The sequence below is a fragment of the Thalassomonas sp. RHCl1 genome, assembly GCF_947387555.1.
Taxonomy (GTDB): Bacteria; Pseudomonadota; Gammaproteobacteria; order Enterobacterales; family Alteromonadaceae; genus Thalassomonas.
The window spans coordinates 802915-860585 of the sequence record NZ_CANDNZ010000001.1; the positions used below are offsets into that span (position 1 = coordinate 802915).

At 47.2% G+C, this 57671-nt stretch carries 50 protein-coding genes (2 of these 50 only partly in view); 23 read left to right on the forward strand and 27 right to left on the reverse strand.

Annotation, left to right across the window (positions count from 1 at the left end):
* From pstB to QL234_RS03640, 4 genes are all read left to right on the forward strand, one after another.
* Window positions 1–511: the 3' portion of a phosphate ABC transporter ATP-binding protein PstB gene (pstB, locus tag QL234_RS03625; protein ID WP_281556482.1), read on the forward strand. It extends 314 nt beyond the left edge of the window; the window shows 511 of its 825 coding nt (coding positions 315–825); its start codon lies off the left edge, out of view; it ends in the stop codon at window positions 509–511.
* 63 nt (window positions 512–574) lie between these two features.
* Window positions 575–1276, forward strand: coding sequence for a phosphate signaling complex protein PhoU (phoU, locus tag QL234_RS03630; RefSeq protein WP_281556483.1), 702 nt, complete (start codon window positions 575–577; stop codon window positions 1274–1276).
* Between the two features lie 326 nt (window positions 1277–1602).
* Complete coding sequence (locus tag QL234_RS03635; RefSeq protein ID WP_281556484.1) at window positions 1603–2283, forward strand: TIGR00153 family protein; 681 nt, start codon at window positions 1603–1605, stop codon at window positions 2281–2283.
* A gap of 10 nt (window positions 2284–2293) precedes the next feature.
* Window positions 2294–3559 carry an inorganic phosphate transporter gene (locus tag QL234_RS03640; protein ID WP_281556485.1) on the forward strand — a complete coding sequence of 422 codons (1266 nt, stop codon included), beginning with the start codon at window positions 2294–2296 and terminating at the stop codon, window positions 3557–3559.
* Between the two features lie 320 nt (window positions 3560–3879).
* Here QL234_RS03640 and QL234_RS03645 read toward each other — a convergent pair whose 3' ends face one another.
* Window positions 3880–4161 (reverse strand): peptidylprolyl isomerase, encoded by a 282-nt coding sequence (locus QL234_RS03645; protein WP_281556486.1) that lies wholly within the window; start codon window positions 4159–4161, stop codon window positions 3880–3882.
* A gap of 462 nt (window positions 4162–4623) precedes the next feature.
* On the opposite strand from QL234_RS03645, the gene QL234_RS03650 reads away from it, so the two are divergent.
* From QL234_RS03650 to QL234_RS03665, 4 genes are all read left to right on the forward strand, one after another.
* Entirely contained in the window at window positions 4624–5544 is a 921-nt protein-coding gene (locus QL234_RS03650; RefSeq protein ID WP_281556487.1) for a hydrogen peroxide-inducible genes activator, read from the forward strand.
* A gap of 91 nt (window positions 5545–5635) precedes the next feature.
* Window positions 5636–6184: a sigma-70 family RNA polymerase sigma factor gene (locus tag QL234_RS03655; protein ID WP_281556488.1), complete on the forward strand. Its 549-nt coding sequence runs from the start codon at window positions 5636–5638 to the stop codon at window positions 6182–6184.
* Window positions 6177–6860, forward strand: coding sequence for a hypothetical protein (locus tag QL234_RS03660; RefSeq protein ID WP_281556489.1), 684 nt, complete (start codon window positions 6177–6179; stop codon window positions 6858–6860). Before QL234_RS03655 ends, QL234_RS03660 begins: the two co-directional genes overlap by 8 nt.
* A 4-nt stretch (window positions 6861–6864) precedes the next feature.
* Window positions 6865–7776, forward strand: coding sequence for a hypothetical protein (locus tag QL234_RS03665; RefSeq protein WP_281556490.1), 912 nt, complete (start codon window positions 6865–6867; stop codon window positions 7774–7776).
* Window positions 7777–7903: 127 nt separating this feature from the next.
* On the opposite strand, the gene QL234_RS03670 is transcribed toward QL234_RS03665, so the two are convergent.
* Together QL234_RS03670 and QL234_RS03675 are read right to left on the reverse strand one after the other, a co-directional pair.
* Window positions 7904–8332, reverse strand: a complete 429-nt coding sequence (locus QL234_RS03670) for a hypothetical protein (protein ID WP_281556491.1) — start codon at window positions 8330–8332, stop codon at window positions 7904–7906.
* Window positions 8333–8913: 581 nt separating this feature from the next.
* Complete coding sequence (locus tag QL234_RS03675) at window positions 8914–11094, reverse strand: malate synthase G (protein ID WP_281556492.1); 2181 nt, start codon at window positions 11092–11094, stop codon at window positions 8914–8916.
* 713 nt (window positions 11095–11807) lie between these two features.
* Here QL234_RS03675 and QL234_RS03680 point away from each other — a divergent pair.
* Together QL234_RS03680 and QL234_RS03685 are read left to right on the forward strand one after the other, a co-directional pair.
* On the forward strand, window positions 11808–11957 hold the full coding sequence (locus QL234_RS03680; RefSeq protein ID WP_281556493.1) for a hypothetical protein: 150 nt from the start codon (window positions 11808–11810) through the stop codon (window positions 11955–11957).
* Complete coding sequence (locus tag QL234_RS03685; protein ID WP_281556494.1) at window positions 11950–12231, forward strand: hypothetical protein; 282 nt, start codon at window positions 11950–11952, stop codon at window positions 12229–12231. The genes QL234_RS03680 and QL234_RS03685 overlap by 8 nt, the downstream gene beginning before the upstream one ends.
* Window positions 12232–12529: 298 nt before the next feature.
* Here the strand turns inward: QL234_RS03685 and QL234_RS03690 are convergent, their stop codons facing one another.
* The 3 genes from QL234_RS03690 to QL234_RS03700 all read right to left on the reverse strand — a co-directional run bounded on the left by QL234_RS03690 (window position 12530) and on the right by QL234_RS03700 (window position 14717).
* Entirely contained in the window at window positions 12530–13264 is a 735-nt protein-coding gene (locus QL234_RS03690; protein ID WP_281556495.1) for an LrgB family protein, read from the reverse strand.
* A gap of 4 nt (window positions 13265–13268) precedes the next feature.
* Window positions 13269–13670: a CidA/LrgA family protein gene (locus QL234_RS03695; protein WP_281556496.1), complete on the reverse strand. Its 402-nt coding sequence runs from the start codon at window positions 13668–13670 to the stop codon at window positions 13269–13271.
* 111 nt (window positions 13671–13781) lie between these two features.
* The gene (locus QL234_RS03700; protein WP_044834958.1) at window positions 13782–14717 is read right to left on the reverse strand and encodes a LysR family transcriptional regulator; all 936 of its coding nucleotides are present in this window, start codon (window positions 14715–14717) and stop codon (window positions 13782–13784) included.
* Between the two features lie 390 nt (window positions 14718–15107).
* Between QL234_RS03700 and QL234_RS03705 the strand changes: the two genes are divergently transcribed.
* Together QL234_RS03705 and QL234_RS03710 are read left to right on the forward strand one after the other, a co-directional pair.
* Complete coding sequence (locus tag QL234_RS03705) at window positions 15108–16703, forward strand: isocitrate lyase (protein ID WP_281556497.1); 1596 nt, start codon at window positions 15108–15110, stop codon at window positions 16701–16703.
* 210 nt (window positions 16704–16913) lie between these two features.
* Window positions 16914–22073 (forward strand): response regulator, encoded by a 5160-nt coding sequence (locus QL234_RS03710; RefSeq protein WP_281556498.1) that lies wholly within the window; start codon window positions 16914–16916, stop codon window positions 22071–22073.
* A gap of 111 nt (window positions 22074–22184) precedes the next feature.
* Here QL234_RS03710 and QL234_RS03715 read toward each other — a convergent pair whose 3' ends face one another.
* From QL234_RS03715 to tkt, 6 genes are all read right to left on the reverse strand, one after another.
* A complete protein-coding gene (locus QL234_RS03715) occupies window positions 22185–22961 on the reverse strand; it encodes a DUF481 domain-containing protein (RefSeq protein ID WP_281556499.1) in 777 nt (258 codons plus the stop codon).
* A gap of 211 nt (window positions 22962–23172) precedes the next feature.
* Entirely contained in the window at window positions 23173–24237 is a 1065-nt protein-coding gene (gene fba / locus QL234_RS03720; RefSeq protein WP_281556500.1) for a class II fructose-bisphosphate aldolase, read from the reverse strand.
* A gap of 291 nt (window positions 24238–24528) precedes the next feature.
* Window positions 24529–25425: a fructose bisphosphate aldolase gene (locus tag QL234_RS03725; protein WP_281556501.1), complete on the reverse strand. Its 897-nt coding sequence runs from the start codon at window positions 25423–25425 to the stop codon at window positions 24529–24531.
* Between the two features lie 142 nt (window positions 25426–25567).
* Window positions 25568–26743, reverse strand: coding sequence for a phosphoglycerate kinase (locus tag QL234_RS03730; protein WP_281556502.1), 1176 nt, complete (start codon window positions 26741–26743; stop codon window positions 25568–25570).
* A 183-nt stretch (window positions 26744–26926) separates the two neighbouring features.
* Window positions 26927–27940 (reverse strand): erythrose-4-phosphate dehydrogenase, encoded by a 1014-nt coding sequence (gene epd / locus QL234_RS03735; RefSeq protein ID WP_281556503.1) that lies wholly within the window; start codon window positions 27938–27940, stop codon window positions 26927–26929.
* 70 nt (window positions 27941–28010) lie between these two features.
* Window positions 28011–30005, reverse strand: a complete 1995-nt coding sequence (gene tkt, locus QL234_RS03740; RefSeq protein ID WP_281556504.1) for a transketolase — start codon at window positions 30003–30005, stop codon at window positions 28011–28013.
* Between the two features lie 277 nt (window positions 30006–30282).
* On the opposite strand from tkt, the gene QL234_RS03745 reads away from it, so the two are divergent.
* The 7 genes from QL234_RS03745 (at window position 30283) to QL234_RS03775 (ending at window position 39322) form a co-directional block, all read left to right on the forward strand.
* Window positions 30283–31209: a glyoxylate/hydroxypyruvate reductase A gene (locus tag QL234_RS03745; RefSeq protein WP_281556505.1), complete on the forward strand. Its 927-nt coding sequence runs from the start codon at window positions 30283–30285 to the stop codon at window positions 31207–31209.
* A gap of 721 nt (window positions 31210–31930) precedes the next feature.
* Window positions 31931–33202 (forward strand): HlyD family efflux transporter periplasmic adaptor subunit, encoded by a 1272-nt coding sequence (locus QL234_RS03750; RefSeq protein WP_281556506.1) that lies wholly within the window; start codon window positions 31931–31933, stop codon window positions 33200–33202.
* A 62-nt stretch (window positions 33203–33264) separates the two neighbouring features.
* Window positions 33265–33993 carry an ABC transporter ATP-binding protein gene (locus QL234_RS03755; RefSeq protein WP_281556507.1) on the forward strand — a complete coding sequence of 243 codons (729 nt, stop codon included), beginning with the start codon at window positions 33265–33267 and terminating at the stop codon, window positions 33991–33993.
* On the forward strand, window positions 33986–35269 hold the full coding sequence (locus QL234_RS03760; protein WP_281556508.1) for an ABC transporter permease: 1284 nt from the start codon (window positions 33986–33988) through the stop codon (window positions 35267–35269). Before QL234_RS03755 ends, QL234_RS03760 begins: the two co-directional genes overlap by 8 nt.
* Window positions 35270–35285: 16 nt before the next feature.
* A complete protein-coding gene (locus tag QL234_RS03765; RefSeq protein WP_281556509.1) occupies window positions 35286–36500 on the forward strand; it encodes an FtsX-like permease family protein in 1215 nt (404 codons plus the stop codon).
* A gap of 24 nt (window positions 36501–36524) precedes the next feature.
* Window positions 36525–37838 (forward strand): sigma-54 dependent transcriptional regulator, encoded by a 1314-nt coding sequence (locus tag QL234_RS03770; RefSeq protein ID WP_281556510.1) that lies wholly within the window; start codon window positions 36525–36527, stop codon window positions 37836–37838.
* Between the two features lie 20 nt (window positions 37839–37858).
* Entirely contained in the window at window positions 37859–39322 is a 1464-nt protein-coding gene (locus QL234_RS03775) for a HAMP domain-containing sensor histidine kinase (protein WP_281556511.1), read from the forward strand.
* A gap of 52 nt (window positions 39323–39374) precedes the next feature.
* Here QL234_RS03775 and QL234_RS03780 read toward each other — a convergent pair whose 3' ends face one another.
* From QL234_RS03780 to QL234_RS03840, 13 genes are all read right to left on the reverse strand, one after another.
* Window positions 39375–40829: a M48 family metalloprotease gene (locus tag QL234_RS03780; RefSeq protein ID WP_281556512.1), complete on the reverse strand. Its 1455-nt coding sequence runs from the start codon at window positions 40827–40829 to the stop codon at window positions 39375–39377.
* A 78-nt stretch (window positions 40830–40907) separates the two neighbouring features.
* The gene (locus tag QL234_RS03785) at window positions 40908–41591 is read right to left on the reverse strand and encodes a hypothetical protein (RefSeq protein WP_281556513.1); all 684 of its coding nucleotides are present in this window, start codon (window positions 41589–41591) and stop codon (window positions 40908–40910) included.
* A gap of 56 nt (window positions 41592–41647) precedes the next feature.
* Window positions 41648–42277 carry a hypothetical protein gene (locus tag QL234_RS03790; RefSeq protein WP_281556514.1) on the reverse strand — a complete coding sequence of 210 codons (630 nt, stop codon included), beginning with the start codon at window positions 42275–42277 and terminating at the stop codon, window positions 41648–41650.
* 15 nt (window positions 42278–42292) lie between these two features.
* Complete coding sequence (locus QL234_RS03795; protein ID WP_281556515.1) at window positions 42293–43294, reverse strand: vWA domain-containing protein; 1002 nt, start codon at window positions 43292–43294, stop codon at window positions 42293–42295.
* Window positions 43295–43302: 8 nt separating this feature from the next.
* Entirely contained in the window at window positions 43303–44379 is a 1077-nt protein-coding gene (locus QL234_RS03800; RefSeq protein WP_281556516.1) for a VWA domain-containing protein, read from the reverse strand.
* Between the two features lie 2 nt (window positions 44380–44381).
* Window positions 44382–45722: a hypothetical protein gene (locus QL234_RS03805; RefSeq protein WP_281556517.1), complete on the reverse strand. Its 1341-nt coding sequence runs from the start codon at window positions 45720–45722 to the stop codon at window positions 44382–44384.
* Complete coding sequence (locus QL234_RS03810) at window positions 45723–46535, reverse strand: MotA/TolQ/ExbB proton channel family protein (RefSeq protein ID WP_281556518.1); 813 nt, start codon at window positions 46533–46535, stop codon at window positions 45723–45725.
* 21 nt (window positions 46536–46556) lie between these two features.
* On the reverse strand, window positions 46557–46847 hold the full coding sequence (locus tag QL234_RS03815; RefSeq protein ID WP_281556519.1) for a hypothetical protein: 291 nt from the start codon (window positions 46845–46847) through the stop codon (window positions 46557–46559).
* Between the two features lie 17 nt (window positions 46848–46864).
* Entirely contained in the window at window positions 46865–48958 is a 2094-nt protein-coding gene (locus QL234_RS03820) for an SUMF1/EgtB/PvdO family nonheme iron enzyme (protein ID WP_281556520.1), read from the reverse strand.
* Window positions 48955–50478, reverse strand: coding sequence for a hypothetical protein (locus tag QL234_RS03825; protein ID WP_281556521.1), 1524 nt, complete (start codon window positions 50476–50478; stop codon window positions 48955–48957). The genes QL234_RS03820 and QL234_RS03825 overlap by 4 nt, the downstream gene beginning before the upstream one ends.
* Window positions 50479–50596: 118 nt before the next feature.
* Entirely contained in the window at window positions 50597–51781 is a 1185-nt protein-coding gene (locus tag QL234_RS03830; RefSeq protein WP_281556522.1) for a hypothetical protein, read from the reverse strand.
* A gap of 3 nt (window positions 51782–51784) precedes the next feature.
* Window positions 51785–52999 carry a hypothetical protein gene (locus QL234_RS03835; protein ID WP_281556523.1) on the reverse strand — a complete coding sequence of 405 codons (1215 nt, stop codon included), beginning with the start codon at window positions 52997–52999 and terminating at the stop codon, window positions 51785–51787.
* 13 nt (window positions 53000–53012) lie between these two features.
* Entirely contained in the window at window positions 53013–54320 is a 1308-nt protein-coding gene (locus QL234_RS03840) for a tetratricopeptide repeat protein (protein WP_281556524.1), read from the reverse strand.
* A 663-nt stretch (window positions 54321–54983) separates the two neighbouring features.
* Between QL234_RS03840 and QL234_RS03845 the strand changes: the two genes are divergently transcribed.
* Window positions 54984–56048, forward strand: coding sequence for a site-specific integrase (locus QL234_RS03845; RefSeq protein WP_281556525.1), 1065 nt, complete (start codon window positions 54984–54986; stop codon window positions 56046–56048).
* On the opposite strand, the gene QL234_RS03850 is transcribed toward QL234_RS03845, so the two are convergent.
* Window positions 56045–56299, reverse strand: a complete 255-nt coding sequence (locus tag QL234_RS03850; RefSeq protein WP_281556526.1) for a hypothetical protein — start codon at window positions 56297–56299, stop codon at window positions 56045–56047. The genes QL234_RS03845 and QL234_RS03850 overlap by 4 nt on opposite strands.
* 182 nt (window positions 56300–56481) lie before the next feature.
* Here QL234_RS03850 and QL234_RS03855 point away from each other — a divergent pair, with 182 nt between their 5' ends.
* The 3 genes from QL234_RS03855 to QL234_RS03865 all read left to right on the forward strand — a co-directional run bounded on the left by QL234_RS03855 (window position 56482) and on the right by QL234_RS03865 (window position 57614).
* Window positions 56482–56649, forward strand: coding sequence for a hypothetical protein (locus QL234_RS03855; protein WP_281556527.1), 168 nt, complete (start codon window positions 56482–56484; stop codon window positions 56647–56649).
* 63 nt (window positions 56650–56712) lie between these two features.
* Window positions 56713–57306, forward strand: coding sequence for a hypothetical protein (locus QL234_RS03860; protein ID WP_281556528.1), 594 nt, complete (start codon window positions 56713–56715; stop codon window positions 57304–57306).
* The gene (locus QL234_RS03865) at window positions 57303–57614 is read left to right on the forward strand and encodes a hypothetical protein (RefSeq protein ID WP_281556529.1); all 312 of its coding nucleotides are present in this window, start codon (window positions 57303–57305) and stop codon (window positions 57612–57614) included. Before QL234_RS03860 ends, QL234_RS03865 begins: the two co-directional genes overlap by 4 nt.
* On the opposite strand, the gene QL234_RS03870 is transcribed toward QL234_RS03865, so the two are convergent.
* Window positions 57611–57671: the final stretch of a helix-turn-helix transcriptional regulator gene (locus QL234_RS03870; RefSeq protein WP_281556530.1), read on the reverse strand. It continues 353 nt past the right edge of the window; 61 of the gene's 414 nt are visible here — the last part of the coding sequence; its start codon lies beyond the right edge, outside the window; the stop codon is at window positions 57611–57613. The genes QL234_RS03865 and QL234_RS03870 overlap by 4 nt on opposite strands.

The window sequence follows — 57671 nt, forward strand, 5'->3', positions numbered from 1 at the left end:
CCTTCGCCGTCAGGTGGGCATGGTATTCCAGCGGCCAAACCCTTTCCCGAAAAGTATTTATGAGAATGTGGTGTATGGTTTGCGCATTACCGGTGTCAATAACCGCCGCGTGCTTGATGATGCCGTGGAAAAATCCCTGCGCAGCGCTGCATTATGGGATGAGGTGAAAGACAGGTTGCATGAAAGTGCCCTGGGCTTGTCCGGTGGTCAGCAGCAAAGACTGGTGATTGCAAGGGCCATAGCCATTGAGCCGGAAGTGTTGCTGCTGGATGAACCGACCTCGGCGTTGGATCCTATTTCTACCTTAACCATAGAAGAGTTGATTAACGATCTGAAAAAGCAGTTTACCGTAGTGATCGTTACCCATAATATGCAGCAGGCGGCGCGGGTCTCGGATCAAACCGCCTTTATGTACATGGGGGATTTGATCGAATACAGCGATACCAATACCTTGTTTACCGCACCGCTGAAGAAAAAAACCGAAGACTATATCACCGGACGATATGGTTAAGCCTATTTACCGGTTTACCGGGTAAGAGCAGGCAAACAGATTAGCTAGATAAGAGTAAAGACAATGGATAATTTAAATCTCGGTCGTCATATTTCCGGCCAGTTTAACGAAGACCTTGAACGGGTGATCAACCATGTGATGCACATGGGCGGCCTGGTTGAGAAACAAGTCAGTGACGCTTTGGTTGCTGTGGCGGAAGCCGATGAAGAACTGGCGCGTAAAGTACTTAGCAATGATTTTCAGATCAATAGCCTGGAAGTCAGTATTGATGACGAGTGTACCCGCATCATCGCCAAACGCCAGCCGGCTGCCGGGGATTTGCGCCTGATCATGGCAATCGTAAAAACCATTGCCGACTTGGAACGTATCGGCGATGAGGCGGAAAAAATTGCCAATGTCGCGCTGGAAAGCTTTTCCGGCGACTATAAAGCCTTATTGCTGAGCCTGGAAAACCTCGGCAACCGGGTGATAGAGTTTTTGCGCGCCACCTTAGATGCTTTTACCCGTATGGATGCCGAAACCGCCATTAGCGTGCATAAAAGCGATGACAAGGTAGACAGGGAATATGAAGCCCTGATGCGCCAGCTGATGACCTATATGATGGAAGATCCCCGCTCTATCCCGCAAATTATGAGTGTGATCTGGTCTGCCCGGGCGCTGGAGCGTATCGGCGACCGTTGTCAAAATATTTGCGAATACATTATTTACTTTGTTAAAGGTAAAGATGTTCGCCATCTTAAAGCGGAAGATATGAAGGAACTTTAACGGTTGGCAGTCTTCAGGCCAGGTACTTTTATGCCTGCCTCGGGTCACCGCTTAACTCGATAAAAGTTGTAATATCGGACGTTTTAATCCATAAAAATATACCGGCAACGACATCTGCCGGTATATTTTTTCATTTTAATGCTTAATAACTGCAAGATTCCGGCAGGGCATATGTTGCTTAATTCCTTAATCTCGTTGGCATTAGTCATTAACATGTAAAATAACTGCTGCGGATAGCTGATAAAGTCGTTTGCTAATCTTGGCAAATGGGTTAATATCCGCGGCGAATAAAAACAAAGAGATCATTAGTCTCCTGGAAAAACATTATGGCCAGAAATTCAATACTAGGTGTATTTGCAAAATCACCGATAAAACCATTAGAAAAACACATTCGTATGGTAACCAAGTGTTGTAACCAACTTATACCATTCTTTGCTGCCTGCTCCGAGCAGGATTGGACAACGGCGGCAAAGGTGCGTAAAAAACTTTCCAAGTTAGAGCAGGATGCCGACGTATTAAAACGCAAACTTCGTCTGGAGCTTCCCGGCGGTTTGTTTATGCCGGTGGACAGAGCTGACTTGCTTGAACTGTTAACTCAACAGGACAAGATTGCGAACAAGGCGAAAGATATCGCCGGTCGCGTATTAGGACGGAAACTTGAGATCCCTGAAGCGATTCAGGAGCAGTTTACTACTTATTTACAACGTTGTATCGACGCCACTGAAAAAGCGGCCGATGCAATAAATGAATTAGACGATTTATTAGAAACCGGATTTCGTGGTCGTGAAGTTGAATTGGTTGAAAAGATGATCAACCAGCTCGATGAAATTGAAGATGATACAGATACCATGCAAATTGAACTTCGTCACGATCTGATGTTGATTGAAAATACACTGAACCCTATTGATGCAATGTTCTTGTATCAAATAATCGAATGGGTTGGCGATCTTGCCGACTTAGCTGAGCGCGTTGGTGCTCGTTTAGAAATTTTGTTGGCTAGAAACTAGGGTTTAGATCATGGATATTTTACTTTCTCACGGCTCTGTATTAGTGCTGATTGCCGCCGCTGTAGGTTTTTTCATGGCCTGGGGCATAGGTGCAAACGATGTTGCAAATGCAATGGGAACCTCGGTTGGCTCTAAAGCGTTGACCATTAAACAAGCCATCATTATTGCTATGGTGTTTGAATTTGCCGGTGCCTACCTGGCCGGTGGCGAGGTGACCTCCACCATACGTAAGGGCATAATAGACGCCAGCTATTTTGTTGATACGCCTGAGCTCCTGGTCTTTGGTATGATCTCGGCATTATTTGCCGCGGCGACCTGGTTATTGATTGCTTCTATCCTGGGCTGGCCTGTTTCTACTACGCACTCCATTATCGGTGCCATCATAGGTTTCGCCGCCTTTGGTGTCAGCCCTGATACCGTTGCCTGGGGCAAGGTCTTAGGCATAGTGGGCAGCTGGATCGTGACGCCGTTAATTTCCGGTGTGATTGCCTTTATTATCTTTAACAGCGCACAAAAGCTGATTTTTGATACCGATCATCCCCTCAAGCAGGCCAAGCGTTATGTTCCTTTTTATATGATGCTTGCCGGTTTTGTTCTGGCACTGGTTACCATTAAAAAAGGTCTTAAGCATGTTGGTTTAGAGATTGGCGCTACCGAAGGTTATATATACGCCATCGCCGTTTCCGTGCTTGTTGCCCTTATCGGTAAGTTCTATATCGAACGTTTGAAGTTTGATGAGAAGGCTTCTAAGAACGATCATTACGTTAATGTTGAAAAAGTTTTCGCTGTGCTGATGATAGTGACCGCCTGTTGTATGGCGTTTGCCCACGGCTCGAACGATGTTGCCAATGCTATCGGGCCACTGGCTGCGGTTGTTGGTATCGTCGATAACGGCGGTGAAATCGTCAAGAAAACCGCACTAGCCTGGTGGATCTTACCGCTTGGCGGCTTTGGTATCGTTGCCGGTTTAGCCATCTTTGGCCATAAGGTTATTGCCACTATCGGTCAGGGCATTACCCATTTAACACCAAGCCGTGGTTTTGCTGCCGAGCTGGCTGCCGCCTGTACCGTTGTTATTGCATCGGGTACCGGTCTGCCAATCTCCACCACACAAACCTTAGTTGGTGCGGTATTAGGTGTCGGCATGGCGCGTGGTATTGCCGCAATCAACATGGGGGTTGTACGTAATATTGTGGTTTCCTGGGTGATCACCTTACCTGTGGGTGCCGGTTTGTCTATCCTGTTCTTCTGGATGATGAAGGCGGTATTTGCTTAAGCTGCGTGCTTAAACCAAGATAAGCAGTTAAAACCGGGCCAGTGAAAAACTGGCCCGGTTTTTTTATACATGGAAGTATTTCAGCCTTCTCTTCAGATAGAGAGGGCTCCTGGCGTAAGCTAAGTACTTACCTCCTGTAAGCAATCCTGCATTCACCGGAAGTGAAGGAGCAGGGTTATACATGAAAGTCTTTCTGCCTTCTTTTCAGATAGAGAGGACTCCGGGTATAAGCTAAATTGCTATATCCGGTAAGCAATCCTGCACTGATATGGGGGCGGAGAGAGGCGATACTTTTACAACCTGAAAGTTAAGGAGTGGCCTTACTCGTTACGGGCAGTGACTTCCACCAGGTGATAACCAAACTGGGTTTTTACCGGGCCTTGTACGGTATTTAACTGGGCGCTAAAAACCACTTGATCAAATTCTGCCACCATTTGTCCGCGGCTGAATGAGCCCAAGGCGCCGCCGTGCATTCTTGAAGGGCAGGTGGAGTGTTCTTTGGCAAGTTGCTCGAATGCTTCCCCGGCTTCAATTCTTTCTTTAATTTGCTGGCATTGTTGTTCTGTTTTCACCAAAATATGGCGGGCTGCGGCTCTTTTCATTGTTTATCTTCCTGATATCTTGTCCGTTGTTTTCTCCTGAGCAAAGGTTTTATTCATACCCTGAGCCAGACTCTATAAAGGCTTAGTCGCTAGCAGCAACAAAGCCTTTAATAAGCTATAAATGATTATGCCTATAACTTATGTTTTAACCATATCCTAATTAAAAAAGAAATTAAAGTTTCACTTTTCCGGATCAATTTTCACCCTAAGAGCTTCTGGACTAAAAGCCTTACTTTGGACTTTATTATGACAAGCGGTGAATATTCTCCTGGCTGCTTTTCCGATCATCTTGCTTTATGCCAGTTGAACAATGCTGAAAGGTTTTGCTAGATAGCTGTTTTTAAGGAAAAGCTTGCGGCATAAAAAAGAAATACATGTTAATTTAACCGCTATCTTTAATTAAAATGAAATTTTTAATCGTTTTTATTGTTTCTTAAATGGCGAAAAACGTCGGGGAAGAACTTGTTACCTAACTTAAAACACCTGAAATATTTATTGGCGCTGCACAAGCACCAGAATTTCAACCGTGCGGCGGATGCCTGTTATGTCAGCCAGTCGACCTTAAGCAGCGCTATTATCAAGCTCGAAGAGCAGCTTAATTGCCAGCTGATAGAAAGGGATCACAAGGCGTTTATTTTCACCACACAGGGGGAAGTGGTGGTGGAGATGGCGCAAAAGCTGCTTCTTTCGGCGCAGGAGCTGCTCGATTACGGCAAGCAACAGGGAAACCCTGCGACCGGCAGTGTCCGTATCGGCTGCATCCCGACAATAGCCCCATATTTGCTGACGGATCTGGTCAAACAGTGCCAACAGACGTTGCCTGATCTGGCTTTGTATTTGCGTGAAGACAGTACCGATAACCTCATGGCTATGCTTGCCAACGGTGAAATAGACACGGCAATTCTGGCGCTGCCGGTAGCGGATCACAGTTTTCGCAGTAAAGTGGTCGGCAGAGATGCTTTTTATATCGCAGGGGATGCCGATTTAGTGAAGTTATATGCCAAAGACATGGATTACCAGCAGTTGCCGCAGCAAAGCATCTTCTTATTGACCCATGAGCATTGTTTAACCGAGCATGCGGTTTCTGCCTGCCAGCTGGCGGATGCCAGCCGCATCAATCATTTTTCCGCTTCAAGCCTGGCGACCCTGGTACAGATGACCGCCTATCACAAGGGCTTTACCTTCCTGCCGGAAATGGCGGTAAAGAAATCCCTGGGCATTGCCGAAGGACTGACTATCAAAGCTTTATCGCCTGACGTCTACCGGGAAATCGGCCTGTTATGGCGGCCGACCAGTTTGCGCCAGCAAACGTTTTTGCGTCTGGCGAATATCCTGGAGCAGTTGTTGTTGCCTGCTGAAAATGACAATAAAGTAAAAAAATAAAAAAACTTAAATTTTTTTCAAACTATTTTAGCGCCGCTTGCGACATTAATAGTAAGTCGGAAATAACAACAAGTATAAAACGGGAAAATGCGTGTTTGAACGTAGTGATGAAACGTTAGTAAAACAAGCGCTGAAGGGGAAAAAGTCGGCCTGGGTGACGTTAGTAAAGCGTTACGAAAAAAGTGTCTATAACTACACCTATCGCATGGTGAACAATGGCGATGATGCCATGGATCTGATGCAGGATATTTTTATGGCGGTATTTCGTAACCTGGCCTCTTTTCGCGGCGACAGCCCGTTTAAAGGCTGGTTATTTAAAATCGCCCATTACCGCTGCATTGAATTCTACCGTAAAAAGCGGCCGACCCAATCTCTGGATGAAGCGCCGGAGCAGCTCGCTGAGGGCGATGCTACCTGCCCCGAGTATCAAATGTCCAGCACCCAGCAGGCAAGTGAGTTGCAGCGGGCGATGCAATTTTTGTCCTTTAACCAAAAGCTGGTGGTGGAATTGAAGTTTTTTCAACAGTGCACCTTTGAGGATATTGCCGCGCAGTTAGGCATATCCACCAATACCGCGAAATCGCGTTTGTACAGTGCACTGGATAAATTAAAAGATCAGTTGGAGGTCGGTTATGTCTGATCAAGAGCAGAAATTTGCTGATTGGCTCGATGGTAAATCGTCACGGGCAAACAGCGGTAGCACTCAAGCAGATAAATGCTGGCAGGACCGGGAAGCGATGGCGCAGCAGTTGTTTCACCAGGCCAGCCTGGAAGGAGAAAAAGCGGTGCCGGCATGGGACCGGGGCAGTACCTTTGGCGGCAGTGAAGAAAAAAGCTGGTGGCAATGGTCGGGTTTACCTGTGTTATCTATGGCTTGTTCGCTGTTTGCCGTTGCCCTGGTGCTGCTAAAAGTTGAGCTGGTGGTGCAGGATGAAGGTATTTTATTGAGCTTTGCCGGTAATTCTCAGGCACAGCAGCAAGCGCAACAGACTTTGGTAAATACTCTGGTAGAGCAGAAGCTGAAAGAATTTGCCAGCGAACAGCAAGTGGTGCTGGCCAATTATGCCGCCGATATCGTCACCCGGCAGCAAGACAATAATCTGCAACTAGCCAGTTATATCCTCGATGCCTCCAGGCAGGAGCGCCAGGAAGATATCGGTGATTTTATCAGCTATATCAATGATCAGCGAAAAGATGAACAGTTAGCGCAGAAAATTAAATTCCAGCAGCTTGAACACAAGATCAAATTGCAAACTATCAGTAATACATCATCGGCTAAAACAGCCAAACCCGCCAATTGGCGTTTAGAGGAGTGATCAGATGACAAAATTGTTAAAACTTTTTCCCTGTGCCGTACTTGCCTGCGCCGTCAGCACCGCCGCCCAAAGTCAGGACTATGCGGATATGCATAAACAGCTTGATATTATGGGCAATATCATCCAGTCGTCGGTGGCATCCGATAACAGCCGCAAGGGCTCGAGGATCACAGGTGTCGACAGCACTTATTTAAAGGGGCAGGGGATTGTGTTTACCGTTAATTCCAGCTCTATCAGAGGTAATCACGGCAGTTATAACTTTAATTTTGTTATCCCGCCGATCCCGGAAATTCCTGTGGTTAATTTTGGCTCGCACGAGCATGAAGAGCTTGTTGAAGTGGAATCTCAGGTGGCGCAGGCGTTGGAGTCAGCTTCGGAAAGTTATGAGCGGGCGCTCGACTCCCTGGATGATGAAAGAGATCAATACCGGGAATTAAGGGAGCAGCAGCGGGATATGGCCAGGGAAGTGCGGGATATCGAGCGGGAAATGCGGGATTTGCAGTATCAGCTGCGTCATGTTGATGATGAAAATCAAAAGGAACTGGCACAGGAAAAGGCCCAATTGGAAGCGAAAAAAGCGAAAGTAGAAAAGCAGCGCAAAGCTATTAAACAACGTGCTGAAAAATATAATGAAAAGCGAAAAGTTGCCAAGCAAAAGCAGCAGGCACAGCGCAGCGATTTTTACCGGGAGCTGTCGAGCAGTATGGCGGAAACCTTATGTTTATACGGTAACGGCTTAAAGGCGCTGCCTAAAAATGAGAAAGTGACGGTGATTTTAAAGGCCGGTGGTGACAAGGATGGCCGTCGCTATAAAGATCAGATTTTTGTTTTCAACAAAAAAGATATCTCCGCCTGCAGCAGCGATAAGATCTCGGTGGCAAAATTATTGGAAAGAGGTCAGGGCTACCAGTTTTAATGTCTGAAAGCCGAGTGCTTAACCTTGATGGCACATCAGCGATTAAACAAATTAGCGCCTGAAACGAAAGAAGCTTTACCTGAGGGTAAAGCTTCTGTGTTTTGGGATAAGTAAAGCGTAAAAAGACTTATAGGTTTTCTTTGGTTTCGCAGTCAAGCAGTGTCATATCATCGAAAAAGGCACTGTCTTCTTTGGCGGAAAAGCCGGAAATGAACTGCTGCAGTTTATCGTTAAAGATATTGGCGATTTCAAATAATTGGTTCTTTTTTTCAATTGGCTTAGCAATAAAGTGTTCCCCCTGACTGACGGGGAGCTGGAGTAAAGGCTGGGTCAGCAACTGTCCCAGGGAAACCAGATCACTGTCCCTGGTGATATTCAGTGGCGAGCCGGTATTACCTGCCAAACGGACGGGCATGGTATAAACCTTAACGATTTGGCTGATAACTTTAACTTTTGGCTCCGCCGGGGCATTGGCTGAAGCAGATGAGACAATACCACATAAACCTAAGGTACTTAGTGATATATATAATAGTAAAGGCTTCAATGATAATTTCATTATAATATCCTGTTTAAGTAGTGTTTTCTCTAAGTTCGAGCTAAACCTGAATCAAACCCGGCTAAGGTAACCCCTGCTTAAGTTTTGGGTTTGGCCGGCCATTATATCTCAATAATCTCGTAAAAGATCCTAATAATTGATCGTTTTTGTGAGATTTTTATATTTATTTGCTTACATTTTACTATAAACAGAAATATGCCTTGTCACGACCCTTATGGGATAAGCTGCCTGTTTTTTACGATTAAAGGATCTTTTTATTTTTGGGCCTTCTTTAATCAGAACCGGCATTGGTGATCCTTCTTTCAGTTTTAAGGTTTATTTTAGCGGGTGAAAGCCTCTCCATCACTTCCTGTGAGCGCAGAATTGCTTACAGGACATAAGTCCTTAGCTTACGCCTGGAGCGCATAGGCTGAAATACTTCTCTGTATAACCCTGCTTCATCACATCCTGTGATCGCAGGATTGCTTACAGGAGGTAAGTACTTAGCTTACGCCTGGAGCGTGTAAGCTGAAACACTTCCCTGTATAAAAAAACCGGGCATGTTAGCCCGGTTATGCTTATTTACCCCTTGTCTTGATAATTCATGCTTCCTGGGATTTTTGCTTTTTTATTTTTCTGAAGTTGTGCAATAAAGGTTCGGTATAACCGCTGGGCTGTTGGGCCCCAGAAAAGACCAGTTCGCAGGCGGCGCGAAAGGCGATATTGTTATCAAAATCGTCCGCCATCGGCTGGTAGCTCTTATCCTGGTTATTTTGTTCATCAACAACGGCGGCCATTTTTTCCAGGCTTGCCCGTACCTGCTGTGGCGTACAAATACCATGGTATAACCAATTGGCCATATGCTGGCTGGAGATGCGTAAGGTCGCCCTGTCTTCCATCAGGCCGACATTATTGATATCCGGCACTTTAGAGCAGCCGATCCCCTGGTCTATCCAGCGCACCACATAACCGAGTATGCCCTGGGCGTTATTGTCAAGTTCGGCCTGTATTTCTTGCTCGCTCCAGTTTGTATCTTGTGCCACCGGGAAGGTCAGCAAGTCATCAAGTGAAGCGGTTTTTTCCTGGCTTAAGGGCGGATGCAAGGCAAAGACGTCCTGTTGGTGATAATGCAGGGCGTGTAAAGTGGCGGCTGTCGGTGACGGCACCCAGGCGGTGGTGGCACCGGCCTGCAAGTGGCCGATTTTTGTTGCCAGCATATTGGCCATTTGATCCGGCACTGGCCACATACCTTTACCTATCTGGGCTTTGCCGCTTAGTCCGCAGCTGAGGCCAATGTCGACATTATTTTTTTCATAAGCCGCTATCCAGCGGGTATCCTTGATATCGGCCTTACGCAGTACAGGGCCGGCGGCCATAGAGGTATGAATTTCATCCCCGGTTCTGTCTAAAAATCCGGTATTGATAAACACCACCCGTGCTTTGGCGGCAAAAATACAGGCCTTGAGGTTGACGCTGGTGCGGCGCTCTTCATCCATAATGCCCATTTTTATCGTGTGCCGGGGCAAGTTGAGCATATCCTCTACCCGGTCAAACAAGGTATTGGCAAAGGCCACTTCTTCCGGGCCGTGCATTTTCGGTTTGACGATATAAATGGAGCCTTCCCCGCTGTTGCTAAGCCGGTTGTTGTTTTTGACATCATGCAGGGCAATTAAGGAAGTGATCACGGCATCTAAAATTCCTTCGGGAATTTCCCCGCCGGCCTGATCTAAGATGGCGTCATTGGTCATCAGGTGACCGACATTACGGACAAACATCAGGCTACGGCCTTTAAGTGTCAGTTCGTCGCCGGCAAGCGTCTGATAATGGCGGTCGCAGTTCATGGTGCGGGTGATAACGGCGTCTTTTTTCTCTACCTGCTCACTGAGATCGCCTTTGATTAACCCCAGCCAGTTGCGATAAGCCAGCACTTTATCACTGGCATCGACGGCGGCAACTGAGTCTTCGCAGTCCATTATCGTGGTTAACGCGGCTTCGAGCAGTATATCGCTGATACCGGCGGGATCTGCCTGGGCTATCGGACTTTTGCGGTCAAAACGGATTTCAAAGTGTAAACCGTGATGTTTAAACAGCAGGCTGTCGGGGATATTGATACTGCCGGTAAAACCGATCAGGGCATCGGGGTGACAAAGCTTGCTTTGTTTACCGTCGTTTAGGGTCAGGATCAGTTGCTGTCCGTCGAGCTGGTAATCGCTTACCTCCTGGTGCGAGCCTGACTCCAGCGGCAACACCTGGTCGAGGAAGTCCTTGGCAAAAGCCACGACTTTGGCTCCGCGCACCGGATTATAAGCCCCGGATTTTTCAGCTCCCTGGGTTTGTGCTATTACGTCTGTGCCGTATAGGGCATCGTATAGACTGCCCCAGCGGGCGTTTACCGCATTGAGGGCAAAGCGGGCATTCATGATAGGCACCACCAGCTGCGGACCGGCTAAGGTGGCGACTTCAGCATCAACTTTTGTGGTAGATATTTTGAAATCGGCAACTTCCGGAGCGAGGTAGCCAATGTCTTGCAAATACGCCTTGTATGCATCAAAGTCAAAAGCATCTCCGTTGTGCTCTTGATGCCAGCTATCGAGTTGTTGCTGCAGTTGTTCCCGCTTTGCCAGCAAGGCCTGGTTAACGGGAGTTAAGTCTGAGATTAAGCGGGAAAACCCTTGCCAGAAATCTGCCGGTGTTAATCCGCTTGATGGTAAGGCTTCGTCTTCGATAAAGTCATATAAGCAAGATGCAACCTGCAGGTTGGCGACTGAAATTCTTTGCTCCATAAGTCCCTCTGTTAACGTTGAAAAGTGGCTGCCGGTGAGCTTTGGACTCTCGATGAAAGTCGTAACTGATGTTTTAACCTTAGCGACAAAAACTGCCTAACCGGCACGTGCTTAGGGCAATGTATTGATTATTTTCTTGCGGTGCAATAGCGCAGCCGGAGCAGCAAGTGATATAAGCGTGTTAAAATCGTGTCTGAAATTTACCTGATGATATGGATGTTGATATTAACGTATTGAGTTTAATAGTTAATTTTTAGAAAAGAGGCTTCTGACTATCAATAATGATTAAAGTTATTACTCTAATCTATCTTTGTTATTCATATTGTGAATGTCTTTCTGTTTGATAATTATTAAATTTATGTTCTGATGCTTTTTACGGCTTAATCTCGGCTTTAATCAGGCCAGGCCAGTAAAGAGGCTATATTTGCGCTGACTGTTATTGCCCTGTAACAAGTCATCAATCCTTGTTTTTATTCATATCTTTCATATAGTTGATTTTTTCGTACTGCTATCAATACAGTGCGGGCAATTAACATAAACATTAAATGCCAACCCGGCCTGATTTTTCCGGTATTTTGTACTATCACTAACAGGTGAATTCTCATCAGCGGAGGTGTTTAAAGAAGAGAACCAGCAGATAAACCAAGCGCTGCCCCTAAGTGCTAGAGACACTCAGAGACAGCTAACCGTAACAGATAACTGGAGTATCCATCATGGCTAAATCTAATGATATGCCAGAGTTTCACTCGGTTAAAGTTTCTTTAACAGAAAATATACCAACCCTCATAACCAGGCTTCCATTGGCAGCTTATGCCAGCAACTATACGCAGTTAACCGGCAAGGGAGGAAACTGTCATGTCTGAGTCAAACCTACCACTCACGGAGGATGCAATCAAAAGGGAACAGCTGTCGAGCGATTTTGTCAATCTTGGTGACGATTTTGCTAAATTCAGTGAAGAATGCGCCTTTCTGTTCGATGCATTCGCAGCGGTTACCCGCGAGCCCGAATGCATCACAGAGCACACCAGTGAAGGTATCAGGCACCTGTGCTATTGGCTCAAATATCAGGTTATCGGCTACCGGGAGAAAATAGGCGAGATGCAAGCGTGCTGGAGAGTGCTTAACCGCAAGAAGTAATGTTAACTACGTAAGATTGACTATGGCGTAAACGGAGCAAAAGCCGGGCGAGTTAATAGCCATCATAGTTTCAGCTATGTCAGTAACCCGCCCGGTATAAAATGCAATCCTGTCACCTCTGAGGGGCATGGTCTTCCTGTTAGCGCATGTTAACCTAAGCGCTAGTGTTTACCTGTCCGTCACTAGCAATCCATACCTTTTATCGCTACTGGCTACCAATCCTGATTTCGTGATAATTCCCCGTATAGCTGAACTTTTCATACCGCACTCTATAGCGTGTAAATAATTAACAGCAACACTAAATGCCAACAAAGCCGGTAAAGAAAACCTGCAAGTAATCAATAAGTCCCGGGCTGATCAGGGCGGTGACTATGGCGGATATGATCAAAGCCAGCGAGCCATAGGCGCCGTGCTCGTAACTGGTTTTGCTGATGGTGGCGGTGCCCAGTGCGTGGCTGGCGGCGCCTATGGCCAGCCCCTGCGCCTTTGCTGAATGGACATTTATCGCTTTAAGCCAGGCAGGGCCCAATAAGGCGCCAAAAAGCCCGGCAAGGATAATGGCAAAAGCGGTAACCGAAGTATCCCCCTGAAGTTCGCTGGTTAACGCCAGGCCTATTGGGGTGGTGATAGATTTAAGTGACAGGGAAACGGCGATTTGCGGATAATTGAGCAATAACATAGTCAAGCAAAAGCTGATGCTGATCACCAGTAATGCCCCTAAGATCAGCAGGGAAAAGATCACTTTCCACTGTCTGGCTATCTGTGACAGCTGTTGGTACAGCGGGAAACCCAGGGCGACAACGGCAGGCTCTAGCAGCATATTCAGCGGCTCGGTGGCACGGTAAAACTGCTGAAACGGCATTTCAGTCAACAGCAGGCAGGGAATGATCACTAAGATGGACAGTAACATGGGATTAAGCCAGATTCGCCCGCTGCGCTTTTGCAGCCAGGCGAAACTCTGGTACAGGGTGATGGTGGCCAGGATTAACAACACCGAGGTCAAGATATCTGCTGCAGAGGCGGGAAATGACATGCTATCAGCCCCCTGGTTGTTTGTTTACGGTTTTGTTTTGGCAAAAATGCTCGCAGCACAGGCCAACAAAGGTTAACAGGATAAAGGTGGTGATAAATATAATGGCAACAATGGCCAGTCCGTGTTGTTGGATCAGCTCAAAATGATTGATAATGCCAACCCCTGCCGGGACAAAACACACCCCCATATGCTGGATAATCCAGGTGATGGCGGGTTTGATTATTTGGGCATCGAATACCTGAAAATGCAGCAATACGGTAAAGACTATCATGCCGTGCAGGCTGCCCGGCAGTCCCTCCAGGGTTGCCGCCAGCATCTTACCTGCCCCCAGGCTGACGGCGATGGCAAAAATACTGTATAAGCAGATAAAGAGCGGTTTATGCTTGAAACGGCTGAATTTAGGCACAGGGGAAACTCCTTGGCTCAAACAAATGAGCTGAAAAACATTTAGCTAAAACCACTTGCCCCAAACATTTGGCTTATACGCAGGACTGAAAAAGCAGGTTTAAGGTTCGTATTAGCTTTGGGCGGCGGCTTCAATCACCAGCTGCCTGAACCAGATATGGCTGGCATCATGATGCAGCAGCGGACTCCAGATCATTTTTAACTCTATTTCGGGAATATCAAAAGGCGGCTTTAAAATGGTAAAGTTGCTGTCGTCCTTATGCAATAGTGCGGCTTTGGACGGCAGGGTAGCGATCAGATCATCTTCATAGGCCAGTTGCATCGCCACATGGTAATTACGGGTAAAGACCTTGATGTCACGTTTTTTGCCGAGCCTGGCAAGGGCTTCATCTACCCAGCCAAGTTTCTGGACATCTTTGGGGTCCATGCCGACGCCGACGCCGAAACCGGTTTTTGATACCCAGACATGCTTGGAGGCGAGATACGAGTTGAGGTTAAACTTTGATACCACAGGGCTCTCGGCACTGAGCAGACAGGAAAAGGTATCGCGCCAGATGGTTTTTTGATGGAACGACTGGGGTAACTCATCGAAGCGGTTAATGGCCATGTCGATTTTGCCTGCCTCAACATCATGAAAAGTGACGTCGCTCGGGGTCATGATATCTATGGTGATGTTGGGAGCAATCTGGTTGATGCGCCTCAATAACCCCGGCAATAAGGTGGAAGCGGCATAATCGCTGGCCATTAAGCGAAAGACCCGCTGGCTGTTTTGCTCGTTAAATTCTTCTTCTCCCTGCAGCGCCTCTTCCAGCTCAAGCAATATTTTTCTGATGGCGGGGGCCAGGGACCTGGCACGCTCTGTCGGCACCATGCCGTCTGAGGTGCGTACCAGAATAGGATCATTAAACAGGGTTCTTAGACGTTTAAGGCCATTACTCATGGCCGGTTGCGTGATATTTAACTGTCTGGCAGCACGGGTGACATTTTTTTCCCTTAGCAGCACATCAAGGTAAATCAACAGGTTTAAATCAATCTTAGAAATATTCATAGACTTAATGATCTTCAATAAAAATATAACTGATATAGATGTGACTACTATAAAGGCAAACAAGCCCGGGATTCAATCTATTACAAAAAAATGGCTGTAAATTATTCCCTGTGCCCGAACTGGTTTTGTAGTTTAGTTATTGAAATGTAATGTCTTTTACTTTATTTTTAATTAGAGTATATATACTAATATTTCTTTTGTGAATCTTGGTTATGTAATATATAAATTTTGTAAATGCCGATTTGCTGGAATAGTATTTTGCTTGTCCGATGTGAAAGCTTTTATGTTGGGTTACATTTGGCTATTTGATTGAGTTGCATCTAGCCTGATTAAACCTGGCCCAGTTACATCAAAACTTTTTCTTAAAAAAGATTATCCAAAGGAAGTGTTATGTCTACCTACAACAGCGAAATTGATTCTTTAGCGTCACTTATTTCTTCTAAACAAGAAGGCTGGCAGGCAATCTCGCCTGAGTCAGTGGCACGGATGCGTTTGCAAAACCGTTTCAAAACCGGATTAGATATTGCTAAATATACCGCGGCGATTATGCGGGAAGACATGGCAAACTACGATGCCGACAACAGCAAATATACCCAGTCTCTGGGCTGCTGGCATGGCTTTATCGGCCAGCAAAAAATGATTTCCATTAAAAAACATTTCGACAATACCGATCGCCGTTATCTCTACCTTTCCGGCTGGATGGTGGCGGCGCTGCGCTCTGAGTTCGGTCCTTTGCCGGATCAGTCCATGCACGAAAAAACCTCGGTAGCCGGTTTAATCGAAGAGTTATATACCTTTTTACGCCAGGCGGATGCCCGTGAATTAGGCGGTCTGTTCCGTGAGCTGGATCAGGCGAAAGCAGCCGGTGATGCGGAAAAAGAAAAAGAAGTTCAGGCGGCCATCGACGGTCATCAAACCCATGTGGTGCCGATTATTGCCGATATCGATGCCGGCTTTGGTAATGCCGAAGCCACCTATTTAATGGCCAAACAAATGATTGAAGCGGGTGCCTGTTGTATTCAAATCGAGAACCAGGTTTCCGATGAAAAGCAATGTGGTCACCAGGACGGTAAAGTGACCGTGCCCCATGAAGACTTCCTTGCCAAGATTCGCGCAGTGCGTTATGCCTTCCTTGAACTGGGCATTGAAGATGGGGTGATTGTTGCCCGTACCGATTCTTTAGGCGCCGGTTTGACCAAACAAATTGCCGTGACCAAAGAGCCGGGCGACTTGGGTGATCAGTACAATGCTTTCCTTGATTGTGAAGAAGTGACCCCGGAGAACATGCAAAACGGTGATGTCATCATTAGCCAGGGAGGCAAGTTAATGCGCCCGAAACGCCTGGCCAGCAACTTGTTCCAGTTCAAGCCGGGCACGGGTGAAGCGCGTTGTGTGCTTGACTGTATTACTTCATTGAAAAACGGTGCGGACTTACTCTGGATTGAAACCGAGAAACCTCATATCGGCCAAATCGGGGCTATGGTGGATGCCATCCGTGAAGTGGTGCCGGATGCGAAACTGGTTTATAACAACTCGCCTTCTTTCAACTGGACATTAAATTTCCGTCAGCAGGTATTTGACCTTATGGTAGAAGAAGGCAAGGATGTTTCCGCTTACGATCGCAACAAGCTGATGAGTGAAGAATACGACAGCAGTGAGCTGGCAGTGCTGGCGGATGAAAAAATTCGCACCTTCCAGGCGGATGCCGCGAAACAGGCGGGTATTTTCCACCACCTGATCACTTTACCGACTTATCATACCGCGGCACTGTCCACCGACAACCTGGCCAAAGAATATTTCGGTGAGCAGGGCATGTTAGGTTATGTTAAAGGGGTGCAGCGCAAGGAAATCCGTCAGGGTATCGCTTGTGTTAAACATCAGAATATGGCGGGGTCGGATATCGGAGATGATCATAAAGAATATTTCTCTGGTGATGCTGCCCTTAAGGCTTCAGGTAAAGATAATACCATGAACCAGTTCAGCTAAAACCTTGCTGTTAGCTTAGCCGTGCAAGCGGCTTTTAGGTCAAGCCCGGCAGTTTTGCCGGGCTTTTTTTATCCGGTTCCCTTATTCGGGATAAACTTGGCTGTAATGTCAGTTATTCAGATACTGGCTTGCCGGTAAATCCCGGCGTTTTTATTTCAATTCTTTGTTTTTCTGCTAACTTTAACATCATACTCTTATGGATGAGATGTTATGGCCAAACGACCTGTCATTGCCGATTTGTTTAGGATAAATACGTTTTTCAGCCAGCTCTCCCACCGCCAGCTTTACTGCTTGTTTGTGGTAATGATATGTGTTTTACCTGCCCTGCTAAATTTATCCGGAATTGATTTTGCTTCACCTAAAGCCGGGTTGCCGCCTGAAGGCGAGGGAAAGCTTACTAATGAGACGGTATTTTTAGCTTTTGCCGGGGCGTTTCACCATGCCTTACTAGAGTGGTCTTCGGTGGTGTTTGCCTTGTTGGCCTTTCTCGCGGCTATTTTGCATTATCGTACCCGTGGCGATATTGCCATCCCCATTTTAGGGATTGCGGTATTTTGTGCCGGTTCGGTCGATGTTTTTCATACCCTGGCGGCGACCCGGATCATTGACGCCAATGCCAATAATACTGACTTTATTCCTTTTACCTGGGCCTTATCCCGCAGTTTTAATGCCATTATTATTTGTACCGGCTGCCTTATTGCCCTTTGGCTTTATCGCCAGAAAAAGCCGGCCGGTTTAGGCATGGATAAGCAACACCGGGAATTAAAACTTTTATTGCTCATCAGTGCTTGTTTTGCCAGTTTTGCCTATGTTTCTGTGCATTGGGCGGCGGTAAGCAATAGTTTGCCGCAAACCATGTTTAGCGATACCTTGCTTGCCCGTCCCTATGATATTTTCCCTTTAGGTTTATACATAGTGGCGGCAACTTTGTGCTGGAACCTTTACCGCTTTAATCCCTCATTAGCCAGGCTGGGGGTTTTACTTGCTATTATCCCGCAGGCTACCACGCAGGTGCATATGGCCTTCGGCTCCAGTGCCTTATTCGATAACCACTTTAATATCGCCCACGGTTTGAAAATTTTTGCCTATGCTTGTGTTTTGTACGGGATCATTATTGACTTGTACAAATTGCGCCGGTTCAGGGGAAACACTGAAAAAGACATAGCACCAGTGGAAACGACCAGGATGCCATCTGGCACAAGTCAACTTAGTGAGCCGGAAAATCTGCTGGATGTTGGCCAGGTCCGGCAATCTTTGGGGTTACAGATCCCTGTGGTAGCTTTTATCTTATCCATCACTATTGTGCTGTTGGTGAGTCTGATGTTTTACGGAGAAAGCAAACGCCTGCTATTGAGCCAGGAGTCGAAAAAGCTGGCGATCGAAGCCAAGCTGGTTGAGCCCCTGGTAGAGAAACTTTATTCCCAGGCGCATTCGGATGTACTGTTTCTTAGCAACACCCCGCCGATCATGGGGCTGGCCTATGCGACAATCAATAAAGATCAGCATGACTACGGTTTGTGGAAAGATCGCCTGGAGCAAATTTTTGTCGAGTTTATCAATGCCAAACCTTATTATTTAAAACTGCGTTATATCGGCGTGGCCAATGATGGCCTGGAGCTGGTGAATGTCAGTAGCTTTAGCAGCAATAAACCCATTCGTATTCCGCAAGCAAAATTGCAGCACAAGGCGGACAGGGATTATTTCTCTGCTGCCCTGAAGGAAAATCTTGGTCAGGTTTATTTTTCAGGTATCAATCTGACCCGGGATCAAGAGCAGGTTTCCCTGCCTCATCAGCCTGTGCTGAGGGTGGCAACGCCGGTTTTTCATCCGTTGAACGGGCAGCCTTTTGGACTGGTGATTATCAGTGTTGACTTTAGTTATTTTATTAATGAACTGAGAGTGAACGAGCTCTCGGAGCTGCGCTTATATATTGCTAATGAACAAGGGGATTATCTTGTTCATCCGGACGGCGCTAAAACCTTTGGTTTTGAGCTCGGACAAAGGTTTTTAATGCAGGATGAATTTCCACAATTAACCGAAACCATTGCCGGAAATTATCAGGAGCAGAGCCTGCAGAACCTTGAAATTGAACAGGGGCAATTTTCTGGTCATTATACCCGGATAAGATTAGAAAAGTTTGATAGCCGTCATCCGCTCCGGTTGCTGGTATTGGGGGATAACCAGGACAGTTTACAGGCCTTTGCCCAGTTTAAAGAGCACAGTATTATTCTCGGGGCTGCGTTGGCGTTTATGGCGCTGGCGCTGGCGATTATCGCCGCCAGGCGCATTGCCAATCCGTTAACGGGCATTATCCATACCCTGGAAAACTATGATAAAACCGGTGCTTTAGGAGAGTTGCCGGTTAAGTCAAATAATGAAATCGGTGTGTTGGCGCGTAACTTTCATAATCTGTTTGCCCGCATGAACTTGTCCCTGACCAGGCAAATTGTGCTGGCCAATGAAGCGGAGCAGGCGGTGAACAAACTTAATGCGGTATTTGACAGCGCTGCCGATGCCTTTATCACTTTGGATGAAAAGGGGAAAATCCTGTCTTTTAACCGGGCGGCGGAGTCTATTTTCGGTTATCAGCAAGAGGAAGTGATCGGCAACAATATCAAGTGCCTGATGCCTGAGCCGTATGCCAGTAAACATGATGGCTTTTTTAACCAATATATCGAAACCGGCGTCAGCAAGGTTATGGGGGTCGGGCGTAAGCTAGAGGCATTGAGAAAGTCCGGGGAAGTTTTTCCCGTCCATTTAGCTATTTCCGAAGTGAAAACCCCTCAGGGTTATATTTTTACCGGCATTATCCGGGATATTTCCGCTGAAAAACGTCTGGAGCACCAAAGGGATCTCACCGAACTGGCCCTTAAGCAGGCCAATACCCGCATTTCAATCGCCACAGATTCGGCGGGCATAGGCATCTGGGAATATGATCTACTTAACGATGTCTTAATGTGGGATGAATGGATGCTTAAGCTTTATGACATTGCCAAAAGTGACTTCGGCGGCAGTTATGATGACTGGAAAAGGACCCTTCATCCCGACGATGTCGAGGCGGCTGAACAAGCGATTAAATCGGCGATTGAGCAGCATATCCCGTTTGATCATGAATTTCGTATTATGCTTGAAAACGGCGATGTTAAGTATATCAAAGCGGCCGCCCAGGTAAATTACGATGAAGACGGCAATGCGTTGCTGATGACGGGGGTAAATTATGATATTTCCGCCCGAAAAGAGGCTGAGTCGGTATTGATTCAGGCCAGGGAACTTGCCGAAGATACCGTACGCCATAAGGCCGAATTTTTGGCCAGTATGAGTCATGAAATCCGCACGCCGATGAACGGTGTCTTGGGTATGTTGGGGCTGTTGCTGCGCAGTGATTTATCGGAGCAGCAATATCACAGGGTTAAACTGGCCACTTCAAGCGCTGAATCTTTGCTGACGATCATTAATGATATTCTGGACTTTTCCAAGGTTGAAGCCGGTAAGCTGGATCTGGAAGTTATCGACTTTAATTTGTTGAGTTTATTGGGAGAGTTTACCGAGGGGATGGCCTTTAAAGCCCAGGAAAAAGGGTTGGAGATCATTCTGGATGTCAGCAATATCAAGTTTAGCCATGTTAAAGGGGATCCCGGCCGGATTCGACAGGTCTTAACCAACCTGGTCAGTAATGCCATTAAATTTACCGCCAGGGGGGAGATACTGATCTGTGCTGAAGTTTTTGAACAGAGTGAAAAGCAAGTCATCTTTTCCTGCTCGGTTACCGATACCGGCATAGGGATCCCGGAAGAAAAGCTCAGCTCTATTTTTGATTCTTTCACCCAGGTTGATGCTTCCACGACCCGGGAATATGGCGGTACCGGCCTTGGGCTGGCCATTTCCAAACAGTTATGCCAGTTGATGCAGGGAGATATTAAGGTCAGCAGTAATACCGGGCAGGGCAGCTGCTTTAGCTTTGAGATCATCCTTGAGCTTAGCGAATGCTCATCTGTGGTCATACCCAAAGTTGATGTCAAGGATATCGATTTGCTCATTGTTGACGATAACCAGACCAACCGCCTGGTATTGAAAGAGCAACTTGAGCTTTGGGGGGCCAAGGTAACTGAGGCAGAAGACGGCCTGGCTGCACTTGGCCTGTTGCAAAGTCAGCACAGGCCGGATTTTAAAGTGGCATTTTTAGACATGCAAATGCCTTATATGGACGGCGCCGAACTCGGACGCCGTATTCGCGAATCAAATGAATTAAGTACCTTGAAGCTGGTGATGATGACTTCCATGGCGTCACGGGGAGATGCCAGTTATTTTGCCGGTATCGGCTTTGACGGTTATTTCCCTAAGCCTGCGACCTTATCGGACTTGTTTGATACCTTGGCCTTAGCCCTTAACGATGATCAGCTCTCGTCGGAGGAACGCCCTTTGATCACTCACCATTACCTGCAGGGGCTAAACTATGATCAGCAAAAAATCCAGGTCTCGGAGCATCTCAGGCAGGAAAAAGCCGACTCAGACAGCATAAAAGATTGCCGGGTATTGCTGGTTGAAGATAACCGTGTTAACCAGGAAGTGGCCGGTCATATCCTGGCTGAATTCGGCATTAATGCCGATATTGCCAATGACGGCCTTGAGGCGCTGACATCCTTGAAGCTGGCGCAGCAGGATACGCCTTATGATCTGATCCTGATGGATTGTCAAATGCCGGAAATGGATGGTTATCAGGCAACCGGGGAAATTCGCCGGGGAGCCGGCGGTGAAATTTATACCGGGATCCCGATCATCGCCATGACTGCCAATGCCATGAAAGGGGATAAAGAAAAATGCCTGGAGGCGGGCATGAGTGATTATCTTGCTAAACCGATCCAGGCGGAATTTTTAAAGAAAAAACTGCTGGCCTGGTATAAACCTGATCTCAAAGAGGAGACAGGCAAGGTAAGTAAACCGGCAGTGAAGATCCCGGTTAAGTTCAATGTCGACTTGGATGACCAGGAAAAAGTAAAACTTAGCTTAGCCGGCTCAACAACCGTTATCTGGAACAAGCAGGATTTGCTGGCCAGAATCAACCACAATACCGGATTTGAGCATAAGTTGTTGCAATTGTTTTTGGAGGAAATGCCGCGCTTAATCAATGATTTCACTCAAGGTTATCAGCAAGGGCAAAGCAGGGAAATGCTGGCCGGTTTAGAGAAAATAAAGGAAATGACTTTAAATATTTGCGGCACGGCCATGTATGAAAAAACCAGTATGGTGCTAAGCGCGATTGTCGAAGATAGTCTTGATGAAGATGTCTACCGGGAGTTTATCCAGAGTTATCAGATGCTGCACCAAAGATTAAGCGAAGAGTTGCTGTTGTGTTCTCATGAGCAGGGCTAACAGGCTTTCTGAAGTTATATTCGCAAGTGATATTGGCAAGGTTTAGTGGCAAGCTATATCCGTGATCAATCAGGCAGAGCAAACGCGTGGCCGCTCTGCCTGCCGATATTATCAGAAGCTGTAGACTAAGGTCATTGCCGTTTGGGTATCGGTGTTTTCTTTATCGTCTTCCACTTCGGTATTGTGATCTATGGTGAAGCTAAATTTCAGCTGCAGGGTTTCGATCAGTTTGGTGGTAATGGAACTTTCCGCCTTATAGGTGCTGTTTTCACCGCTTTTTGGTGAATACTTGGCGGTAAACTGTTGTCTGAACTCGACATGTTCATTCAGCTTACGTAAATACAAGGCCTGGGCCTGAATAATAAAGCTGTTGCTGGTCTCACCTGAGCTGTCGTCTGTGTCTTTCAGGACATCTCGTTTGAAACCTGGTCCGATATCGGCGTCAAAACTTGCCGTTTCACTTTCATACCAGCGGCGACCCCAACCCAAAGACAGTGATGACTGGTTTTCAAAACCGCTGAACCTGTCGTCTTTATAGGCGAAGTTACCATAGACATAATTTTTTTCTTCTACACCTAAGGTATAGTTAGTTTGTGATACCAGTTCCCATTTTTGATCGCTGGTGTCCATGCTGGTATCGCCGTCTTCATCTTCTGTTTCGGTTTTTTTCACCAGCAGATCGAATTCGAAAATGCTCTTCCATTTCTCTTGTTCATATTTGAGATCAAAACCGGTTTTAATATCCGCACTTTTGGTGTTGCCGGTTTGATAAAGAAAACCCAGCTCGGCCGATGTGGTAAAAGGGGAAGCCGGTTGTTCGCTGTTTTCGGCGGCGGTGGCTGCCAGGGGGACCAGGCAAAATACGGCGGTTGCCAGTTTTGATGTCATTAGCATTCTCTTTATTAGTGTTTATGAGTACGGAGTACAGAACTTTTGCCGGATTTTAACGTCGACACACATGACCAGGGCAAAATTTCGCGGTTATTATAGAGAAAAAGTGGCGGGTTAACTATAACTAAACATATAAAAATGAGCGTTTGGTAACAAAAAAGGGCCGAAGGGCCCTTTTATTTAGAGTATATGGCTTAAGAAAAGCTACTTACTTGATTAGCGCCTTTAACTGGCCGCTTTGGTATTTCTGATACATTTCTTCCAAAGATACAGCTTTGATCTTGCTGGCATTACCTGCGGTATGGAAGGCTTCATAACGAGCCTTACAGATCTCATACATGGCCTGAGTGGAAGCTTTCAGGTATTTACGCGGATCAAATTCACTTGGGTTTTGCGCCATAAAGCGGCGGATAGCGCCGGTGGCGGCCAAACGCAAGTCGGTATCGATATTGATCTTACGCACCCCGTGTTTAATACCTTCCTGAAGCTGGTCTACCGGTACGCCGTAAGTTTCCGGGATCTCGCCGCCAAACTCATTAATGACTGCCAGCCATTCTTGCGGCACGGATGAAGAACCATGCATGACCAGGTGAGTGTTCGGGATGCGGGTGTGGATTTCTTTAATGCGGTCGATGGCCAGGATATCACCTGTCGGTGGACGGGTGAACTTGTAGGCGCCGTGGGAAGTACCGCAGGCAATGGCCAGGGCATCTACTTGAGTTTTGGCAACAAAATCGGCGGCTTCTTCCGGATCTGTCAGCATTTGCTCGGTGCTTAATATCCCTTCTGCGCCGATACCGTCTTCTTCACCGGCCATTCCGGTTTCTAATGATCCCAAACAGCCTAACTCACCTTCAACCGATACGCCGCAGGCATGCGCCATTTCTACGGTGCGGCGGGTAACATCAACGTTGTATTCATAGCTGGTAGGAGTTTTACCGTCTTCTCCTAGTGAGCCGTCCATCATGACCGAAGAAAAGCCTAACTGGATTGAGCGTTGGCAGACGCTGGGAGAGGTACCGTGATCCTGGTGCATAACCACAGGAATGTGGGGGAACTCTTCGATGGCGGCAAGAATTAAATGACGTAAAAAAGGAGCACCGGCATAACTTCTGGCACCGGCTGAGGCCTGCATGATCACCGGGCTATCGGTATCACTGGCTGCCTGCATGATGGCGCGAACTTGCTCTAAGTTGTTGACATTAAATGCGGGAATACCATATTCAAACTCTGCAGCGTGATCTAGCATTTGGCGCATAGAAACTAAAGCCATGAAACTACTCCTAAGTAAAATTTGTCATTAATTCGGTGAAAAGTGTATCTTGCGATGAAAGCTTTCATCTTGCGGGCCAGGATTATATCAGAACTCGCCGGTAACTGGCAGTGAAGTTTGCAGATAAGTGTATTTAAATCGAAGATTTTAAATTAAGCCGTATTTTGTTCGAAAATTACGAAAAAAGTAATGGAAATCCCGGCTGTATCGCCGGGAATACTGGTATTTATTGAAATTGCCGGTGAAAGTTAACAACAGGTGTTTTTGTTGTTTTACCGTGTTTTGGCCAGATTAACACTTAGATGCCTGAAAAATACTTTCTATGGCATTATCCAATGCCGCATTAAAGTCCTGATCCGTTTGCTTTTGACTCAGCCCTTCGGTCAGTGCGCGGGAAAAACTGGCGATCATGCCACGGTTTGCCGCGACCTTTTCATTGGCCTGGGCCCGGCTATAACCGCCGGAAAGGGCGACCACTTTAAGGACTTTAGGGTGTTTGATGCATTCGAGGTAAAAGTTATCGCTCTCGGGTAAAGTTAATTTGAGCATCACAGGTTTATCGCCGGGCAGGGCATCGAGTTGTGCCAGCAAGGCGGTTTTGAGCAAGGCTTCCGCCGCCGCTTTTTCCGGACTGTGAATATCTATTTCCGGCTCAATGATCGGGGTCAGCTCCTTGGCTAATATTTCTTTGGCCAGGGTAAATTGCTGCTCAACAATGGCCTTGATGCCAGCTTCGTTGGCGAGTTTGATCACCGAGCGCATTTTGGTGCCAAAGACACCCTGGCCATTGGCTTTATCGAGTAACTTGCCTAAATCCGGTATGGTTTTCATTAGCTGAACGCCGTTTTCTTCTTCGACCAGGCCTTTATCGACCTTGAGGAAAGGCACGATATTTTTTTTCTGCCACAAATAGGCTGCGCTGTCTAAACCGGCGATTTTCCGGTCCAGGGTATTTTCAAATAAGATAGCCCCCAAGATCCTGCTGCCGGTAAAGACGTCACTGGTGATGATGCGGGTACGCATCTGGTGCACCAGGTCAAACATTTCGTCATCTCCCTGGTATGCATCTTCTGCTATGCCGTAAAGACGCAGGGCTTTTGGGGTGCTGCCGCCGCTTTGGTCGAGGGCGGCGATAAAACCATCCTGGTTTTTGATTTTTTCCAGCATATGAGCTTTAGCCATGTTCATATTCCTTCTGTTTGGGCAGGAAGCAGATCAGTGAGACTACCGATCTGCTTTTATCGGGTCGTTAATCGAGTGCTTTATCGGCACTCATATTAATACTTGTTATTGCAAGTATTAAACTATTTTCCCCTGAGTTCAAGAGGCACTATTTGGCACGTTGCTCCAATATTTCTACTGCAGGTAATTTTTTGCCTTCAAGAAATTCCAGGAAAGCACCGCCGCCGGTAGAAATATAAGAAACCTTATCGGCAATATCATATTTATCAACCGCGGCTAAGGTGTCGCCGCCACCGGCAATGGAAAAGGCGCTGCTGTCGGCAATGGCCCGGGCAATAACTTCTGTGCCTTTACCGAATTGATCGAACTCAAATACGCCTACCGGGCCGTTCCAGACTATGGTACCCGCCTTGGCGATAATGTCTGCCAGTGCCTGGGCGGAATCCGGGCCGATATCGAAAATCATGTCATCGGCGGCAACCTGGTCGACAGGTTTCAGGGTCGCTGCGGCGCTTTCGGAAAATTCCTGACCGACGACAACATCGCTCGGTACCGGGATATCACCGTTATTGTCCTGCGCCTGCTTGGTTAAGCGCTGGGCTTCACTGACGAGATCTGCTTCATATAAGGATTTCCCTACGTCATGGCCCTGGGCGGCAATAAAGGTGTTGGCAATACCGCCGCCAACCACCAGCTGGTCAACAACACCGGCTAAAGACTCCAGAACGGTTAATTTCGTGGAAACTTTTGAGCCGCCGACAATGGCCACCAGCGGGCGGGCGGGTTTGTCCAGGGCCTTGGCCAGAGCTTCAAGTTCACCTGCCAATAGCGGACCGGCACAGGCGGTTGGGGCATATTTGGCGACGCCATGGGTGCTGGCCTGGGCGCGGTGAGCGGTGCCGAAAGCGTCCATCACAAAGACATCACACAGTGCGGCTAACTGTTTAGCCAAGGCATCGTCATTGCTTTTTTCGCCTTTGTTAAAACGGATATTTTCAAAGATCACCAGTTCGCCGGCGCCAACTTCTACGCCGTCTAAGTAATCCGTTACCAGGCGGACAGGATAATTTAATGCCGCTGCCAGATAGTCAACCACAGGCTGCAGGGAAAATTCAGGGTTAAATTCCCCCTCAACCGGGCGGCCCAGGTGAGACATCACCATGACCTTACCACCGGCTTCAAGCGCCAGTTTTATGGTGGGTAGCGCCGCTTTTAAACGGGCATCTGAGCTTATTTTACCGTCTTTTACCGGTACATTCAGATCTTCACGGATCAGCACCCGTTGACCGGCCAGCGCCAGATCGGTCATTTTAATGACAGACATGATAAATCTCCCTTAATTGCTTTGTTTAGGATTAAAAAGGTTAATAAATAAAGATGAAAGAGGTTAATGGCTAATGCCTGGACAAACGCTATCACCCGGAGGGTAGGAAGGCCGGGCATAGCATTTGTTAAAAATTTTTGTACAGAAACAGGTGCAGAAAAAACGTTAACGGGCGAGGGGCGATTAAAGCGCATGGCCCATGACCTCTGCGGTGTCTAACATGCGGTTGGCGAATCCCCATTCGTTATCGCACCAGATTAATAATTTTACCAGGCGCTTATGGCTGACCCGGGTTTGATTGCCGTCGACGATACAGGAATGGGGGTCGTGATTAAAATCAATCGAAACCAGCGGCTCTTCGGTATAACCTAAAATCCCCGCCAGGCCGTTGGTTTGGGCATATTGGATGGCGTTGTTGATATCGGCTATGGTGACATCACTATTGAGGGTTAAGCTTAAATCCATTGCGGTAACATTTAAGGTCGGCACCCGTACCGCTATCGCCTCAAAACGTCCGGAAAACTGGGGTAAAATCCGCTCTATGCCGACCGCCAGCTTGGTATCCACCGGGATAATGGACTGGCTTGCCGCCCGGGTACGGCGCAGGTCGCTGTGGTAGGCATCTATCACCTGCTGATCATGCATGGAAGAATGTATGGTGGTAATGGTGCCGCTTTCCACGCCAAAGGCGTCTTCGATGACCTTGATCACCGGGACCACACAGTTGGTGGTGCAGGAGCCGTTGGAAACCACTTTATGTGGTGCGCCGAGCTGCTGGTGGTTGATGCCGTAAATGATAGTAGCATCGATGTCCTGGGCACCGGGATGTGAAAACAGCACCTTCTTTGCCCCCTGGTTAATATGTTGCTGTCCGTCGGCCTGGGAGCCGTATTTACCGGTGCAATCAAGTACGATATCGACATTGTGAGCTTGCCAGTCAAGCTGGTCGAGGGCGTCGATATGCGTGAGTTTGACTTCATCCCCGGCGATGTTCAGTCCCTGCGGGGTTTGTTCCACGGCAAAGGAAAACCTGCCATGGGTGGAGTCATATTTTAATAAATGGGCGATGCCTTCCGGCGTGGCTAATTCATTGATGGCGACCAGGTTGAATTCCTGATTGCGGCCATTTTCATAGAGTGCTCTAACAATGCTGCGGCCGATGCGGCCAAAACCATTGATGGCAATATTTATGGGCATAATTCATCGCTAGTAGAAACTAAAGTGAAGGGGGAGCAGCAACAAGTGTGCTGCTCCCTGTTTTGGGTGATTAACCCAGGTTGTTTACTGTGTTAACAACATTGTCTGCGGTAAAGCCGAAATGTTCGAACAAGGCATTGCCCGGCGCCGACTCACCAAAGGTGGTCATGCCAACAACGGCACCTTGGAAACCGACATATTTATACCAGAAATCGGTATGGGCGGCTTCGATGGCAACACGCTTAGTGACGCTTGACGGTAATATAGACTCTTTATAATCGCTGCTTTGCTGGTCGAAAACATTGGTGGACGGCATGGAAACCACGCGTACCTGTTTGCCGTCAGCGCTCAGTTTTTCTGCTGCGGCCATCGCCAGGGCAACTTCTGAGCCGGTGGCAATCAAGATCACTTCTGGGGTAGCTTCACTGTCTTTTAAGATATAACCACCTTTGGCAATATCGCTTACCTGGCTATCAGAGCGATCTTGTGCCGGCAGGCCCTGACGGCTAAATACCAGTGATGTCGGGCCATCGCGGCGCTCAACCGCAGCTTTCCAGGCAACGGCAGATTCGGTGGCATCACAAGGGCGCCAGGTCACCATGTTAGGCGTGGTTCTTAAGTTGGTTAACTGCTCGATCGGCTGATGGGTCGGGCCGTCTTCACCCTGACCGATACTGTCATGGGTATAAACAAAGACATTCTGGATCCCCATTAGCGCCGACATACGTACGGCATTACGGGCGTATTCCATAAACATCATGAAAGTGGCGCCATAGTTGATGAAACCGCCGTGCAGGGAGACACCGTTCATGATGCCGCTCATACCAAACTCTCGTACACCGTAGTAGATGTAGTTACCGGCAGGGTCGGTTTCTATGCCTTTTGAGCCGGACCATAAAGTCAGGTTAGAGCCGGCTAAATCAGCGGAGCCGCCCAGTAATTCAGGTAACAGGCTACCGAAGGCTTCGATGGCATTTTGCGAGGCTTTACGTGAAGCGATGTTTTCGCCTTTTGCCTGGCACTCGGCGATAAAGGCATTAGCCTTTTCTTCAAAATCAGCAGGTAAGTTGCCGTCAATCACCCGGCGCTGGTATTCGGCGGCGAGTTCCGGGTGGGCATTTTGGTAAGCGGCAAATTTTTCGTTCCAGCTTACCTGGCTCGCCTGGCCTTTTTCTTTTTGATCCCACTTGGCATAAACATCGGCCGGTATCTCAAACGGGGCATGTGGCCAGTTTAAAAATTCACGGGCAGCGGCAATTTCTTCTTCGCCTAAAGGTGCGCCGTGACAGTCATGGCTACCGGACTTATTAGGAGAGCCGAAACCGATAATGGTTTTACAACAGATCATGGTCGGCTTGTCGGTAACCGATTTCGCTTCTTCAATGGCCTTGGCAACGGCTTCTGAGTCGTGGCCGTCAACATCGCTGATCACATGCCAGCCGTAGGCGGTGAAACGTGCCGGGGTATCATCGCTGAACCAGCCTTCAACATGGCCGTCGATGGAAATACCGTTGTCATCCCAAAAAGCAATCAGTTTACCCAGGCCTAAGGTACCGGCTAATGAACAGGCTTCATGGGAAATACCTTCCATCAAACAACCGTCGCCTAAGAAACAGTAAGTGAAGTGATCAACGATATCGTGACCTTCACGGTTAAATTGTGCCGCCAGGGTTTTTTCGGCAATGGCCATACCTACGGCATTAGAGATACCTGCGCCTAACGGGCCGGTAGTGGTTTCTACACCCGGCGTGTAACCGTATTCCGGGTGGCCCGGGGTTTTAGAATGCAACTGACGGAAGTTCTGCAGTTCTTCAATCGGCAGATCATAACCGGATAAATGCAACAGGGAGTAAATCAGCATAGAGCCGTGACCGTTGGACAGGATGAAACGGTCGCGGTCGGCCCAGTTGGGATCGGCCGGGTTATGCTTTAAAAAGTCACGCCATAATACTTCGGCGATATCCGCCATACCCATAGGGGCTCCAGGGTGACCTGATTTCGCTTTTTGCACGGCATCCATGCTTAGGGCTCTGATTGCATTGGCCAACTCTTGACGCGACGACATAGGGACTCCAAATCTGAAATGTTAATAAGAAAAAAATTGCCCGTATTTTCTCTTAGTGTCCGCCTTAGCGCAAATGTTATTACGTTATTTATTATATTTTTTCCCGTCACATTGTAACTTATTAATAACTAGGTACTTTATCTGGCGTTTTCTCTTGTATAGACAAGCTTTTCCACTGAGATAGTGGTGAAAAATTACCGTTTTAACGGTATTATTGCCGTGATAGATATCTGTGCTTTTTAACTTATTCACCAAGATTTGATGGGGTAACCCTTATATGTCGATTGCATTGCTGGTCACAGACAGGGATTTAACTGTATTGGCACAAGGGCTTAAACAGGCCTTGCCGGGAGTAAACATTCAATGCTGGCCGGATATCTCGCAACCGGAAGAGGTTGAATTTGCCGTTGCCTGGCAGCAGCCCAAAAATTGTTGGGCCAAGCTGCCTGGACTTAAGGTGATCAGCTCATTGGGGGCCGGCTGTGATGCGTTGTTCTCGGATCCCGATTTGCCAAGCAATGTTCAGATCACCCGTATCGTAGATCCCGGCTTATCCGGGCAGATGGCGGAATATGTGCTTGCAAGCATCTTGATGCTTAAGTGTCGTTTTGTTGCCTATTTCAAACAGCAGCAACAAGCCAACTGGCAGGTTTTGCCTAAAGAGAATAGACGGCAAAAAGTCACCATACTAGGGGTCGGCAGCATAGGGGAGGTGGTTGCCAAGCGCTTGATGGACAATGGCTTTGAAGTTAGCGGCTGGCGCCGGTCACAGAAGGCACATCCGGATTACCGGGTATATTATGGTCAGGACCAACTGGAGCAGGCGGTTGCTGATGCCGATTATGTGGTGAGTATTTTACCCAACACCCCCGCCACCCAAGGATTAATCGACAAAGGCTTTTTCGAGAAGTTAAAATCAGGCTGCTTTTTGATAAATGTCGGACGGGGTCAAGCGGTGAACGATAGTGACTTAATTGATGCCTTGGATAAACAGGTGATTGCCGGGGCGGTATTGGACGTTTTCAACCATGAGCCCTTACCTGAAGATCATGCCTTTTGGCGGCATGAATCTGTGATATTAACCCCGCATATTTCAGCAATTACCGATCAGCAAGAAGTGATCGCACAAATTGCCGGCAACTATAAAAAATTTCAGCAGGGACAGTTATTGGATAACCTGGTGGATATTGATAAGGGTTATTAGTTGTTAGCATGATTTTGTTAGCAGTTAACTAGCATCTTTGACATGAAACTGTAAGAAAAGGGTAAACAAAGATTGTAATCAGTACCCGGATAGGTTAAGTTTTGAGCTGTTGTAGCTCATGCTAAAAAATAGAATAACCTGACTTTACAGGAATATAAAATGAATAAGCCATCCTCAAGGGGATTTAAGCTGACAACAGTAATATTTGCAGTGTTAATATTAGCCTTGTCAGCCGTATTGAGTAATACCTCAATCGCTGATGACATCAATAGCAAAGTAGAAACATTAAAATAGTATTTATTTGTTATCAAGATAACTTCAAAGCCCCGTTCCGGGGCTTTTTTATACATGGAAGTATTTATCCTGCGATTACAGGATGTGATAAAGCAGGATTTATACATGGAAGTATTTCAGCCTCCCGGCATAAGCTGAGCTTTTATATTACAGCATATAAGCCTACGTTTTTTCTAAAAAAACTTCCAATATATTCATATCTCCCGGCAAAAGATTTACTGCGGACACTGAACTCTGAACAAGTGTCCGCCTGAGTGTTCGCGGACACCGGCGGACAGCTTGAAGTGTCCGATCGGACACAGTTGTTAGAGCGCCTTTAAATAAAGTTAAGTAAAAACAATTGATTACGTTTTTTGAAAACTTGGCATCCCAACTGCAACCTTAAGGGACAAGTGTTATTTCTTTATCAAGGTTCAAGAGTTTAATTATGATAGCGGGTACCCAAAGTCAGGATGAAGTTATTCAAAGTTCTAAAAAAAATTGGTCATTCAAGCCGTTGTTGCTGTTGGCTCTGGCGATATTGCTAGCCTATCTGGCGATGCCGACTTTAAGCCAGTGGTATTCCTCTATTCCCGATGTCGACGCTCATGATTTAGTGATTGCGCCTGTGCTGCGTGGTGAACTTGTTCGCGAAGCCTCGGTTTCGGGTAAGGCGGTGGCCGCCAATGCCCCACGCTTATTCAGCAGTGAAGCGGGCAAAATTACCTTGCTGGCCAAACCGGGGGAAGCGGTGGAACTCGGTCAGTTGGTGGCGCGCCTGAGTAGCCCGGAACTTGATGCCGAGATCAAACAGCAGGAGTCGACCTTAGAGCAGCTTAATATCAATGCCAGCCGGGGGCTGTTAGAAGATAAAGAAGCGCAGCTTGAGCTGGAAAGCCAGATGAATGCTGCCTTGTCGAGCCTGAATGTTGCCAGGCGTGAACAGCAGCGGGCAGAGATTTCTTTTGGCAAACAAATCATCAGTGAAGTGGACTGGATGAAAAGCCAGGATACCTTAACCGATGCAGAGCGCTTTTATCAGCATGCGAAAAAACGGGTCGAACTGGCGCGGGAGCGGTTAACCTTTGAAACCCGCCATCGGGAGTTTTTAGTGAAAAAACAGCAGTTGATCTTGGATGAACTACTACGCAGACACCAGGCTTTAGCGATCACCGCCCCCGTTACCGGGGTGGTGGGCAACTGGCTGGTGGCGCAAAAAAATGCCATTGTCGCCAATACCGAGATCATGACCATAGTGGATTTGTCCGAGTATGAAGCCGAGCTGAGTGTACCAGAATTTTATGCCGATGATTTAGGGCTGGGGTTGACTGTGATGATGAAGATTGCCGGCGTTGATGTCGGTGGTGAGATCATTGCTATTTCGCCGGAAATCAAAGATAACTTGGTGAAAGTCAGGGCGAGTATAAAAGCGGGAACAGCTATTGCCTTAAGGCAAAATCAGCGTATCAATGCCCGTATTGAGTTTGAAAAGAAAACGAATGTGCTGATGGTGAAACGTGGCGCTTTCATCGGGGCTTTAGGCGGTAAGTTTGCCTATAAGGTCGGTGAAGATAACCAGGGCAGGAAAACTGCCATTAACACAGGGATCAGCAGTTTGGATTATATTGAGTTGACCTCAGGACTAAAGGAAGGGGAGCTGGTGATTATTTCAGATTATCAGGATTTTAGCGCATCGGAGCAAATCAATATCAGCTATTAACCGGGCTATTGCCATAGAAAAATAAAGCAGAGAAAAAAATTAATTTATAAGAGGGCACAGTGATGCTTAACATGAACAATATTTCACGTATTTACCGCACCGATACTATTCAGACCCATGCCTTGCGGGATTTTTCCCTGGCGGTCGCACCGGGGGAGTTTGTCGCGGTTACTGGCCCTTCCGGCTCTGGTAAGTCGACTTTTCTAAATGTGGCCGGTTTGCTGGATAACTTTGATCAGGGGGAGTACCAACTCGACGGTGTCAGTGTCAAGGGGCTAAAGGATGATGAGCTGTCCCGGTTAAGAAATGAAAAAATCGGTTTTATTTTTCAAAATTATAACCTGATCCCCGACTACAGTATTTTTGACAATGTCGATATGCCCTTGCGCTACAGGGGGTTTAACGGCGCCGAGCGCAAACGCCGGGTTGAGCAGGCGCTGGAAAAGGTCGGCCTGGCCTCACGGCTGAATTATTTACCCAGCCAGCTATCCGGCGGCCAGCAGCAGCGGGTGGCCATTGCCCGGGCGCTGGCGGGGGAGCCGAAAATATTACTGGCGGATGAACCGACAGGTAACCTGGACTCTTTAATGGCGCGCCAGGTAATGGAGTTGTTGCATAAACTCAATGAGGAAGGTACCACCATTATCATGGTCACCCATGACCCGGATCAGGCACGGGAAGTAAAACGTAATGTCCAGGTGATTGACGGCCAGATCTCCGATTTCAGTATCTATGCGCCGCTGCAACCCCAAAGCTCTGCCGGTGAAAAGCAGGAGTTGAGCCATGCTTAGTTATTACCTGAAATTAGCCCTGATCAGCTTTAAGCGGGCGCCGTCTTTATATTTTTTGGTGATCCTGACCTTATCCATCGGGGTCGGCCTGTTATCTGCCAACCTGGCCCTGGTTAATTCCATGGGCAGTGATCCCATTCCGGATAAGAGCGACCGTGTCTTTCATGTCAGCATGAATACCTGGCCCGATGATCAACCCGGTGCTGAGCCCATGCATATATTACGTTATCGCGATGCCAGGAAAATCACCGAGTCCGGCATACCCGAGCATAGTGCGGTTTTTTATGCTTCCGGCGTCTATGCCAGAGACGCCGAGTCAAAAAGTTTAACCCGTTATGATTCAGCGGTCAGGGCAACGACCCCGGGATTTTTCCCGCTGACTCAGGCGCCATTTGCTTACGGCAGTGCCTTTAAGCGCAGCTCGGGTATGGAGGTGGTGATTGGCGATGACTTAAACCAGAAAATATTTGCCGGAGCCAACAGTGTCGGTAAAACCTTAGAGCTTAATGGCGAGTTATTGACCATTGTCGGGGTATTAAAACCCTGGTTATTAAGGCCGCTGTTTTATCATGCCACCGAAGGACGGGCTTTTAACGCTACCGATGATATTTATGTACCCCTGGAAACCTCGATAGATCTGGGGTGGCCGATCCATGCCCGTAGTTCAACCACAGAGGAGAATGGCAGTGTCGGCAACAGCCGGGATAAAAATGTTTATTATCTGCAAGCCTGGGTAGAGTTGCCGGTAAAGAATAACCTGCAGGCGTTTCAGGATTATCTGGATCATTACAGTCAGACCCTCAAAGACGCCGGTGAACACCCTTTAGCTATTCGTAATGAAATAGATGATGTTAATAGCTGGCTGTTAAAGCTAAAGGTGGTCGATCAGAAAGTGTTGGCCTTTACCTTAGCGTCAGTCTTGTTTTTATGTGTTTGTGTCTTCAACGCCAGTAGTTTGCTGTTATCCCGTTTTCATGCGGGCAAATTTGAAGTGGGGCTGCGCCGGGCTGTCGGTGCCAGCAACAGGCATATGCTGATGCAGGGATTGATGGAAAGTGTCCTGGTGGGCTTGATTGCCGGTGTGCTTGCCCTGGCCTTAAGTTGGCTGTTTTTAAAATTCTCCGCCAAGTTTTTACCCGATTTGTCGAATATTGCCGTACTGGAGCCAAAAATTCTGCTGTCCGGTGTGTTGCTGGCTTTAGTAACGGCAATAGCCAGTGCCTTGTATCCCTTATACCGGGCAAGCCGCTATACCATCAGTGCCGAACTTAAATAATAAATAAGGAAATCCCATGAATTTAAAAGCCTTAGTTAAATCCTTATTGCTGCGAAAATTCACTACAGGACTCTTGATATTGCAGCTGGCCATTACCCTGGCCTTAGTGGTCAACAGCGTGATACTGGCGCTGGATACCCGGGAAAATTTATCCCGGGATACCGGCATGGATAACGAGAATATTTTGCTCGTTTCCCTGCATCCGACCTCCGGCAATTACCGGGATTTTGACTATTACCGCTCCGTGGTTGCCGAGGATCTCAGCCAGCTTGCCCGTTTGCCCGGGGTCAAGTCTGTTTCGGCGATGAATCAGCTGCCGATCAGGCCCAGGGGGGCCCAGAGAAATGTCCATGATCTGGACAACCCTGAGCAGGAAAGAACCGATACCTACTTGCAGGACGTGAAGGTGTTTTTTGGCAATGAAAACCTGGCGGACGCCCTGGGCTTGTCTTTGCTTGAAGGGCGTTACCTGAACCAGAGTGATCAGCGGGACTTTGGCAGCGATGAAAGGCCCAATATTGTGATCAGCCAGTCTCTCAAGCAAAGTCTTTACGGGGATAACTCGGCAATAGGGCAGGAAACTAACCGGGGACGTATTGTCGGGGTAATAAGGGATATTACTTTCAATCCTACCCTGCCCGAGGATAAACAGTATGCGGTATTTGATAGCACCCTGATGGAGTATGTTTATGTTGCCCGCTACTACGTTTTATCGGTTGAACCGGGACAAATGTCCAGCGTGCGTAATCAGGTCAGCGATACTATCCTGGCGGTACAGCCGGAGCGGGATATTTTCAGGGTTTTTACCATGGCGGAGCATTTAAAACGCTTCTACCGGGATGACCAGGGACTGGCGGATTTATTTTTATTATTATGCGGCTTAATGCTGTTGGTGACGGCGATTAGCAGTTATGCTTATGCGCAATTTCATATTTCACGACAAAAGAAATATATTGGTATTCGCCGGGCGCTGGGGGCGCGTAAAAGAGATATCTTGCGCTATGTGCTAACGGAAAACGCCCTGATCTGTGGTTTGGGCTGTTTACTGGGTATAGTGACGGTGATTGGTTTTAATATCTTGCTCAGTCAGTATATCGATTTGAGTAAACCAGAGCCTTTGCTGTTCTTGCTGGCCAGTGGCATTATCTTTGTTGCCGGTCTTGTGGCGACCTGGTTACCCGCGGTCAGTACCAGTAATATTCCTCCGGTTATTGCTACCAGAACGGTGTGATGCCAAACAAGATAAAGGATACAGATGATTAAGGTTTTAGTGGTTGATGACAACCCGGATATTATTGCGGCGCTTGACTTATTGCTGGGTTTGCATGGCTATCAGGTGTTGACCGCTGCCACTAAAAAACAGGCGTTAATGATAGCTTGCCACCAGGTCATTGATTTGGTGATCCAGGATATGAACTTTGAGCAGGGGCTGACCTCAGGCAGTGAAGGCCAGTGTCTGTTTCATGAGCTCAGGGCAATGAAACCGGAGCTTCCCGTTATCCTGATCACCGCCTGGACCCAGCTTGAAACCGCCATTGAACTGGTTAAGGCGGGGGCGGCGGATTATCTGCAAAAGCCCTGGAATGATACCAAGTTACTGGAGCTGGTTGAGCGTTACTCAAGTGAAGGACGGGATAAGCTCAATGCCAGGGAGTATGAAACAAGTCCGGGCGGAAATGCCAGGGCACAGCCGCAGTTTATCTATCAAAGCCCGGTCATGCTGGCGTTAATGGCGGATGCTGAAAAAGTGGCTTCGTCTCAGGTGAATGTGCTGATCACCGGTGCCAACGGTTCGGGTAAGGAAAAGCTGGCGGATCATCTGCACCAACATTCGCCCCGTAAAAGTGCGCCGCTGATCAAGGTGAATATGGGCGCTATCCCCCAGGAGTTGATGGAAGCTGAGTTATTCGGCGCCGAAAAAGGTGCCTACACCGGCGCCAACCAGGCAAGAAAGGGGCGTTTTGAAGCCGCCGACGGCGGCACCTTATTTTTGGATGAAATAGGAAACCTGTCGTTAAGCGGACAAATGAAACTGCTGCGGGTACTGCAAACCGGTGAATTTGAACGCCTTGGCTCCAATGACACCCTTAAGGTGGATGTGCGGGTGTTAAGTGCCACCAACAGCGATTTGCCGCAGGCGATAAAGCAGGGGGAATTCAGGGAAGATCTCTATTACCGCCTGAATGTCATTGAACTGCACCTGCCCGAGTTAAAAGCACGTAAAGCCGATATTCTGCCGCTGGCGCAGTACTTTATCGGCAGTGACTATCAGCTCAGTGATGATGCCAAACAATATCTGCTATCCTGCCCCTGGCCCGGCAACGTCCGTGAACTGGAAAATGCCTGTAAACGGGCCCAGGTCTTTGCGCAGGATGCCTGTATCAAGGCGGGGGATTTTAAAGGTGTTTCTACGGGAAATAGCGCCGGCAATGAAAAGCAGCAGATTGAGCAGGTGCTGGTCAAACATGGCGGTATTATTAAACATGCGGCAACTGAATTAGGCCTGAGCCGACAGGCCTTGTATCGGCGTTTAGAGAAGTACCGGATAGATCCCGGTGCGCTGGGTTAACGCACAAGTCTGGGAATTTTATGTTAACTTTTAAGCTTGCTCTTCTTAACCTGCTGTTTATATTGTCTTTTATTCTTGTTCTTCCCGGCGCTCCCGCTTTGTTTGCCCTGAGCAGTTTGTTGCTGCTCTTCCTGGCTTTGATATTATTGCGCCGAGGCCACCAGAGGCAAGCGCTGGTGCTGCAGACCCTGGAAGATGGTTTGCGCAATCTCCAGGACGGGGATTTTGCCATCAGCTTGGCGGACAAACCTTTTGAAAAAGAACAACGGCATCTGGCAGTGATCCGGCTTTTTAATCAGGTTGCGGATAAATTGCGCGCGGAAAAACAAGCCTTGTACCAGCGGGAGTTGCTGCTGGATAAAGTCGTCAATGCCTCCGATGTTGTTACTGTCTTGGTAAACCACAGGGACAAGATCATTTTTGCCAATCAGGCGGCCCGGCTTTTTCTGGAAAATTCAGGTGTTAACCGCGCCTCTTTATTGGGGCAGGAATGGACGGCGTTAATTAAACAGCACAAACCCGGGTTACTGGCTTATATCGGAGAAAATGCTGCCGGGGTAAGTACTGGTAGGGAAAGTTCGCGCGAAGAAAGCTTAACGGCAGATCATCTTGCCGATAACCCTGAAAGGCAAGACTTTCATTCTCAAAGTATGGGGTCTCAAGACATGGGCTCTCAAGAATCGCCTTATCAAGCACAGGCGGGGCAGAGCAGCGCCATTGTCCAGTTAAAAGAAGATGAAAGTACAGGGATGGAGCAAAGCTGGCATTTCTCCCGCCATCAGTTAAAACTTCACGGCAGCCGGCATCAGCTGATGTTACTTAAGCCTATGACCCGGGAGTTAAACCGCCAGGAATTGCAGACCTGGAAAAAAGTGATCCGGGTGATCAACCATGAACTCAACAATTCCATTGCCCCTATCAGCTCTATGTGCCATAGCGGCAAAGTGTTGGCGCAGAGAATCAATGAACCCAGGTTAAACCAGGTTTTTAGCACTATCTCCGGGCGGATAAACAAGTTGTCGGAATTTATCCAGAATTACAGCCAGTTGGCGCGGTTATCTTCTCCGAAAAAGCAGTCATTTGATCTCCTGGCTATGCTGGGGCAGCTGCAATCCCTGTATCCTTTTACCGTCAATTGCCGGGATAAGGAGCTTTTTATCAAGGGGGATATCAGCCAGCTGGAGCAGCTGGTGATCAATTTATTGAAGAATGCCCGGGAGGCCGCAGGAGAGATTCCGAGTCAGGTGACTTTAACCTCCGGGATGCAAGGGATAACCCTGGTGATCCGGGATTTCGGCCCCGGGATGAAGCCAGAAGTGATGCAGCAGGCTTTTCTACCTTATTATTCAACCAAGGCTGATGGCAGCGGCATAGGTTTGAGTATTTGCCGGGAGATCATCGATGCTCACCAGGGACAAATCAGTTTAAGTAACCCTTCGGGAGGCGGATTAGCCGTTTTGATCTCTTTGCCCCGGGGAGTATAAGCCGGCCATTGTTTATGTCAGTTTACCCCCGGGACAAATTAAACGAACAGCATCACTGAATGATTTTGATCCAGTCCCCTGGCTCCGGCTCTCCCCTGGGATAAAGGCCATTGATCAGCCTCAGCTGTTGCGGAGCATAGGCGCCGATTTTCAATTGCTTGGCGAGTTGCTCTATGTTGGTATTTTCATTGGCTTTGACATAATGCAGTGTTTTCGACTTCTGCTTGCGGGCACTGCTTTTTTGCGGTTTGAAACTGTGGATGCTTTTTAAAAACAGCTCGTCATAATTGACATCGGCTTTGGCTGCGAGCACAGAGCCGGTGAGCATATAGGCGCGGCGACCCTGGTAGAGTACGGCGACCCTTTGCTGATAATCACCCTTTTCGTTAACAATAATGCCGGTATGGCCGATCAGGCCGTTTTGGGCAAAATCTTCCGAGCGCTGCAGCATTTGGGTTTTCATCATGCCGCGCAGGTAATCCCCGGGAGAAATGCCTTTTTTGTTCAGGGCAACCGTTAGTTTTAATTCCGCTGATTTATCTTCCGGCTGGCCGACAATGGCCTGACGGGTATTTTCAACTTGCCATTTCTCCGGAAACTGTAGTGAAAACCCTAATTTATCATGGGTGTACAGACCGGGAATTTTCGGCTGTGCTTTGAGTTTGGCATCATAGTTGACGCCGTAAACCAGGCCTTCGGTATGTTTGCGGTATTCGCTTTTATTGTGGGTACTGTCCTGGTTTTCGGGAAACTCTCCGGCTTTGGCGATCACCTCTTTAAGGCGGATGTCATTACGCGGGTGGCTGGCGAAAACGCCGTGATAGCTTCTGGCTTTTTTGCCTTCTTCTTTTGCCCGGTAGCGGGAGAATTTTTCCTGGTCTTTCAATACCCCTATGGTTTCTACCATGGCCAGGGGATCATATCCGCTGTTAAACAAGTATTCGGCGCCAAAACCGTCTGCTTCGAGCTCCATTTCCCGGCCATAACCCTGGACGGCGGCGGTACTCCAGAGGTTAGTGACATCGCCTATAACTGTGCTGCCGGTGGTAAAGACCGAGAAGATAGATAAGATGCCGGCGCCTTTGCGGGCGGTATCCTGGCGCACGACATGCCTGGCGGTGACATGGCCGACCTCATGGGCCAATACCGCCGCCAGCTGGGCTTCTGAGTCAAGGTAGGCAAGCAGGCCGCGGTTGATATAGATATAACCGCCGGGCAGGGCAAAGGCATTGATATCCGGGGCATCGATGACGGTGAAATGATATTTGATATCCGGCCTGTGGCTGTTTTTCGCCACTTTCTGGCCGATCCGGTCGATATAGGCGGCCAGGGCATCATCGTGATAGACAGGGACGGACTTGAGCAGTTTTTCATGCATTTCCTTGCCCATGGCGATTTCTGCCTCTTCAGACATCAGCACCAGATCCGGGGTACCTGTAGCCGGGTTGATCGAACAGGAGGCTAAGGCCAGTAGCAGCAGGGGAATGGATAAAAGTCGGTAGTTCATTGTAAACTCCTGTTCATATTAACGGGTTTTTATCGCTACTTAGATATTAATCTCAGTAATGTCTTTACTATTTTTTTATCACTCATTTGCCTGGTTTTGCGAACTGCTGAAAAAACTTTGCAACTGGTTGGCCATGGCGCTGCAGGCCTGACTTTGCACTTGTGCCAGCAAGGGGATGGGAATCACGATGGCCGGCATATAAGAGGTGCCGTCGGCAACACTGCTGACTTTGCCCACCAGTTTTTTGGTGCGGTAATCCCAGACGGAGGCTTCATATTCGGCTTTTTCATCCCAGGTGCCAAAACCGAAACAGCTGACCCCGGCGGGTGAAAGGCCGCAGCTGATGCTGCCGCCGCCCCGGGTTTTTTCGGTGACGCCGTCGATCCAGACAATGTAGTGAACATTATATTCATCGATGATTTGTGCGATATCATCAAAGGACAGCAGCCTTTGTAAATCCCAGACATGAACCGGGGCGGTGCGGGCTTCAAACCAGGGATAAAGGCGGTCGACAAACTCCTGCTCCGGAATGACATTCATGGGGTTATTACCCTTGAGCAGGGTCTTGCCGATGCAGGAAATCAGTTCCGGTTCGGTTTCATAATCATTACCGCTGCGCCTGCCGATAACCACGATGGACTCACCGTCTTTCAGTTCGCTCGGCACGTGTTTTACCTGGTCTATGGTGACCGAAGTACAGGCACTGAGTGCCAGGGTTAACAACAGATATAAAGTACTTGTTTGTTTAAACAGGTTTTTCATTTCACTTCACCTTTGTTACCTAAGTTAGACCCCTAGATGAATAAAATTACTTATTATTATTGCAGCTGGCCGTGTTTATTGAGCCAGCTGTTGATTTCCGGGATATGGCTGAACTTTAGCGATAAACCGGCACCGACATCCCGAAGGGCAATGATCATCGCCTCATTTAAGGCATTTTCTTCTGATTTCATAAAAGCGGTGGGGGTTTTGCCGTAGGCGGTCAATATCCAGTCGGCGATAAGCAGCCCCTGGCCGTCATAGACTTTCATATTGTATTTGATCCACACTTCGAACATATTGACCTTGGTTTCCCTGGGCATATTGTATTGAAACTCTTCAACATAGGGTTCAAAGAACAAGTCTATATCGGCATTTTCCTGCGGGCCGATGTTTGATACCTGCACCACATTTTCAAACATGGCCGGCAGCACGGTATCGAATAAAGCCACCTGGGCATTGCCGATGTTAATTTCCCATTTACTGCGTTTTTCACTTTTTTCCACATAGCGGTAGCGGCGAAAATCATCCTGGTAGTGGACGGCAACTTGCAGGGGCAGTTGGTGGATCACCGGACGGGGAAAGTCTCCTTCTACCTGCAAGGTGCTGGTACAACTGAGACAGCCGAGTAATAAAAGCGTTGAGGCCAGTTTCAATAATTGCTTGATGTGCTGTTTAATCGTTGCCATAAGTTTATCCGTCCATTAAGGCCTGAAGTCATTGAGGCCAACAAAAGTGCCGCCGTTTCTGTAGCTGAGCTCTCTCATCAAGGTAGCGAAGCGTATGCCGGTTTTTTGCAGGTATTTTGGGCGCATAAACTGCACCGGAAAGCCAACGGCATGGATACGCACCAGGCGTTCGTTATTGGCGCTGACTTTGTTGATGCGCTCTATGGTTGACAGGACATTTTCTATCGAGCGTCCCGAAAACTCGTCTCCCATGACATAAAGGCTGATTTTTTTGTCCTGGGCAAAAAAGGTGCGGATAGCTTTTTGTATGCCTTCGACCGGGCTGGAGTTGCTAAAGGGGTTCCAGCTTCTTAGCCGTTTGATAATCGCCCTGCGCCTGGCTTTGGTATCCGGGATCCATTTGCGGCGATAATTGTTAAACATATAGTTGCCCATATCGTTCATGATCTGTATGCCTTTGACTTCTGGATAAATATTCAAGGTGGCAATGATCTCTTCCTGCATTCTTTCCCAGGCGTAGTTATACATGCTGCCGGAGGTATCTATGATAAAGATTAAGTATTCGCTATCGACCGGGATCCCGCCAATTAAATCGTTTTTACTTTTATAGTCCTGGCCGAGTAAGCGCTCCATTTCTTCGGAGAGGCTTTGCAGCGCCAGTGCCAATTTGCCTTTTTCCTGACTGCTGAAGGAGGCGGCACGTGACACCTGGGCATGTTGGGCTTCTATGGTGGCCAAGCGGGTGCGCAATATCGCCAGGCGTTTTTTTTCGCTGTCGATTTGCTCGTGTTTTGCCGTCAGGTCCCGGTTATAAATGGTGGTTTCCCCGCGTATGGTAAACAGGGTCTCCTGCAGTTCTTTTAGTTGGGCGTCGAGGTTGATACTCGATTCTTCCAAGACAATCGGTGCCATGGTTTTGGTGATCATCAAGAGTAAAATGATGGCACCGAAACCGCAGCAAATTACGTCCAGGAAGGCGATGGAGAACTCTTCGGAGCCGCGACGTTTTCTGCTCATATCACCTCCTAGGGCCAGTCTTTGGACGGACTCATAAACGAGCCGAGTGAATGCTGGGCCAGCTTCCAGAAAGCCGATGCCGCCATGGGATCGCCTTCCATCGGCCATAATAAGATATTGACCGGGATGCCCTCGGGTAAGGTTTCGACCGCCAGGTTAAACAGCTCTTCTCTTTCCTGGCCGGAGACGGTATGTCCCTTAGGTGCCTTGAGTCCCTGGGTGGGCAAGCCGTCGGTGAGCAAGACGATATTGTCGGGCAGGGGGTCGAGAAAGCTGACGGCCCGAAAGGCGTTTTCAAGGCTGGTGCCGCCACCCGGCACCAGCTCATGCAGGGCGGTAATCCCGGTATTTAATTTTTCTTCGTCGGCGATAGCAAGCCATTGATGTGTGGTGTCAGCCAATAAGGCCCGGGTTTGGGTATTAAAGACATAAAGTTGGTACTGGCTGCTCAGGGGAAATTTTGCCACCAGCCATTCCACCGCCCGTATTGCCCTTTGCCATTTTTTTGATTGTTTTTTACTTTCATCGGACATGTTTTTGCGCCGTATGATATTGACGATATGGTTGTCAAGCATGCTGGCGGAGACATCGAGCAGGATTAAGGTTCTGGCACCGCCGAGCTTTAAGCCGGTAAGGTATTGCCGCTCTCCCTGGCCGATAAAGCGCCTGGCATCATTGCCCTGGGCCTGCTCGTCTTCGAGTTTTTTCTTCTCCAGCATCAGGGTTCTTAGCTGTTCTTTCATCTTGATGATCTGCTGGTCGTCGCTTTCCTGATCCAGTACGGCAATTTTATTGGCGATGGCATCGATTTCATCATTGATGCGCCGGGCAAGGCCGCTGGCTTCCACCAGCTCCTGGTCCAGCAGGGAAAGGGTATTTTTAATTTTCACCAACTGGGCTTGTCCTTCGGTGACTTCTTCATCCAACAGGTTAACTTCGGCCTGCAACTCAAGGTTTTGCTCTTCCACCTGGGTATTGACATCGTGTTTGATAATTAAAAACACCAGCACCACCGCGCCGAAGCCGCAAGACATAATGTCGAGAAAAGACAGGCTGAAGGTGGAAAATTTTCTTTTGCCGGCCATAGCTAATGCAACGCCTCTTCGACTTTAAGCAATAAAAACATCGCTTGCTCCCGGCCGACACTGATAGTGTCTCCCCTGTAAAGCAGCTGGTTGTCCCGGGCGGGTTTGCCATTAATCCGGACCTGAGGTGAGTTTTCTCCGCCTGACCGGCTTATGAGGCTCAGTTGCCAGCCTTTGCCTGTTCGAATTAATTTTGCTGCATCACCCTTCCCGGGATTAAGCGAGAGGGCATTGCTATCGGCAGTGCTCAGGTAAAGTGGTTTATCCGTTAACGGATAGGCGTGCCCCTTATATGCCAGGTGAGAGCACGCCAGGTGAGAGCGGTTAGCGTCCGGGGCTAAATCAGAAGGCCGGCTTTTACTGTGTAAGCCGTCAGTATCTGCTTTGTTTACGTTAAGATTAACCGGCAAGCGTGTGATCAGGGCTATTTGTTTATTTTTCGTCAGGTTATTGAGGTGGCATTCGATATTTGTTTCCAGCTTGCTTTCATCAAGCAATAACATGGCTTCAAGGGCTGTCTCGGTTGTCAATACTGCCTTTAACCTTGGGGTAATATAGACAGTGGGATACTCACTGGCGGAAGCCAGAACCGGGGCAAAAAAATGGTTTATTTGTTCCCGGATTTCCCGGGCAGAAACTTTAAGGGTTTTATCGCTGATATTTAGCTGGTAGCTGGCCTGCTCGCAGGGGATGATGTCGTTAAAATAGTTATAAACGGTTTGCTCGGCCCTGGCGGTGGCAAAGATGTCGTAGCGGCATTCGATGATAAATTTTTTATTGAGCCAGGCAGCCAGGTGTTTATAAAGGTCGTGAAGTCCCTTGTGGGGGATCACATGCGTATTCACCAGGGAGAGGTGTTGATCGGCGTATAGTTCATTCAGGTTGCAGTGATGCAAACCCAGATCTAACAACGCCAGCTTGCCTGCCTGCTGGTGATGGGCAAGCTTGATAACGGCTTCATTGATAACGGCAATAATTTTTAATTGGCATGAGCCAGCAATGCCCAGCAATAAAGACAGTTGCTGCTGACTGTAGTTGGCGGGCACCATCAAGATGGTATCCTGGATGTTGCTGCATTGCTCTGTCAGGGCTTTAAGCTGTAAATAGGCGAGGTCGGCAAAATGCCTGACCTGGGCATTTGGGGTAGCAATTTCTTCATAACCCAGCTGTTGCCAGTAGCGGCAATAAAAGTTGGCAGGGGAGAGCTTGCCCCGGGTAAAAGCATCCTGGCCGAAGAGCAGTTGATCTTTTTCAATCAGGGCATAACCGCTTTGGCTTAGGGATTTTTCCCCCTGGCGGAGCGTCAGCTGGTGATCATTAATTTCTATCAGGGTTAAAGGCATCTAATCCACCTTGTTGATATCGGTTTTCAGGTGGTTGAGCAGGTTACCGTCACAGTAGTCCTGGGTGTTTTGTACCAAACGCTCCTGCATAAGTTGTAACTGGTGGGTGAAAAACATAATAAAGATACTGATCACCAAAGCGATAAAGGTTGAGTTAAAGGCGACCCCCAAACTGTTGGTTACGCCGATAATATTGCCTTCCACTGCCTGGTGTGCCTGGCCAAGGGCTTCGCCTATCCCCCTTACGGTACCGATAAAACCTATTGAGGGGATTGCCCAGGAAATATAGCGGACCATGGCCAGCTCGCTGTCGAGGCGATCGGCTTCGGCCTCGCAAATATCTTTTATGGCGGTGGCGACGGCGGCGACATTGGCGGTGGCAGAAAAGCGTTTTAAGGCAACCAGTAAGGTACGCGGGGCCAGCATGCCTTGTTTTTCCGGCGATAATCCCTGCAGCGGCCTGCATAATGCCCGGGCATCTTCGGGTAATATACTTGCCCCTTCCTGCACGTCTAATATCGACTGAGCCAGCATATGTTTTTCCTGCAAGGCCAGTCTGGCCTTATAACCCATGATCATCATGGCCCATAACATTAAAATCAGACAGGTTTCCTGCTCATAGTCTTTTAAAACGACATATAAGGATCTCTGGTTGGTGACGCTCGCTCCGGCAAGTTGCTGCGCTTCTTGTTGTTTGATGATGGCTTCTGCTTCCGGTCGAACCAGGGTTACATAAACGGCATGTACAATAATTACCGAGAGCAGCAAGGCAAAAAGCTGGTATATAAATTCTGAGCCTAGATCACGTTTCATCTGCTTTCATCCTGGTGGTTATTAAATATCTACCGGGAAAGAGACGGCTAAGTCTTCAGAAATCTCTTCCGTCGGGGTAAAAGTGTCCTGTTGCTTATCTGCTGTTTTCACCGTTTGTTGTTTTTCAGTGTCTCCCTTTTTCTCGGTTTTATTTGTGTTATCACCGGTAACTTCTTTATCCCGGGGAGTTTTTACCTGTTCTTGTGCCGGCTCTGCCTGGAGCTGGTTAATTACCGGCTGGTTATTGAGTGCCTGCGCAGGGACCGAAACCATCAAGATAAGTATCGCTGTCTGGTAGTGATGTCTAACCATAACTTTCTCCGCTTTCCTTATAGTGCGTTGCGCGCAATTCTAAACCCGAGATCGTCACGTTTATCATTGCCGTAATCGCGAAACGATAAGCGCAGCTCAGTTCGGGTGCCGTGGGCCCAGCTGGCTCCGCGAATGACATGGTAGTCCCCGGACTCAGGCCCAGAGGGATCTTTTTCTGTTTTTAACGATAACCCGGTCTGGATTTGATAATAATCGTGGATCCATTCGGCAACATTACCCGGCAGATCATAAAGGCCTTTTTCATTGGCGGTAAAAGAAGCCACGGGAGCTGTGGTAATATAGTGATCATTATAGGTGGGCTGAATTTCGCCCAGGATGGCGGCACCGGCGATATCGCCGATGTTTGCCGAGCCTTCTTTGGGGGGTAACGACTCTCCCCAGGCATATTTCAACATTTTGCCGCCCTGGTAGCGGGCGGCCCAAACCCACTCGGCTTCTGTCGGCAGGCGATAACCGTTGGCATCAAGGTTGATGCCGGTGAGCTTGTTATCCGTTATTTGATATACCTGCTCCAGTTGCTCTTTTTCCGATAACCAGTTGCAAAAAGTAACCGCTTCGAGCCAGGTGATCCTGACCACAGGCTGCTTGCTGGCGTTAAGGGAGTTCCCCTTGACATGCCCGGACGAGTGGTCTTTTTTAAATAGCCGGAATTCTTTATTGGTCACTTCCGTCAAGCCAAGATAAAAAGCCCGGGTAAGTTTGATCTCCCTTCTGACTTCATTGGCCCGCCGGCCTTGTTCCCGGCGGGAGGCGCCCATCACAAAAGTATCATTGGGTTTAAATAACTTGAGTTTACTGCCTGTGCCGCTTGCGATAACAGGCGCTAAGCGGTCGAATTTATCCTGGGCCAAGGTTTTTAGCTGTACTGAAAAAACCTGCTCCATCGAGGGGTTGGGCAATATTTGCGTTTTATAGTCGACAAAACCTTCCTTGACTATCCGGACAGTTTGCTGTTTTGCCGGTAGGGTCATTTGTTGGTTTGCCCGTCCCATCAGGCGCTCGTCGATATACAGCAGGGCATCGGCGGGGGTAACTTGGAAGTTGATCTCGCCGACAATAGGTTGCAGGTTAAAGGCCTGATTAACCGTTTGCCCGGAAGGTACTTTTAATGAGGTGGCATATTCCTGATAGCCATCTTTAAACAGCAGCAGGGGCTGGCTTGAGTCAGGTTTGACGGCGGCAGTTAAGGGGGTTGTCCCCAGGTATTGATCGCCGTAAGTAACACTGACCCCGGCAGGAGTTGAGGTAATGACCAGTTTGCCCGTGAGCTTAAACAGGGAGACGGGGTCGAGTGTCATGTCGATACCTGCCGTTACCTTGAGCTCCCGTTGAGTTTGTTTGTAACCGGCTTTTTGATAACTTATCTGATACTCTCCCTGGAGTACTTCGGCAGATAAGGGGGTTATGCCCAGTAATTTGTCCAGATGATAAACTTGTGCCCCTGAAGGCTGCGAGTTAAAGCTGATATTTGCCCATGCCGGGGTAAGTTTTACTTCAAGGCTTTGTTCTATTTCTTTGCCTTCAATCTGCACCTCAGTGGTAAAAGGTAAAAAGCGCTCGCTGTTAAGGGTTAACAGGTGCTTGCCGGCAGCTATATTACTGATGGTATTTTCTATCTGCTTAACGGGCTTGCCGTCGATAAAAACTGCAACAGGGGTTTGCGGCTGAAGGGCTAAAGTGAGTTTGCCAGGCAGGCGGGTAAATTCAAAGTTCAGCTGTTGGTTTTGTAACTCGCTGACGGTAAAGGATTGTTTTAGGGGAAAATGCCCTTTTAAACTCGCGCTTAACTGGTATTCCCCCGGCAGCATAAGAAAGTGATCTGCAAGTTCAAAATGCAGTCCGCCGGATATTTCGAGTTTACTTGCCTGGGGGAAAGTGATCAGAACAACAGATTTTGCGGTAAAAAGGTAAGCTAGAATCAGGCAGGCGAGTAAAAGTACGCTTGCGGTCACATAAACATAAGGCCGGTACTGTTTTTTAACGGTTTTGGCTTTTGTGTGGGCGGTCGGGGTAAAAGGCGCCGGGATAATAATGCCGGACTGATCGGCATTGGCGCTATCCTTTATGCTGCTTTGAAGGTATTTGTTCATCCGTTGCTCACTTTTTCACTGCAGGCTATGGTGATGGTTTTGGCTGGGTTGCCGGGCATCAAGGTAAACTCCTGGCGTACATCCCGGTAACCGTCTCTTGAGCCTGTGATGGTGTATTGTCCCGGGGTTAAAGACAGGTCTTTGGCGAGAAAGTTACCTAATTCACCGACTCGATATAAGGTGACTTTGGTGTGGTTGTCTGATTGGATTCTTAACGATACCGGCTGTTTTATTTGTGCCAATAATTTTTTTACGTCAACTATTTGTTGCTGGAGCTTTGCTCCCGGAGTCTTTATTTTTAAAGCATCGCTATATACTTTCTGTGCCTGGGCAAAAACTTTGTCGCTGGCCAACCGCGTTGGCTTTTCCAGGATCAGGCTAAGATTTTCGTCCAAATCTGCCCGGGCTTGGCTGCGTAACTGACCAACTTTTGCCGATATTAAGGTTTGATCCAGGGTTAAGGCCTGCTGGTAGCTCTTTTGGGCAAGTTGCCAGTTTTCTTCCTGCTCCAATTGTTTTGCCTGTTGCATCTTTTCTGTGATGGCGGCTTTTAATGCCTGACTTTTCGCCTGTAAGATGGCTTTTTGCGGGTCGGTTGCCGAGGGTAAAATTTTTCCGGCGGCGGTAAAATGGCTAATTGCGGATGGATAATTTTTACTTTTGAGGTTTTTATAGCCGCGAGACATGGCAAGTGAGTAGTCCCTTTCTTTAATGGCGTTGTTAACCCGGGTCAGCTCTGCGATGACCAGCGGGGACTGGTTATCAAGGGCGGCAGCCTGCTTGAGTATTTTTATGGAGGCTTCAAGCTGCTGTTCATCCATCAAGACTTCGCCTTGTTTAACCAACTCCAATACCTGATCCAGTACCAGGGCGCGGTCAAAGGCCTGTTGCGCGCTTTCGTTGTCGGGCATCAGGTGCAGGGCTATCTGTAATTGCTGTTTTGCTTGGGCGGCATTATTGGCTGTTAATGCTGTTTGCCCCTGCGCCAGGTGACGGGCAAAAACGTCGGGGATATCGGCTTCTATGGCTTGCAGTTGGCTCAAGGTGCTGCGGTAGCTCTGCATTGCCTGCTCAAACTCCTGACTGCGATAGAAAAGATCGCCGTTTTCTGCATTTTTAATGGCTTGGGAGAAGGCTGCTTCAGCCCATAAAGTAACTTTTTTTTCTTCCAGGGCTTTTTGTCTGGTCAGTACCTGGGAGAGGATTTCCTGGGCCTGGCGTCTGTGTTTGGCTAACTGGGCTTCCTGCCAGGGAGATTCGTCTATCGGTTTTTGTGCCTCTACCGCCATCAGGCTTTTGGCATCTAACTCGACTTCAGGCTCGGATACCGAGGCGGGCAGTTGCACTATGACAAAATATAATACCGCCAGCAGAGTTAGCAGTAATAAAAGAATAAGATAATGACTGACAAACCAGTTAAGGATATTTTTCTTAGACAATAACCCCTTGTGGTCAAAGTTTAAAGAAACGGTTTGTTGTGTTTTTTTGTTGTTCTCTTTTGCGTGCTCTACCGGTGCCATGGCTACCCCATTAAAGTGTTCACCCTCAGTACGTTATGCTTGAGTTTTATTAGTATCTATTTTTATTTATAGTCCAAAAATCACTCTCACCCACGGTTATTTTTACTTTAAGGCAAGGTTAATTTCCGGTTTCTGATTGATAAATCTCTTGTAATATTTTTTTCCATTGCTGGTATTGGTTATCGACTGTACCGGATAGCGTGACGGTTCTGTCTTCGAGTTCTATTACCTGAGATTCGATACTTGCCTGTAATGAATCCCCCAGCTCCTGCAGCGCTTCGATATGAATTTGTGCATCGGCATCACGCTCAAATCCGTCTTTGAGCACATAGGCGCCTCCGGCAACGGCAACACTGCTTGCTGCCCTGGCGGAGCCGGTGGAACTGCCCGCACCATAGATACCGGCGATAATGGCGGCGGCACCGATCATTTTCTGATTTAAGGCTTTGTCTTTCATTTTTCGCATGGCGATCACTTCGTTATAACTCTCACTGCGCCACTGTTTGTAAGGGGCTTTCATCTCTTTAGCGTAACTGCTGTAATATTCCTGCAAGGTATCTACGAACAGGTAATCGCGCTCGCGAATTTGCTTGATGCGTGCCAGCATAGGGTCGTTTTCGGCGGGCAGGCGGTTGATAAGATAAAGGCCGGATTCATCTTGTGATAAGTGCTCTGAGAAGGTTTGCGGCGAGAAGTCTCTGGCGAACTTTAATTCCGAGACCAGTCTTAATTCCACCAGTTGTTGTGAAGTAAGTGATTTTCGGTATTCGTTAAGATCATTACTGATACGGTTATAAATATTCTGAAAAGGCTCAAACCTTAACTGGGTTTTCTTATCGTAAGAGTAGCGGCTGGCTTTTTGGGCGTATTGCTTGTTAAACCAGTGATGCCCCCGGGAGTCGACGACATCCACCATGACAATGAGCTGTTCGCCGTCGGACTGGATGATATCCCCTTTGACCAGGACATCCACCGAGTCATGGCCTGTAGGCACAACCCGGACGGCCCCCCAGGCGCCGCTCGACTGTAAGGTTTCCATTAACAGGTAAGGGAAAAAACTGGCTTCGGCTATGCGGATCTCGGGGAAAACCAGGGTATCTTCATCTAATTGCTCCAGGTTTTCCAGGCCGGGATCAAAAATGCGTATGCCGATATCGAGTAACTCGTCCTCCGGGATGTCGGCTGTTTCATGAACTACGGGGATCTGTTCGGTGGTTTTTATTTCTGTTGTTTTGCACCCGGTAACTGACAAGGTCGACAACAGCAACAAGAAAATAACTGTATTGGACAATAGTCGGTTCATAGCTTAATGGCCTTTGGTTTGGTTTTTGTATTTACGGTATTCATCCCAAAGCTTCTCCCGTAATTTGGGGTCGGCTTCTTTTAATGCCGCTTCCCTGATTTGCCGGGCAACGACGTCATCATCGTTACCGCTTGGGATATCGGCAGGGGGGGTATAAACGGTTTGGTTGTGCTGATAATCACCTTCCCTTTGGGAAGAGGGCAATTCCGGCATGCCACCCGAACTTGAAGGAAAGGCGGTTTGTTCCGGTGCGCCCGATGTTTTTGCCGTGGCACTGGCCTCTGCGCCATTTAATACATCATCATATAAAGGTCCTGCGTTGGCGACCGCTTGTTCGCTGCCCTGCTCGGCGCCTTTATTTTGAATATACTCCCGTTCGCTTAAAATCATGCCGTCGTAATCACTCATTGAGCTGTTAAGCCGTTCATCAAGCTCGGCTACTTGCTCGCCCCGGGTTCGGGTATTGATCATTCCTCCGGCGGGGGCTGCATTTCCCCCTGGCTGCTGGCCCGGGGAAGCGGCCTGATTCGAACTTGTCGATTGAGTTGAAGCATGTCCCCCGGCAGCAGCGCCAGGTTGGGATGAGCTATTTGGGTTTGCGTTAGAACTAGATGATGATTGGCTTGCCTGACTGGCACTGGCACTGGCACTGGCACTGGCACTGGCACTGGCACTGGCACTGGCACTGGCACTGGCACTGGCACTGGCCGAAGATTGAGCCGAAGATTGAGCCGAAGCGCTGCTTTCACTTGCTTGAGATTGACTGGATGAGCTGGAGGCCGTGACTTCTTCTTCCGAAAAATCAATATCGTCACTGGAGCTTTCTGAGTTAGTACCGGCCATATCTTCGTTATTTTCAGATTGTTCATTGTTATCCCTGCTATCGCCGCTTTGCTGCGTTGACGCGGACTCTGTGCTGCCGGCATCGGCTTGTGGAGAACCATCAGATTGATTGCCCTGGTTAGCCGAAGTATTGCCGGTGCTCGCTGACGGGCCTTGCTGTTGAGACTGAGCCGAACTTGGGCTGGATGAAGCGCTGGAGTCAGACGAACTGGAACTGGATGAAGAGCTTGAGCTCGAACTCGAAGGACTACTGGGAGATGAACTGCTGGGTGATGAAGTCGGTGGTTTGCTCTGTTGCTGTTGTGTTGATTGACAGCCGGACATACACAAGAGTAAAGAAGTTATTATTATCGTAATGGTAGATTTATTCATCATTCTGGCCTTGTGATTATTCAGGAAATACATGCAGCTGCAGTTGCTCGGTAAAGATGGTCATGCCATCAGAAATTTGAGGACGAAACTTTGTTGTTCTTAATGACTTCAATGCCTTGGTTTTGATTGGGCTGTTATCCGGCGGATTAGAGCTGACAATCTTAATGTTTCTTGCCTTACCATATTTTGTAACATCTAAAGTGGCGTGGACATACCGTACATCGGTGGTGAGTTCGGTATCACTTTTAATGGCACGGGTTCTTTGTTGCAGGTTGGGGTAATGGGGCAAAGCCACAGGCTGACTGAATAATTGCTCAAGAAATTCTTTGTTTTTATCTGTTGCCACTGCGTAGTCATAGGCTTCCTGGTAATGACGCAAGGCTGTTTGTCTTTTATTATGCATCAGAAACCAGTCGGCCAGTTTGAGCTTGACCTTGGCAATTGCCTGATGATCAACTTGCGTCTGTCCTTGCAAAACTGTTAATTTTCGCTGGATGATTTTTTTTCCGGTCACAAAGCTTTTACGCTTCATTTCTGCGATGAGAATATCGGATTTTTTCATTTGCACCTGAAGTTGTTCGTTCATGGCATAAACCTTTTCAACCGAACTGCGCATGACATGGGAGGCAATAAAGTAATTGGTCAGCATCAGGCCATTTAACGGTGTGATCAAGCGTTCATCTGTCTCACCATAGGTATTGGTGATTAGGTTGACCGCCCGATCAAATAAAGAGTAGGAATAGATCAAGTCCTGAGTCGGATCCGGTAATAGTTGCATGGCATAAGCTTCTAAATGCCAGTTGGCGATTTGCAGTTCCATATCAAGGCGGTTTATATCCATATCATCAAAATTTCTGGCATATAACCAGTACATGTAATAATACTTGTCATTCACCTGCTCCCATTGCTTTCTTTTTTTGTAGCTTTCGATCATTTTTTCTAAAATTGGGATTTGGGTTAATGAATACAGGCCTTCATTAATCCGGCTCAGATGCAGTGCCCGTTTATATACCTGAACCGCATCTTCATGTTTTTCGTAATGTTGGTAAATATTGCCCAGGTTGACCAGTTTTTGCGCAATCTGCTCGCTGTACATGCCTTCTGTGGATTCTATTTTTTCAACAGCAGCCTGGTATTTATCAATTTCATCACTGAGTTTTTGTATGCCGGCCTGCCTGACATCTTTACTTTCGCTTTGCTTTGTATTGCTGCTTGGAGCAGTTGAGTTACCGGTTATTTCGGCATCGAATGGCACGGCAATAACTTTTTGACTGATCAGGAAGATAATGAAGGAAAGTACCGAGCAGGCGATTAACAACCTCATAATTAATCCTCATAGATATAATTAGGCCACGACACATACCGTTATCTGATGTCAGATAAAAGCACTGCCAGCTATACGAAGATTTTATTTCCCTGGAAAACTCTAATTAGTATTTAAATTTTTCGGCATGACACACGAGCCGTCATAATAAAAAGTTTAGTAAAGGGAGGTATTTGAGAGAGTTTGTTTATATATTGACCACCCGATAAATTTAGTATAGATAGCTTTAAATTGAAGTAAAGAATCGGGGTTATAAAAACAATGATTAATTTTTCTGTCTAAGGAGAAGGAAATGCTAAGGGATTTTTTTGTAACATGTTGCTTTACAAAGTGTTCTTTTGCCTTTCGCGGGAGAGAGTTTAGCTGCTAGGTCTGTTAATCAGTGATTACTGTTATAGCGAATAATGATGAGGTATTTCTCTAACAATTCGCAGCAAGCAGGCTACAGGATGCTGCATAATCACATGCTTATGTTATTTAAAATTAGTGTCAATTTATTATTTGCTGGTATAGATAGGAAAATGGCGACCTCGGAGGGAGTCGAACCCACGACCTGCCCCTTAGGAGGGAGGTTTTCTGTTACTATATTTAAGGGGCTAGATTGAAGTTTGGTGCAACTCTGGTACACTTTTGTAAGAGCTTAGCGCTAAAAAGGGGGCTAAAATGGCAACCTACCAAACTCGAAATGGCAGAGTTCGTGCTACGATTCGCAGCAAGCATCTGGCCCAAAATAGCCTGTCAAAAACGTTTGATTCTCAAAAAGAGGCAAAAGCATGGGTCAAGAAGGAAGAGGCCAAAATTACGCTTGGCCAACAGATAAAAGCGCAGCCCTTATCGAACATTTACTTTAATCAGCTCGTTGACCACCATCAAGTCAAAATCTTAAAAATCTCCGAAAGTAAAGCGGAGGATATCGCCGATAAGAAAAACCGGAAAAAGTTTAATGAGTTAGCTCGGCTAAAAAAGAACTTTCAAGGTTACACCCTATCAGAAATGACCCCGCAGGTAATCGCCGGTTATATCGCTAAAAGAATGTTAACGGATGAGGTGTGCTGGGATACAGTAAAGCGAGATATGCAAGATATCACGGCTGTGTTGGAAACCGCTGTCTTTGACCTCGAGTATAACGTTGACTATGAAATAGTTAAAAAAGGTGTAAAAGTTTTTGATAAGAAGCATAAAACAGTTAAACGTAAATCTGTTAAGCGCACTCGTAGGTTAAGTGATGAAGAATTTGAAATACTAGTCAAGTGTAAAAGAAAGTATGCCACAGTTGTTTTATTCGCAGCTGAAACATCAATGCGAAGGGGGGAATTGGCCAGGTTAATTGGTGCTGATGTGGATTTAGATAAAAAGTTGCTTAAGATCAACAGATCGAAAATAGATGAGCACTTGCTTGATAAAGGCTTGGAAGCTGGACGAGTCATTCCGTTGTCTAATAGAGCTATAGAGTTATACAAGAGGTTGGAAAAAAAGAATCCAGAAGCTTTAGTTTTAGGTTGTACAGATCCCGGCAGTATCACACAAGGGTGGGATCGTTTAGCCAAAGATTTAGGTTTTACAGATTTGCGATTTCATGATATGCGACACGAGGCAACGAGCAGGCTGTTTGAAAAAGATTTAGCTATTCCAAAAGTTTCGGCTATTACAGGTCATATGGATTGGGAGTCATTGAAGCGGTATACACAGCTTAACCCTGAAAAGTTGGTGGATTTGCTAAATGATTAAAATATAAAGTTCTTTTTTTCGCGTACCAATTTTATTTTGGGTTGGTGAATATAATGAGCAACTTCAATAGTAGGGATTATGTAAGTATTACCTTCATGTTGGTAATTTATATTTAAATTACCGTGTTTTAGCTTTTCTTTAGTTTTTCTTAAACTCATTTTTAAAACCTCTGAAAGCTGTTCTAAGCTCATGATTACTCCATACTTTTTTACTAAAGCTTGGTTTGTCACTTGCACAAATTCACTTATCATTTTTTTATCCATAAATTAATGTATTACAATATGTAATTATATGTGGTTTTTTTTTAAGTAATATTTTAAAGTGTAATTTTTGTGTTTTTTGTTCCATGTATACATTCCTATAATGTTGTGTTAGCTTTTGAAAGTTTACATTTTATCAATGTTTTATTGCTATGAAGGCATAAAGAGGGAACATGAAAATAACACATGAAATTGCAAAGTTAATTTCTGGTGGTTGTGGCTCTACTAATGTTGCAGATGAAGAGATCTTTAACGTTGAAAAGCAAAATGAGGATGAGTCGCAAAGAGTTGCGCGAGGGGTAATTTTGGAGGCAGGTAGTGGGCCAAAAGATCCGCCTTAATTTACAAGTTATTTAAAAATAAAATGGAAATGCTAGGTTTAGTGCATCGCGAAAGGGAAATCGATGGAGTTAGATTATAATTTTTTAACGGACATAGTGCATGGTAGTACTTTTCTTGCTGTTTTTATTGGCCTTTGCTTGGTTGCATGGAGAGCTAGAAAGCCTGTTAAAGAATTGGGGTTGATGGGATGTACTGAAGTCTTGTCAAAAGATTTAAGTGCCCTTATTGCTTTCATTTGTATAGTCTTTTGCTTTTGCGCATCATTAATTCTTGAAGAGCAACTGATTGCTTATCTTTACATGGTAGATGAGCTCACTTCTAAATTAGTACCTGCTAAATTCTCACTCGGTACTAGTAGACTAATTATTTATGCTGGCAAGATTTTCACAGAATCATTGTTGATGGTTATGTTATTTTTCTTGCATAAAAAACTAAAAGTAAAGCCATGTTTTATGGTGAAATATATTGTATGTATCGCTTATGTGATCATTATTTTTCATTTTGTAAGAGCCGTTGATAGGGTAGTTATAGGTTCAGGATTAACAGATAGTTTGTATACGCCCTCAATACTGATGTTAAACCTTTTAACTGTATTAATTATGTTGGTTTATATTCCAGCTATTACGTTAAAAGAGAGAGCAAGGATGACAGCATGACAATACATATATTTTTTATTCTTTCAGGCGCAATTTTAATTGCAGCATTAGCTGTTCTTATAAGGAAGCTGCTTCTTATTCAGGCTCAAATTAGTGAAATACAAAGGCCTACAAGTGATGAATTATTGAGAATTTTTCTTCACATTAAAGACTCAAATAAAGGGAATCCTAAAAAGCAAATTAAATTATTCATTGAATGGGAAAAAGATGTTAGAGAACACATCAAAATAGAGGAAGATAATAAAAAGGTATTACTCTTTAAACAACGAAAATGCAGTGATCCAAAGATAATCGACCTTTGGGGTTAATTTGCAACTGTTTTCTTAATAAGTGAAGTCATTTTGTCATCTTTCTGATTAAACAAC

Excerpts from the sequence above, each read along its gene's own strand:
- QL234_RS03860 (WP_281556528.1), top strand. The coding sequence starts at position 56,713 with ATGGAGTTAGATTATAATTTTTTAACGGACATAGTGCATGGTAGTACT.
- QL234_RS03710 (WP_281556498.1), top strand. The coding sequence starts at position 16,914 with ATGGCCAAACGACCTGTCATTGCCGATTTGTTTAGGATAAATACGTTT.
- QL234_RS03850 (WP_281556526.1), bottom strand. The coding sequence starts at position 56,299 with ATGATAAGTGAATTTGTGCAAGTGACAAACCAAGCTTTAGTAAAAAAG.
- QL234_RS03785 (WP_281556513.1), bottom strand. The coding sequence starts at position 41,591 with ATGAAAAACCTGTTTAAACAAACAAGTACTTTATATCTGTTGTTAACC.
- QL234_RS03690 (WP_281556495.1), bottom strand. The coding sequence starts at position 13,264 with ATGTCATTTCCCGCCTCTGCAGCAGATATCTTGACCTCGGTGTTGTTA.
- QL234_RS03730 (WP_281556502.1), bottom strand. The coding sequence starts at position 26,743 with ATGTCTGTCATTAAAATGACCGATCTGGCGCTGGCCGGTCAACGGGTG.
- QL234_RS03830 (WP_281556522.1), bottom strand. The coding sequence starts at position 51,781 with ATGAACCGACTATTGTCCAATACAGTTATTTTCTTGTTGCTGTTGTCG.
- QL234_RS03775 (WP_281556511.1), top strand. The coding sequence starts at position 37,859 with ATGTTAACTTTTAAGCTTGCTCTTCTTAACCTGCTGTTTATATTGTCT.
- QL234_RS03825 (WP_281556521.1), bottom strand. The coding sequence starts at position 50,478 with ATGGCACCGGTAGAGCACGCAAAAGAGAACAACAAAAAAACACAACAA.
- QL234_RS03675 (WP_281556492.1), bottom strand. The coding sequence starts at position 11,094 with ATGGAGCAAAGAATTTCAGTCGCCAACCTGCAGGTTGCATCTTGCTTA.
- QL234_RS03810 (WP_281556518.1), bottom strand. The coding sequence starts at position 46,535 with ATGAAACGTGATCTAGGCTCAGAATTTATATACCAGCTTTTTGCCTTG.
- QL234_RS03640 (WP_281556485.1), top strand. The coding sequence starts at position 2,294 with ATGGATATTTTACTTTCTCACGGCTCTGTATTAGTGCTGATTGCCGCC.
- QL234_RS03725 (WP_281556501.1), bottom strand. The coding sequence starts at position 25,425 with ATGAACATGGCTAAAGCTCATATGCTGGAAAAAATCAAAAACCAGGAT.
- QL234_RS03750 (WP_281556506.1), top strand. The coding sequence starts at position 31,931 with ATGATAGCGGGTACCCAAAGTCAGGATGAAGTTATTCAAAGTTCTAAA.
- QL234_RS03815 (WP_281556519.1), bottom strand. The coding sequence starts at position 46,847 with ATGGTTAGACATCACTACCAGACAGCGATACTTATCTTGATGGTTTCG.
- QL234_RS03840 (WP_281556524.1), bottom strand. The coding sequence starts at position 54,320 with ATGAGGTTGTTAATCGCCTGCTCGGTACTTTCCTTCATTATCTTCCTG.
- QL234_RS03780 (WP_281556512.1), bottom strand. The coding sequence starts at position 40,829 with ATGAACTACCGACTTTTATCCATTCCCCTGCTGCTACTGGCCTTAGCC.
- QL234_RS03820 (WP_281556520.1), bottom strand. The coding sequence starts at position 48,958 with ATGAACAAATACCTTCAAAGCAGCATAAAGGATAGCGCCAATGCCGAT.
- QL234_RS03805 (WP_281556517.1), bottom strand. The coding sequence starts at position 45,722 with ATGCCTTTAACCCTGATAGAAATTAATGATCACCAGCTGACGCTCCGC.
- QL234_RS03795 (WP_281556515.1), bottom strand. The coding sequence starts at position 43,294 with ATGAGCAGAAAACGTCGCGGCTCCGAAGAGTTCTCCATCGCCTTCCTG.
- QL234_RS03770 (WP_281556510.1), top strand. The coding sequence starts at position 36,525 with ATGATTAAGGTTTTAGTGGTTGATGACAACCCGGATATTATTGCGGCG.
- QL234_RS03680 (WP_281556493.1), top strand. The coding sequence starts at position 11,808 with ATGGCTAAATCTAATGATATGCCAGAGTTTCACTCGGTTAAAGTTTCT.
- QL234_RS03705 (WP_281556497.1), top strand. The coding sequence starts at position 15,108 with ATGTCTACCTACAACAGCGAAATTGATTCTTTAGCGTCACTTATTTCT.
- QL234_RS03760 (WP_281556508.1), top strand. The coding sequence starts at position 33,986 with ATGCTTAGTTATTACCTGAAATTAGCCCTGATCAGCTTTAAGCGGGCG.
- QL234_RS03745 (WP_281556505.1), top strand. The coding sequence starts at position 30,283 with ATGTCGATTGCATTGCTGGTCACAGACAGGGATTTAACTGTATTGGCA.
- QL234_RS03845 (WP_281556525.1), top strand. The coding sequence starts at position 54,984 with ATGGCAACCTACCAAACTCGAAATGGCAGAGTTCGTGCTACGATTCGC.
- QL234_RS03670 (WP_281556491.1), bottom strand. The coding sequence starts at position 8,332 with ATGAAATTATCATTGAAGCCTTTACTATTATATATATCACTAAGTACC.
- QL234_RS03865 (WP_281556529.1), top strand. The coding sequence starts at position 57,303 with ATGACAATACATATATTTTTTATTCTTTCAGGCGCAATTTTAATTGCA.
- QL234_RS03835 (WP_281556523.1), bottom strand. The coding sequence starts at position 52,999 with ATGATGAATAAATCTACCATTACGATAATAATAACTTCTTTACTCTTG.
- QL234_RS03685 (WP_281556494.1), top strand. The coding sequence starts at position 11,950 with ATGTCTGAGTCAAACCTACCACTCACGGAGGATGCAATCAAAAGGGAA.
- QL234_RS03800 (WP_281556516.1), bottom strand. The coding sequence starts at position 44,379 with ATGGCCGGCAAAAGAAAATTTTCCACCTTCAGCCTGTCTTTTCTCGAC.
- QL234_RS03700 (WP_044834958.1), bottom strand. The coding sequence starts at position 14,717 with ATGAATATTTCTAAGATTGATTTAAACCTGTTGATTTACCTTGATGTG.
- tkt (WP_281556504.1), bottom strand. The coding sequence starts at position 30,005 with ATGTCGTCGCGTCAAGAGTTGGCCAATGCAATCAGAGCCCTAAGCATG.
- QL234_RS03665 (WP_281556490.1), top strand. The coding sequence starts at position 6,865 with ATGACAAAATTGTTAAAACTTTTTCCCTGTGCCGTACTTGCCTGCGCC.
- epd (WP_281556503.1), bottom strand. The coding sequence starts at position 27,940 with ATGCCCATAAATATTGCCATCAATGGTTTTGGCCGCATCGGCCGCAGC.
- QL234_RS03765 (WP_281556509.1), top strand. The coding sequence starts at position 35,286 with ATGAATTTAAAAGCCTTAGTTAAATCCTTATTGCTGCGAAAATTCACT.
- QL234_RS03755 (WP_281556507.1), top strand. The coding sequence starts at position 33,265 with ATGCTTAACATGAACAATATTTCACGTATTTACCGCACCGATACTATT.
- QL234_RS03790 (WP_281556514.1), bottom strand. The coding sequence starts at position 42,277 with ATGGCAACGATTAAACAGCACATCAAGCAATTATTGAAACTGGCCTCA.
- QL234_RS03855 (WP_281556527.1), top strand. The coding sequence starts at position 56,482 with ATGAAAATAACACATGAAATTGCAAAGTTAATTTCTGGTGGTTGTGGC.
- QL234_RS03645 (WP_281556486.1), bottom strand. The coding sequence starts at position 4,161 with ATGAAAAGAGCCGCAGCCCGCCATATTTTGGTGAAAACAGAACAACAA.
- phoU (WP_281556483.1), top strand. The coding sequence starts at position 575 with ATGGATAATTTAAATCTCGGTCGTCATATTTCCGGCCAGTTTAACGAA.
- QL234_RS03715 (WP_281556499.1), bottom strand. The coding sequence starts at position 22,961 with ATGACATCAAAACTGGCAACCGCCGTATTTTGCCTGGTCCCCCTGGCA.
- QL234_RS03635 (WP_281556484.1), top strand. The coding sequence starts at position 1,603 with ATGGCCAGAAATTCAATACTAGGTGTATTTGCAAAATCACCGATAAAA.
- fba (WP_281556500.1), bottom strand. The coding sequence starts at position 24,237 with ATGGCTTTAGTTTCTATGCGCCAAATGCTAGATCACGCTGCAGAGTTT.
- QL234_RS03660 (WP_281556489.1), top strand. The coding sequence starts at position 6,177 with ATGTCTGATCAAGAGCAGAAATTTGCTGATTGGCTCGATGGTAAATCG.